Source organism: Streptomyces sp. NPDC091972 (genome assembly GCF_044756385.1).
Classification (GTDB): domain Bacteria; phylum Actinomycetota; class Actinomycetes; order Streptomycetales; family Streptomycetaceae; genus Streptomyces.
In genome coordinates this window covers 224,890-280,595 of the sequence record NZ_JBIVSV010000004.1, presented here as the reverse complement: position 1 = coordinate 280,595, position 55,706 = coordinate 224,890, and the positions used below count along the sequence as shown (strand labels likewise).

General features: G+C 71.4%; 54 protein-coding genes and 1 tRNA gene (2 of these 55 only partly in view). 28 read left to right on the top strand and 27 right to left on the bottom strand.

Annotation, left to right across the window (positions count from 1 at the left end):
* Together ACIQJT_RS13840 and pyk are read left to right on the top strand one after the other, a co-directional pair.
* On the top strand, positions 1–316 hold the 3' end of the coding sequence (locus ACIQJT_RS13840; RefSeq protein WP_402643066.1) for an SIMPL domain-containing protein. It extends 365 nt beyond the left edge of the window; only the last 316 of its 681 coding nucleotides appear in the window; the start codon falls outside the window, past its left edge; its stop codon occupies positions 314–316.
* A gap of 144 nt (positions 317–460) precedes the next feature.
* Complete coding sequence (gene pyk / locus ACIQJT_RS13835) at positions 461–1,897, top strand: pyruvate kinase (protein ID WP_402643063.1); 1,437 nt, start codon at positions 461–463, stop codon at positions 1,895–1,897.
* 8 nt (positions 1,898–1,905) lie between these two features.
* Here the strand turns inward: pyk and ACIQJT_RS13830 are convergent, their stop codons facing one another.
* Positions 1,906–2,694 (bottom strand): helix-turn-helix domain-containing protein, encoded by a 789-nt coding sequence (locus ACIQJT_RS13830; RefSeq protein WP_402643061.1) that lies wholly within the window; start codon positions 2,692–2,694, stop codon positions 1,906–1,908.
* A gap of 88 nt (positions 2,695–2,782) precedes the next feature.
* Positions 2,783–2,865, bottom strand: a tRNA-Leu gene (locus tag ACIQJT_RS13825).
* A 101-nt stretch (positions 2,866–2,966) separates the two neighbouring features.
* Between ACIQJT_RS13825 and ACIQJT_RS13820 the strand changes: the two genes are divergently transcribed.
* On the top strand, positions 2,967–3,623 hold the full coding sequence (locus ACIQJT_RS13820) for an ANTAR domain-containing response regulator (protein WP_402643059.1): 657 nt from the start codon (positions 2,967–2,969) through the stop codon (positions 3,621–3,623).
* 73 nt (positions 3,624–3,696) lie between these two features.
* Here ACIQJT_RS13820 and ACIQJT_RS13815 read toward each other — a convergent pair whose 3' ends face one another.
* The 8 genes from ACIQJT_RS13815 to ACIQJT_RS13780 all read right to left on the bottom strand — a co-directional run bounded on the left by ACIQJT_RS13815 (position 3,697) and on the right by ACIQJT_RS13780 (position 13,291).
* On the bottom strand, positions 3,697–4,413 hold the full coding sequence (locus ACIQJT_RS13815; protein WP_037719274.1) for an ABC transporter ATP-binding protein: 717 nt from the start codon (positions 4,411–4,413) through the stop codon (positions 3,697–3,699).
* Positions 4,410–5,234, bottom strand: coding sequence for an ABC transporter ATP-binding protein (locus tag ACIQJT_RS13810; protein WP_365451671.1), 825 nt, complete (start codon positions 5,232–5,234; stop codon positions 4,410–4,412). The genes ACIQJT_RS13815 and ACIQJT_RS13810 overlap by 4 nt, the downstream gene beginning before the upstream one ends.
* Before the next feature lie 5 nt (positions 5,235–5,239).
* Entirely contained in the window at positions 5,240–7,009 is a 1,770-nt protein-coding gene (locus ACIQJT_RS13805) for a branched-chain amino acid ABC transporter permease (RefSeq protein WP_402643057.1), read from the bottom strand.
* 5 nt (positions 7,010–7,014) lie between these two features.
* Positions 7,015–7,944, bottom strand: coding sequence for a branched-chain amino acid ABC transporter permease (locus ACIQJT_RS13800; RefSeq protein ID WP_280852099.1), 930 nt, complete (start codon positions 7,942–7,944; stop codon positions 7,015–7,017).
* A 134-nt stretch (positions 7,945–8,078) separates the two neighbouring features.
* The gene (locus tag ACIQJT_RS13795) at positions 8,079–9,305 is read right to left on the bottom strand and encodes a branched-chain amino acid ABC transporter substrate-binding protein (RefSeq protein ID WP_053849294.1); all 1,227 of its coding nucleotides are present in this window, start codon (positions 9,303–9,305) and stop codon (positions 8,079–8,081) included.
* A gap of 226 nt (positions 9,306–9,531) precedes the next feature.
* Positions 9,532–10,218, bottom strand: coding sequence for a hypothetical protein (locus ACIQJT_RS13790; protein ID WP_402643053.1), 687 nt, complete (start codon positions 10,216–10,218; stop codon positions 9,532–9,534).
* 279 nt (positions 10,219–10,497) lie between these two features.
* Complete coding sequence (locus ACIQJT_RS13785) at positions 10,498–10,959, bottom strand: hotdog fold thioesterase (RefSeq protein WP_402643050.1); 462 nt, start codon at positions 10,957–10,959, stop codon at positions 10,498–10,500.
* Positions 10,960–11,011: 52 nt separating this feature from the next.
* A complete protein-coding gene (locus tag ACIQJT_RS13780) occupies positions 11,012–13,291 on the bottom strand; it encodes an FdhF/YdeP family oxidoreductase (RefSeq protein ID WP_402643048.1) in 2,280 nt (759 codons plus the stop codon).
* A gap of 168 nt (positions 13,292–13,459) precedes the next feature.
* Between ACIQJT_RS13780 and polA the strand changes: the two genes are divergently transcribed.
* Positions 13,460–16,189: a DNA polymerase I gene (gene polA, locus ACIQJT_RS13775; RefSeq protein ID WP_365451531.1), complete on the top strand. Its 2,730-nt coding sequence runs from the start codon at positions 13,460–13,462 to the stop codon at positions 16,187–16,189.
* A gap of 581 nt (positions 16,190–16,770) precedes the next feature.
* Positions 16,771–17,220 carry a hypothetical protein gene (locus ACIQJT_RS13770; RefSeq protein ID WP_365451533.1) on the top strand — a complete coding sequence of 150 codons (450 nt, stop codon included), beginning with the start codon at positions 16,771–16,773 and terminating at the stop codon, positions 17,218–17,220.
* Here ACIQJT_RS13770 and ACIQJT_RS13765 read toward each other — a convergent pair.
* A complete protein-coding gene (locus ACIQJT_RS13765; protein ID WP_402643044.1) occupies positions 17,153–17,998 on the bottom strand; it encodes a DUF4184 family protein in 846 nt (281 codons plus the stop codon). The two genes, ACIQJT_RS13770 and ACIQJT_RS13765, sit on opposite strands and share 68 nt — an antisense overlap.
* A gap of 308 nt (positions 17,999–18,306) precedes the next feature.
* On the opposite strand from ACIQJT_RS13765, the gene ACIQJT_RS13760 reads away from it, so the two are divergent.
* The 3 genes from ACIQJT_RS13760 to ACIQJT_RS13750 all read left to right on the top strand — a co-directional run bounded on the left by ACIQJT_RS13760 (position 18,307) and on the right by ACIQJT_RS13750 (position 21,319).
* Positions 18,307–20,040, top strand: a complete 1,734-nt coding sequence (locus ACIQJT_RS13760) for a lytic transglycosylase domain-containing protein (protein ID WP_402643041.1) — start codon at positions 18,307–18,309, stop codon at positions 20,038–20,040.
* A gap of 145 nt (positions 20,041–20,185) precedes the next feature.
* Positions 20,186–20,320 carry an SPW_0924 family protein gene (locus ACIQJT_RS13755; protein ID WP_402643038.1) on the top strand — a complete coding sequence of 45 codons (135 nt, stop codon included), beginning with the start codon at positions 20,186–20,188 and terminating at the stop codon, positions 20,318–20,320.
* 15 nt (positions 20,321–20,335) lie between these two features.
* Entirely contained in the window at positions 20,336–21,319 is a 984-nt protein-coding gene (locus tag ACIQJT_RS13750; protein WP_402643036.1) for a DUF3068 domain-containing protein, read from the top strand.
* On the opposite strand, the gene hrpB is transcribed toward ACIQJT_RS13750, so the two are convergent.
* Both hrpB and ACIQJT_RS13740 read right to left on the bottom strand, forming a co-directional pair.
* Entirely contained in the window at positions 21,309–23,834 is a 2,526-nt protein-coding gene (hrpB, locus tag ACIQJT_RS13745; protein ID WP_402643033.1) for an ATP-dependent helicase HrpB, read from the bottom strand. The genes ACIQJT_RS13750 and hrpB overlap by 11 nt on opposite strands.
* A gap of 39 nt (positions 23,835–23,873) precedes the next feature.
* Entirely contained in the window at positions 23,874–24,710 is an 837-nt protein-coding gene (locus tag ACIQJT_RS13740; RefSeq protein WP_365451673.1) for a class I SAM-dependent methyltransferase, read from the bottom strand.
* A 366-nt stretch (positions 24,711–25,076) separates the two neighbouring features.
* On the opposite strand from ACIQJT_RS13740, the gene rpsA reads away from it, so the two are divergent.
* The 4 genes from rpsA (at position 25,077) to ACIQJT_RS13720 (ending at position 28,787) form a co-directional block, all read left to right on the top strand.
* Positions 25,077–26,579: a 30S ribosomal protein S1 gene (gene rpsA, locus ACIQJT_RS13735; RefSeq protein WP_053848553.1), complete on the top strand. Its 1,503-nt coding sequence runs from the start codon at positions 25,077–25,079 to the stop codon at positions 26,577–26,579.
* Positions 26,580–26,771: 192 nt separating this feature from the next.
* The gene (locus ACIQJT_RS13730; RefSeq protein ID WP_365451545.1) at positions 26,772–27,710 is read left to right on the top strand and encodes a PAC2 family protein; all 939 of its coding nucleotides are present in this window, start codon (positions 26,772–26,774) and stop codon (positions 27,708–27,710) included.
* A 28-nt stretch (positions 27,711–27,738) separates the two neighbouring features.
* Positions 27,739–28,356 (top strand): dephospho-CoA kinase, encoded by a 618-nt coding sequence (coaE, locus tag ACIQJT_RS13725; protein WP_402643029.1) that lies wholly within the window; start codon positions 27,739–27,741, stop codon positions 28,354–28,356.
* Between the two features lie 50 nt (positions 28,357–28,406).
* Complete coding sequence (locus tag ACIQJT_RS13720) at positions 28,407–28,787, top strand: tetratricopeptide repeat protein (RefSeq protein WP_402643027.1); 381 nt, start codon at positions 28,407–28,409, stop codon at positions 28,785–28,787.
* Between the two features lie 102 nt (positions 28,788–28,889).
* On the opposite strand, the gene ACIQJT_RS13715 is transcribed toward ACIQJT_RS13720, so the two are convergent.
* The gene (locus tag ACIQJT_RS13715; protein ID WP_402643024.1) at positions 28,890–29,156 is read right to left on the bottom strand and encodes a DUF6343 family protein; all 267 of its coding nucleotides are present in this window, start codon (positions 29,154–29,156) and stop codon (positions 28,890–28,892) included.
* A gap of 77 nt (positions 29,157–29,233) precedes the next feature.
* On the opposite strand from ACIQJT_RS13715, the gene ACIQJT_RS13710 reads away from it, so the two are divergent.
* The 3 genes from ACIQJT_RS13710 to ACIQJT_RS13700 all read left to right on the top strand — a co-directional run bounded on the left by ACIQJT_RS13710 (position 29,234) and on the right by ACIQJT_RS13700 (position 31,653).
* A complete protein-coding gene (locus ACIQJT_RS13710; protein ID WP_402643022.1) occupies positions 29,234–30,133 on the top strand; it encodes an acyltransferase domain-containing protein in 900 nt (299 codons plus the stop codon).
* Positions 30,134–30,371: 238 nt separating this feature from the next.
* A complete protein-coding gene (locus tag ACIQJT_RS13705; protein WP_402643019.1) occupies positions 30,372–31,076 on the top strand; it encodes a class I SAM-dependent methyltransferase in 705 nt (234 codons plus the stop codon).
* Between the two features lie 112 nt (positions 31,077–31,188).
* Positions 31,189–31,653 (top strand): DoxX family protein, encoded by a 465-nt coding sequence (locus ACIQJT_RS13700; protein ID WP_365451556.1) that lies wholly within the window; start codon positions 31,189–31,191, stop codon positions 31,651–31,653.
* Positions 31,654–31,884: 231 nt separating this feature from the next.
* On the opposite strand, the gene ACIQJT_RS13695 is transcribed toward ACIQJT_RS13700, so the two are convergent.
* The gene (locus ACIQJT_RS13695; RefSeq protein WP_402643016.1) at positions 31,885–32,571 is read right to left on the bottom strand and encodes an RNA-binding S4 domain-containing protein; all 687 of its coding nucleotides are present in this window, start codon (positions 32,569–32,571) and stop codon (positions 31,885–31,887) included.
* Positions 32,572–32,721: 150 nt separating this feature from the next.
* Here ACIQJT_RS13695 and ACIQJT_RS13690 point away from each other — a divergent pair, with 150 nt between their 5' ends.
* Both ACIQJT_RS13690 and pip read left to right on the top strand, forming a co-directional pair.
* Entirely contained in the window at positions 32,722–33,453 is a 732-nt protein-coding gene (locus ACIQJT_RS13690) for a uracil-DNA glycosylase (protein WP_402643014.1), read from the top strand.
* Between the two features lie 9 nt (positions 33,454–33,462).
* The gene (pip, locus tag ACIQJT_RS13685) at positions 33,463–34,431 is read left to right on the top strand and encodes a prolyl aminopeptidase (RefSeq protein WP_402643012.1); all 969 of its coding nucleotides are present in this window, start codon (positions 33,463–33,465) and stop codon (positions 34,429–34,431) included.
* On the opposite strand, the gene ACIQJT_RS13680 is transcribed toward pip, so the two are convergent.
* Entirely contained in the window at positions 34,428–35,096 is a 669-nt protein-coding gene (locus ACIQJT_RS13680; protein ID WP_365451564.1) for a GntR family transcriptional regulator, read from the bottom strand. The two genes, pip and ACIQJT_RS13680, sit on opposite strands and share 4 nt — an antisense overlap.
* A gap of 177 nt (positions 35,097–35,273) precedes the next feature.
* Between ACIQJT_RS13680 and ACIQJT_RS13675 the strand changes: the two genes are divergently transcribed.
* Positions 35,274–36,743: an NCS1 family nucleobase:cation symporter-1 gene (locus ACIQJT_RS13675; protein ID WP_402643009.1), complete on the top strand. Its 1,470-nt coding sequence runs from the start codon at positions 35,274–35,276 to the stop codon at positions 36,741–36,743.
* A gap of 5 nt (positions 36,744–36,748) precedes the next feature.
* Positions 36,749–37,468 (top strand): aspartate/glutamate racemase family protein, encoded by a 720-nt coding sequence (locus ACIQJT_RS13670; protein WP_402643007.1) that lies wholly within the window; start codon positions 36,749–36,751, stop codon positions 37,466–37,468.
* Between the two features lie 21 nt (positions 37,469–37,489).
* Here the strand turns inward: ACIQJT_RS13670 and ACIQJT_RS13665 are convergent, their stop codons facing one another.
* Together ACIQJT_RS13665 and ACIQJT_RS13660 are read right to left on the bottom strand one after the other, a co-directional pair.
* On the bottom strand, positions 37,490–37,945 hold the full coding sequence (locus tag ACIQJT_RS13665; RefSeq protein ID WP_402643005.1) for a GNAT family N-acetyltransferase: 456 nt from the start codon (positions 37,943–37,945) through the stop codon (positions 37,490–37,492).
* Positions 37,942–38,355 (bottom strand): RidA family protein, encoded by a 414-nt coding sequence (locus tag ACIQJT_RS13660; protein WP_402643001.1) that lies wholly within the window; start codon positions 38,353–38,355, stop codon positions 37,942–37,944. Before ACIQJT_RS13660 ends, ACIQJT_RS13665 begins: the two co-directional genes overlap by 4 nt.
* Before the next feature lie 303 nt (positions 38,356–38,658).
* Here ACIQJT_RS13660 and ACIQJT_RS13655 point away from each other — a divergent pair, with 303 nt between their 5' ends.
* The gene (locus ACIQJT_RS13655) at positions 38,659–40,599 is read left to right on the top strand and encodes an FUSC family protein (protein ID WP_402642998.1); all 1,941 of its coding nucleotides are present in this window, start codon (positions 38,659–38,661) and stop codon (positions 40,597–40,599) included.
* 3 nt (positions 40,600–40,602) lie between these two features.
* On the opposite strand, the gene ACIQJT_RS13650 is transcribed toward ACIQJT_RS13655, so the two are convergent.
* On the bottom strand, positions 40,603–41,583 hold the full coding sequence (locus tag ACIQJT_RS13650) for an endonuclease/exonuclease/phosphatase family protein (protein WP_402642996.1): 981 nt from the start codon (positions 41,581–41,583) through the stop codon (positions 40,603–40,605).
* Positions 41,584–41,719: 136 nt separating this feature from the next.
* On the opposite strand from ACIQJT_RS13650, the gene ACIQJT_RS13645 reads away from it, so the two are divergent.
* A complete protein-coding gene (locus ACIQJT_RS13645; RefSeq protein ID WP_402642993.1) occupies positions 41,720–43,072 on the top strand; it encodes an amidohydrolase in 1,353 nt (450 codons plus the stop codon).
* A 117-nt stretch (positions 43,073–43,189) separates the two neighbouring features.
* The gene (locus tag ACIQJT_RS13640) at positions 43,190–43,405 is read left to right on the top strand and encodes a hypothetical protein (protein ID WP_365451580.1); all 216 of its coding nucleotides are present in this window, start codon (positions 43,190–43,192) and stop codon (positions 43,403–43,405) included.
* A 69-nt stretch (positions 43,406–43,474) separates the two neighbouring features.
* Here the strand turns inward: ACIQJT_RS13640 and ACIQJT_RS13635 are convergent, their stop codons facing one another.
* The gene (locus ACIQJT_RS13635; protein ID WP_402642990.1) at positions 43,475–43,783 is read right to left on the bottom strand and encodes a hypothetical protein; all 309 of its coding nucleotides are present in this window, start codon (positions 43,781–43,783) and stop codon (positions 43,475–43,477) included.
* Between the two features lie 192 nt (positions 43,784–43,975).
* On the opposite strand from ACIQJT_RS13635, the gene ACIQJT_RS13630 reads away from it, so the two are divergent.
* Complete coding sequence (locus ACIQJT_RS13630) at positions 43,976–44,665, top strand: DUF899 domain-containing protein (RefSeq protein ID WP_402642988.1); 690 nt, start codon at positions 43,976–43,978, stop codon at positions 44,663–44,665.
* 172 nt (positions 44,666–44,837) lie between these two features.
* Positions 44,838–45,023, top strand: a complete 186-nt coding sequence (locus ACIQJT_RS13625; RefSeq protein ID WP_365451586.1) for a hypothetical protein — start codon at positions 44,838–44,840, stop codon at positions 45,021–45,023.
* 2 nt (positions 45,024–45,025) lie between these two features.
* Here the strand turns inward: ACIQJT_RS13625 and ACIQJT_RS13620 are convergent, their stop codons facing one another.
* The 3 genes from ACIQJT_RS13620 to ACIQJT_RS13610 all read right to left on the bottom strand — a co-directional run bounded on the left by ACIQJT_RS13620 (position 45,026) and on the right by ACIQJT_RS13610 (position 48,334).
* Positions 45,026–46,969 carry an ABC transporter ATP-binding protein gene (locus ACIQJT_RS13620; protein WP_402642985.1) on the bottom strand — a complete coding sequence of 648 codons (1,944 nt, stop codon included), beginning with the start codon at positions 46,967–46,969 and terminating at the stop codon, positions 45,026–45,028.
* A 256-nt stretch (positions 46,970–47,225) separates the two neighbouring features.
* Positions 47,226–47,681, bottom strand: a complete 456-nt coding sequence (locus ACIQJT_RS13615; protein ID WP_053851852.1) for a hypothetical protein — start codon at positions 47,679–47,681, stop codon at positions 47,226–47,228.
* Positions 47,672–48,334: an ATP-binding protein gene (locus ACIQJT_RS13610; protein WP_365451592.1), complete on the bottom strand. Its 663-nt coding sequence runs from the start codon at positions 48,332–48,334 to the stop codon at positions 47,672–47,674. The genes ACIQJT_RS13615 and ACIQJT_RS13610 overlap by 10 nt, the downstream gene beginning before the upstream one ends.
* 267 nt (positions 48,335–48,601) lie before the next feature.
* Here ACIQJT_RS13610 and ACIQJT_RS13605 point away from each other — a divergent pair, with 267 nt between their 5' ends.
* Both ACIQJT_RS13605 and ACIQJT_RS13600 read left to right on the top strand, forming a co-directional pair.
* Entirely contained in the window at positions 48,602–49,462 is an 861-nt protein-coding gene (locus ACIQJT_RS13605; protein ID WP_053851854.1) for a helix-turn-helix transcriptional regulator, read from the top strand.
* Positions 49,463–49,717, top strand: coding sequence for a DUF397 domain-containing protein (locus ACIQJT_RS13600; RefSeq protein WP_007381290.1), 255 nt, complete (start codon positions 49,463–49,465; stop codon positions 49,715–49,717). It abuts the gene before it with no gap.
* 188 nt (positions 49,718–49,905) lie between these two features.
* Here ACIQJT_RS13600 and ACIQJT_RS13595 read toward each other — a convergent pair whose 3' ends face one another.
* Complete coding sequence (locus ACIQJT_RS13595; protein ID WP_402642981.1) at positions 49,906–51,432, bottom strand: PLP-dependent aminotransferase family protein; 1,527 nt, start codon at positions 51,430–51,432, stop codon at positions 49,906–49,908.
* A gap of 46 nt (positions 51,433–51,478) precedes the next feature.
* Here ACIQJT_RS13595 and ACIQJT_RS13590 point away from each other — a divergent pair, with 46 nt between their 5' ends.
* Positions 51,479–51,958 (top strand): carboxymuconolactone decarboxylase family protein, encoded by a 480-nt coding sequence (locus tag ACIQJT_RS13590; protein WP_365451596.1) that lies wholly within the window; start codon positions 51,479–51,481, stop codon positions 51,956–51,958.
* Between the two features lie 58 nt (positions 51,959–52,016).
* On the opposite strand, the gene ACIQJT_RS13585 is transcribed toward ACIQJT_RS13590, so the two are convergent.
* The 3 genes from ACIQJT_RS13585 to ACIQJT_RS13575 all read right to left on the bottom strand — a co-directional run bounded on the left by ACIQJT_RS13585 (position 52,017) and on the right by ACIQJT_RS13575 (position 55,171).
* Positions 52,017–53,504, bottom strand: coding sequence for a glutamate synthase subunit beta (locus tag ACIQJT_RS13585; RefSeq protein WP_402642978.1), 1,488 nt, complete (start codon positions 53,502–53,504; stop codon positions 52,017–52,019).
* Positions 53,505–53,738: 234 nt separating this feature from the next.
* Complete coding sequence (locus ACIQJT_RS13580; RefSeq protein ID WP_402642975.1) at positions 53,739–54,218, bottom strand: DUF1772 domain-containing protein; 480 nt, start codon at positions 54,216–54,218, stop codon at positions 53,739–53,741.
* Positions 54,219–54,445: 227 nt separating this feature from the next.
* Positions 54,446–55,171 carry a DUF2293 domain-containing protein gene (locus tag ACIQJT_RS13575; protein WP_402642973.1) on the bottom strand — a complete coding sequence of 242 codons (726 nt, stop codon included), beginning with the start codon at positions 55,169–55,171 and terminating at the stop codon, positions 54,446–54,448.
* Positions 55,172–55,407: 236 nt separating this feature from the next.
* Here ACIQJT_RS13575 and ACIQJT_RS13570 point away from each other — a divergent pair, with 236 nt between their 5' ends.
* Positions 55,408–55,706: the 5' portion of a uridine kinase gene (locus ACIQJT_RS13570; RefSeq protein WP_365451604.1), read on the top strand. The gene runs 334 nt beyond the window's last position; only the first 299 of its 633 coding nucleotides appear in the window; it begins with the start codon at positions 55,408–55,410; its stop codon lies off the right edge, out of view.

Below are 55,706 nucleotides of genomic sequence, written 5' to 3'. Positions count from 1 at the left end.
GGTCGACGGACCATGGTGGGCCCTGCGCCGCGACTCACCTGCCTACCGGGAGGCACGCCGGCAGGCGGTACGGGAAGCCGTCCAACGGGCCAAGGAGTACGCGGAGGCGCTGGGCACGTCCCTGACGGCCCTGCTCGAACTCGCCGACATCGGCGCCGAGGGCCCCGAACCCCGCTTCGTCGGCAAAGCCGCCCGCGCCCGCTCCATGGCCTATGAGGCCGACACCGCAGCCACCCCTCTCGACCTCGAACCCCAACGCCAACACGTCCACGCCCAGGTCGACGCACGCTTCACCATGGCACCGCCGAGGCTGTGACCGACGCTCGAGTTTGCATCCGAAACGCTCATCAGAGCGAGGTGGCGCACACTTCAACCCTTGTCAACAGCCCTTCACCCAAAGGTTGTTGCGTCGTCATACCCGTCCAATTCGCTACCCATCGGTAAGGTCTAGGGTCGAAACATGCGCCGAGCAAAAATCGTCTGCACCCTGGGCCCCGCCACCGACTCCTACGACCAGATCAAAGACCTGGTCGACGCCGGAATGGACGTAGCTCGCTTCAACCTCAGCCACGGCAGCCACGCCGAGCACGAGGAGCGGTACCACCGCGTCCGCAAGGCCTCGGACGAGACCGGCCGCAGCGTCGGCCTCCTCGCCGACCTTCAGGGCCCGAAGATCCGCCTCGGCCACTTCACCGAAGGACCCGTACTCCTCGAACGCGGCGACACCTTCACCATCACCGTGGAAGAGGGCACGGAAGGCGACCAGCGGCAGTGCGGGACGACGTACGGCGGACTCGCCGCGGACGTCACCCCGGGAGAGCGGATCCTCGTCGACGACGGCAAGGTCTGCCTGGAGGTGACCTCCGTGGACGGCCCCCGGGTCCACACCCGCGTGGTCGAAGGCGGCATGGTCTCGGACCACAAGGGACTCAACCTGCCCGGCGTGGCCGTCTCGGTCCCGGCACTGTCCGAGAAGGACGAGGAAGACCTGCGCTGGGCCCTGCGCATGGGCTTCGACGTCATCGCCCTGTCCTTCGTCCGCAGCGGACGCGACATCGAGGACGTCCACCGGATCATGGACTCCGCGGGACGCCGGGTCCCCGTCATCGCCAAGGTCGAGAAGCCGCAGGCCGTCGACGCCATCGAGGACATCGTCGCCGCCTTCGACGGCATCATGGTCGCCCGCGGCGACCTCGGCGTCGAGATGCCCCTCGAACAGGTGCCGCTCGTCCAGAAGCGAGCGATCAAACTGGCCAAGCGCAACGCCAAGCCGGTCATCGTCGCGACCCAGATGCTCGACTCCATGATCGAGAACTCCCGGCCGACGCGAGCGGAGGCCTCCGACGTCGCCAACGCGGTCATCGACGGCACGGACGCGGTGATGCTGTCCGGCGAGACGAGTGTGGGCAAGTACGCGATCGAGACGGTCCGGACGATGGCGAAGATCGTGGAGGCGGCGGAGGAGGACATCCTCGCGAAGGGCCTGCCGCCGCTGACGGAACGGAACAAGCCCCGCACCCAAGGAGGGGCCGTCGCCCGCGCCGCGGCCGAGATGGGCGACTTCCTCGGCGCGAAGTTCCTGGTGGCCTTCACCCAGTCGGGCGACACGGTCCGCCGCCTCTCCCGCTACCGCTCCCCGATCCCCCTCCTCGCCTTCACCCCGGAACCGGCGACCCGCTCCCAGCTCAGCCTGACCTGGGGCGTGGAGACCTTCCTCGGCCCGCAGGTCGACTCCACGGACGCGATGGTCGCCCAGGTGGACGAGGCCCTGCTGCGGTACGGCCGCTGCGAGAAGGGCGACGTGGTCGTCATCACGGCCGGCTCCCCGCCCGGGGTCTCCGGCTCGACGAACCTGGTCCGAGTGCATCACGTGGGCGAGGACGACAGTCCGAAGTAGGGGCGGTGTCAGTGCTTGGGGCCTACGTGGGTGTCGAGCAGGGCCACTGAGGCTTTTCGGGCGATCGAGATGTTGAACGGGTCGCTGCCGCGGGTGAGGGTGGTCCATTCGACACCGACCTTGTCGAGGGTGTCGGTGAAGAGCTTCCTAATGTCGTCAGACTTGTTGGCGAAGAAGTACCGCGGGTATTTGTAACGCTTGCGTTCGCCGGCCACGAGGCGGGTCGTCCAGTTGGTGATGCGACACCCGTCGGAGTGGATGAGGCCCCGGATGAACTCCCAGGGGTGGGCGTCAACGATGGCCTGCTGCCAGGGTTCGAGGACGATGGTGCGCTCGTGCTTCTTGCCGGGGCCGTGCTGGGGGAACAGGCAGTGCAGGTGCTTCGAGTAGACCTTCACGTTGCGACAACCAGTCCTGCGGACGCGGCAGACGGCATTGTCGGGGAACACCTTGCGCATAGCCGTCTCGCACGCGTCCATCAGCCCGGGCCAGGACTCGTCGCACGCGATCATGAGACTGGGCACCCGGTGCTCGTAGTAGCGGCTGATATGGCCATCGCCCAAGTAGAGGCCGAGCAAGTAGCTGTATGCCGTTGGGTCGAGTTCCCGGCCATCGCATCGCGGACACTTCGGGTCGTGCTTACCCGGGCACTCGCCGCGCTTCGCTCGGTCGAGATGCTTCCAGTAGGCGATGGTGCCTGGTGGGACGTTGAACTCGCGAGCGACTTCTGCGTTTCTTGCTCCGCCCCGCAGAAGCGCGAGCGCCCTCTGTCGAACCTCAGTACCGTGAAAGTTCATGCGACTACTCTGGGTGAACGATCGCAACCGTGTGCAGCAAAAAGCGGATGTTCACGAGAATGTGAACATCCGCTTCATGTGCTGGCAGTGCCGGGTGCGGGACTCGAACCCGCAAGCCCTCTCGGGCAGATGTGTTTGAGACATCCGTGTATGCCATTCCACCAACCCGGCAGGACTGGCTGCACGGAAGCATACCGGGTCACCGCGGCCCGCCGCCTCTAGGTAGGCTGCACAAGCAGCAGCACCTGCCCGGCCCGTAACGAGGAGCCCCCGTGACCGCCCCCGAGTCGCCCCAGCCCGTAGACGCGCCCGACGACGACAAGTCGCACGTGCCTCCGCTGACGACCCGTGTCGTCATCGCCGAGGACGAGGCCCTGATCCGGCTCGACCTCAAAGAGATGCTGGAGGAAGAGGGCTACAGCGTCGTAGGCGAGGCCGGTGACGGCGAGCAGGCCGTCGAGCTCGCCCGTGAGCACAAGCCGGACCTCGTGATCCTCGATGTGAAGATGCCCAAGCTGGACGGTATCTCCGCCGCGGAGAAGATCGCGGAGGAGCGGATCGCCCCGGTGCTGATGCTCACCGCCTTCTCGCAGCGTGACCTCGTCGAGCGGGCGAGGGACGCCGGTGCGATGGCGTACCTGGTGAAGCCGTTCAGCAAGAGTGACGTGGTGCCGGCGATCGAGATGGCCGTCTCCCGGTTCACGGAGCTGCGGGAGCTGGAGAGCGAGGTCGCGGACCTGACCCTCCGGCTGGAGACCCGCAAGCTCGTCGACCGGGCGAAGTCGATTCTGCAGACCTCGTACGGTCTGACCGAGCCCGCCGCGTTCCGGTGGATCCAGAAGACGTCGATGGACCGTCGTATGTCGATGCAGCAGGTCGCGGAGGCGGTCATCCAGGACGCCGACGAGAAGAAGGCCAACAAGGGCTGAGCGCAAGGTCCGCGAAAGACAGAGGCCCGCGTCCCCGGCAGGGGGCGCGGGCCTCGTCGTGGAGCAGGGGGTGTCAGTCCTCGCCGAGGTACGCCTTGCGGACGGACTCGTCGTGGAGGAGGTCCTGGCCGGTGCCGGACAGGACGATGTTGCCGACTTCCATGACGTGGCCCTGGTCGGCCAGGGAGAGGGCCGCCTGGGCGTTCTGTTCGACCAGGAGGATCGTGGTGCCCTGGGACTTCAGTTCGACGATGGTGGACATGATCTTCTGCATCATGATCGGGGAGAGGCCCATGGAGGGCTCGTCGAGCATGAGCAGCTTCGGCTGGGACATGAGGGCGCGGCCCATGGCGAGCATCTGCTGTTCGCCGCCGGAGAGGGTGCCTGCCGCCTGGTTGCGGCGCTCGCCGAGGATCGGGAAGAGCTCGTAGGCGCGCTGTATGTCCTTTTCGATCCCTTCCTTGTCCTTCCTCAGGAACGCTCCGAGCTGGAGGTTCTCGAAGATGGTCAGGCGGGGGAAGATGTGCCGGCCTTCGGGGGAGTGGGCGAGTCCGAAGGAGACGATCTTGTGGGCGGGGACGCCGCTGAGGGGCTTTCCGTCGAACAGGATCTTTCCGGAGGTCGGCTTCAGGAGGCCGGACAGGGTCCTGAGGGTGGTCGTCTTGCCGGCGCCGTTGGTGCCGATGAGGGTGACGACCTGGCCTGCTTCGACGCTGAAGGAGATGCCCTTGACGGCTTCGATCTTGCCGTAGGAGACCCGGAGGTCCTCGACTTCGAGGAGTGCGGTCACTGGCCTTCTCCCTTGGTGCTGGTGGTGCTCTGCGCTTCGGCCGCGCCGGGGTCGCCTTCGAAGGGTTCGCCGAGGTAGGCGGCGATGACGCGTTCGTCGGCCTGGACGACCTCGGAGGTGCCTTCGACGAGTTTTTCGCCCTGGACGAGGACGGCGACGCGGTCGGAGAGGTTGAAGACGAAGCGCATGTCGTGCTCGATGAGGAGGACGGCGATGCCCTTGTCGCGGATGGCGAAGACCAGTTCCTCGGTGGCGCGTGTCTCCTGGGGGTTCATGCCGGCGGTGGGCTCGTCGAGGAGGAGCAGGCCGGGTTCGGAGGCGAGGGCGCGGGCGATTTCCAGCTTGCGCTGTTCGCCGTAGGGGAGGTTGCGGGCGAGGTGGTCGCGCTTGGCTTCGAGGCCGATGAACTCGAGGAGTTCCATGGCTCGTTCCTCGCTGGCCTTTTCCGCCTTCTTGAAACCGGGGCCGCGGAGCAGGGCGGACCAGAGGCCTTCCTTCGTCCGGGTGTGGCGGCCGACGAGGACGTTCTCGAGGACCGTCATGTTGGCGAAGAGGCGGATGTTCTGGAAGGTGCGGGCGATACCGGCCTTGGTCACCAGGTGGGGCTTGGGCGGGAGGACGGTGCCCTTGTAGGAGACGGTGCCCTCGGTGGGGACGTAGAGGCCGGTGAGGCAGTTGAAGAAGGTGGTCTTGCCGGCGCCGTTGGGGCCGATGAGGCCGACGATCTCGCCTGCGTTGACGGTGAAGTCGACCGAGCGGACGGCGGTGAGGCCGCCGAAGCGCATGGTGACGTTGCGTGCTTCGAGTACAGGTGTGGTCATGGTGCTCACGCCCCCGCCTTGGTGACGGCGGCCGGTTCGCCGGAGAGTGTGGTTGTTTCTGGTACGTCGAGTTGGCCGGTCTCGTGGAATTCGAGCTGGCGGCGGCGGTTGGCGATGATGCCTTCGGGGCGGAAGCGCATCAGCAGGATGAGGGCGATGCCGAAGGCGAGCAGCGACTTGTCCTGGAGGAAGACGAGCTTCTCCGGGAGCAGGTAGAGGAGTGCCGCGCCGAGGATGGGTCCTGCGACGGTCCCCATGCCGCCGAGGACGACGGCGGCGAGGAGGAAGGCCGAGTTGGGGGGTGTGGAGCCCGCGAACTGGTACGGCGTCGGGACGACGCTGTAGGTGACGTGGGCGCTGACGGTGCCGGCGAGGCCGGCGAGGGTGGCGCCGAGGGCGAAGGCGATGAGTTTGACGCGGAAGCCGTTGATGCCCATGGCGGTGGCGGCGGTCTCGTCCTCGCGGATGGCGATCCAGGAGCGGCCGATGCGGGAGTCGGCGGCGCGGGTGTAGACCAGGACCACGATGGCCATGATCAGCACCATGAGCAGGTAGTAGTTGGCGAATCGGCCGAGGGTGAAGCCGCCGATGTCGTGGGCTTCGCCGAGGTTGAACCCGAAGAGTTTGAGGTCGGGGATGGCCGGGATGCCGTTGGGGCCGTTGGTGAGGTCGGGGCCGGAGTCGCCGTCGAGGTTGTTGACGGCGATGCGGAAGATCTCTCCGAAGCCGAGGGTGACGATGGCGAGGTAGTCGCCGCGCAGTCGCAGGGTGGGGGCGCCGATGAGGACGCCGAAGACGAGCGAGGCGGCGGCGCCGGTGAGGGCGGCGGCCCAGAAGGGGAAGTGGACGCCGGAGAAGCGGGAGAACTCGGAGCCGGAGACGAGGGCGGCGGTGTAGGCGCCGACGCCGAGGAAGGCGACGTATCCGAGGTCGAGGAGGCCCGCGAGGCCGACGACGATGTTGAGGCCCAGGGCGACCGTGCCGAAGATCAGGATGTTGACGCCGATGTTGGCGTAGTGGTCGTTGGTCTGGGTGAAGGGGAACGCGATGGCCGCGGCGAAGCCCATGGCGAGGGTGAAGCTGCGGTTGCGGGCGACCATGCGGGAGAAGCGGTCGTTGAGGCCGGCGGTGTGCAGGGCCCAGACGGCGAAGACGACGACGATGAGGAAGCCGACGAAGAGTTCGCCGTACTCGGTGTCGATGCCGTAGGTGAAGACGGCCAGGCCGATGATGGTGACGACGGTGATGACCGCGCGCTCCAGCCAGGGGCTGAGGGGCGTCGGGTCGGGGATGCCGTCGGGCTTGGCGAGGTATGCCTTGAGGTTCTGCTTGGTGCTCTCGGTGCGGGGCTCGGGGAGGGCGAAGGCGCCGATGACGGGCAGGAGGGAGGCGATGGCCGCGACCCAGCCGCCCGGTTCGAGGTTGGCGAGTCCGCCGAGTTCTACGGCGATGGAGACGATCGTGTACCAGGTGACGCCGAAGCCGCCGAGTGCGGTGAGGGCGAGGGGGGCGTTGTTGCGGGCGGGGATGAGCCAGCGCAGGCCGCGGATGTCGTAGGCCGCGAGGGCGAACACCGTGATGAGGAGGCCGGCGATGAAGGTCAGCCACTGGAGGCCGCCGGGGTAGCCGGTGATGGTGAGGTCGCCGGGGAACTCGCTGGTCCAGGTCCAGGCGAGGAAGGCGGAGGCGGCGGTGGCGATGCCTCCGGCGAGGAGGAGTGCGCGGGCCGCGGCGAGCGGCAGGGGGATCAGGCCGCGAGTGGTGGTGTCGGTCATGGTGATCACGCCCTGTCCGCTACGCGTTCGCCGAGCAGGCCCTGTGGCCTGACGAGGAGGACGAGGATGAGCAGGCAGAAGGCCCAGACGTCCTTCCAGGAGCCGCCGCCGAAGAGGTGCATGCCGGGGATGTCGTCGATGTAGGCGGAGGCGAGGGTCTCGGCGACGCCGAGGACGAGGCCGCCGAGCATGGCGCCGTAGATGTTGCCGATGCCGCCGAGGACGGCCGCGGTGAAGGCCTTGAGGCCCATCAGGAAGCCCATGCGGTAGTCGATGCTGCCGTACTTCATGCCGTAGGCGACGGCGGCGACGGCGGCGAAGAAGCCGCCGATGGCGAAGGCGATGACGATGATGCGGTTGGTGTCGATGCCCATGAGCTGCGCGGTGTCCGGGTCCTGTGCGGTGGCCTGCATGGCGCGGCCGGTGCGGGACTTGCGGACGAAGAAGGCGAGGGCGGACATGCAGACGATCGCGGCGACGACGAGGAAGATGTCGGCGTCCTTGATGGTGACGGAGCCGATGTCGTGGGTGGCGTCGAGGCCGGGGAAGGCGACGGCGCGGTCGGCGCGGGGGTAGAAGTTGCGGACGACTTCCTGGAGGGCCAGGGAGAGACCGATCGCGGTGATGAGCGGTGCGAGCCGTGGGGCTCCGCGCAGGGGCCGGTAGGCGAACCGTTCCGCTCCGACGGCGATGAGGATGGCGACGATGCCGCCGCCGATCAGCATCAGGGGGACGGCGAGGGCCATCGAGGTGCCGTCGGGCAGGATGTAGAAGTAGACCGTGAAGGCGCCGAAGGCCCCGGTCATGAAGATCTCGCCGTGCGCGAAGTTGATGAGCTGGACGATGCCGTACACCATCGTGTAGCCGATGGCGATCAGCCCGTACATCGAGCCTAGGAGCAGCCCGTTGGCCAGCTGCTGCGGCAGGGTGTTCACCGCGTGGCCTCCATTGTCGCTGGTGGTCGTGTGCACGTATCGCGTGCCGGGGTGGGGTGTGGCAAGGGCCGCGCGGTCGGGGTCCCCTCCCGCGCGGCCCGTTGTGGTGTTGCTGTCTGCTGCTGGGGCCTTGACTAGCCGAGGTCGGCGGTGCCGGTCTTCACAGCCTTCCACGCACCCTTGGTGACCTGGTAGACGGTCAGCTGCTTGTTGGTGGTGTCGCCGTACTGGTCGAAGGCGACCTTGCCGGAGATGCCTTCGAAGTCGGACTTCTGGACGCCGTCGACGACGGAGGAGCGCAGGGCGTTGATGTCGCTGGGGACCTTGCCGTCGTTGGCGTCGACGGCGGCCTTGACGGCCTTGATGATGGCGGTGGTGGCGTCGTAGGAGTACGCGCCGTAGGCGCCGTAGTCGCCCTTGTAGCCCTTGGCCTTGTAGGTCTCGATGAAGGTCTTGGCGGCGGGCAGGGTGTCGGCGGGGACGCCGACGGCGGTGGCGAGGTCGCCCTCGGAGGCCGCGCCCGCGGTCTCGATGTAGGTGGAGGCGAACATGCCGTCGCCGCCGAACAGCGGGATCTTGACTCCGCCGTCCTTCATCTGCTTGGTGATCAGGGAGGACTCGTCGTACTGGCCACCGTAGTAGAGCAGGTCCGCCTTGGCGTTCTTGATCTTGGTGACGAGGGAGCCGAAGTCCTTGTCGCCGGTGTTGATGTGGTCGGAGCCGACCACGGTGCCGCCGAGCTTCTTGAACTGCTCGGTGAAGATCTTCGCGAGGCCGGCGCCGTAGGTCTGCTTGTCGTCGACGACGAAGACCTTCTTCTTCTTGAGGCCGTTGTACGCGTAGTCGGCGGCGAAGCTGCCCTGGAGCTCGTCGGTGGTGGCGGTGCGGAAGTACGTCTTGTACGGCCGCTTCTTCGACGTCTGCCAGTTCTTGCCCTGGGTCAGCTCGGGGTTGGTGTTCGAGGGGGAGATCTGGACCATGTTGGCCGAGGCGAACACCTGCTGCATCGACTGGGCGACGCCGGAGTTCAGCGGGCCGACGGCGCCGACGGCGGTCTTGTCGCCGGTGATGGTGGTGGCGTTGGACTGGCCGGTGGCCGGCTGCGCCTTGTCGTCGAAGGCCTTCAGTTTGAAGGTCACGCCGGGCACGAGCTTGTTCTTGTTGGCGTCGTCGACGGCGATCTGGGCGCCGTACTGGATGCCGAGACCGGTGGTGGAGTTCTCGCCGGAGAGCGGGGCGTCCACGCCGATGGTGAGGGTGGTGCCACCCCCGCTGTCACTGTCGCCGCCCTTGTCGTCACGGGAGCCGCAGGCGGTGAGTGTGAGAGCCCCCGTCGCCATGACGGAGGTCAGGATCACCATGGAACGTCGCACAATCAGTCCTTTCCGCAGGCACGCGCGCCCTCGTGGGTGCGGCTGGTGCCCGCGCTTTACCGAACTCCCGATGGAGCGGTGACTGGCCGTGACTCTAAGCCCGGTTTGCGGGCAGCGGCATCGCTGTGCACTGGCTTGTGACTTTCTTGTTATGACGTGATGGATGCGGGGCTTCCGTGGAGGGGGCTCTCAGCCGGTTTGGTGGATTACTCCCTCAGTCCGCATTTTGAGAACCTGCACTTCCGCTTGGCCGTGCGGGCTGTGGCGGCGGTGTCGCGGCGCAGGCGTCCCGGAGAAGCCGGAAAAGGTCGCGGGAGTACGCCCGGCCGAAGATGAAGCTGTGATGCTGTATTGCGCGCGCGTTACGGAGCGTTACGTCGAGAAATGGTAGGTCGGCATTCTGGGGTAGTCCAGAACAGTCGGAAACCGATATCTCGACGGTGACCCGGCGGGTGGTGCCGGGGTGCACGGTGAAGGCCTCGGGCAGGGCGTGGGCGGTGAGGCCGGTGAAGGCGGCGCCGGTGACCCGGAGGGTGACGGGGGGCCCGCTGTGGACGTCGACGGCGAAGCGGAAGCGGCCGCTGGTGGGGTGGGTGCCGGGGGGTTCGGGGAGTCCGGCGGGCCCGAGGTAGCGCCAGGCGGTGACGTTGGCGGGCCAGGGGACGGGGGTGTGCTCCGGTGCGGGGTGGGGGTCCGGGGCAAGGGTGCGGGGGACCAGAACTCCGGCTGCCAGCACGGTGATGGCGGTGGCGGTCAGGGCGGCTCGGCGGGCGCGCGGCGACAGGGCACGCCATCGCGCGCTCCAACGGTCCGTCAGCCGGGGCCCGTCGGTGCCGATGACGTCGTAACTCTCCCCGGGATCCGGCGAGTCGACGGGCTCGACGGGGCCGATACCGGTCATGGGAGAACGGTAGGGGGTCCGGAGGGTCGTGCCCAGTCGGGGAGCGTCCCCGGGGGCTGGCCTGCGCGGATCGGGGCGCGGGCGGGAAGCCGTCCGTACGGTCCGGCGGAGGCGGGCCGGGGGCCGGTGCGTCGGGCGGATGCGGTGTCCTCCCGGTGATCGACTCGACGGTGCGGTCGCGGGGCGCCGGCCGGCTCGCAGGGGCCTCTCGGCGGGCGGCCCCGGTGCCCGCGGGCCGGCGGGCCGGCACCTGCGATGCCGGCCCGCTCCAAGGGGTTCCTAGCGGCCGGGGGCGTCGCGCAGCAGGCAGGTCAGCCGGGCGGTGCAGACGCGGCGTCCCTCCTCGTCGCTGATCACGATCTCGTAGGTGGCGGTGGAGCGGCCCCGGTGCACGGGGGTGGCCACTCCGGTGACCAGTCCGGAGCGCACCCCGCGGTGGTGGGTGCAGTTCAGGTCCACTCCGACCGCGATCTTGGAGCTGCCGGCGTGCAGCATGGAGCCGACGGACCCGAGGGTCTCGGCGAGCACGGCGGAGGCGCCTCCGTGCAGCAGGCCGTACGGCTGGGTGTTGCCCTCGACGGGCATGGTGCCGACGACACGGTCCGCGGAGGCCTCGACGATCTGCACGCCCATGCGGGTGCCCAGGTGCCCCGCCGAGAACATGGCGACGAGGTCGACGCCGAGCGCCGCGTACTCGTCGATGACCTCCTGCGGGAACGCGGCGTGCTGCTGCTCACCCATGGGCGGGCTCCGTTCGTCCTGGTCGCTACGACTGTCTGCGCTGAGCAAACGCTCAGTCGGTCGCCGATTGTTCCAGACGTACGACGACGGACTTGCTGGCCGGGGTGTTGCTGGTGTCGGCGGTGGCGTCCAGCGGCACCAGGACGTTGGTCTCGGGGTAGTACGCGGCCGCGCATCCCCGGGCGGTCGGGTAGTGCACGACCCGGAAGCCGGGGGCCCGCCGCTCCACGCCGTCCCTCCACTCGCTGACCAGGTCGACGTACGACCCGTCGGCGAGCCGGAGCCGGTCGGCGTCCTCGGGGTTGACCAGGACCACTCGTCGGCCGTTCTTGATACCGCGGTAGCGGTCGTCGAGGCCGTAGATCGTGGTGTTGTACTGGTCGTGCGAGCGCAGTGTCTGCAGCAGGAGCCGGCCCTCGGGCAGCTCGGGGTACTCGACGGGCGCGGCGGTGAAGTTGGCCTTGCCGGTGGCGGTGGGGAAGCGGCGCTCGTCGCGCGGGGCGTGCGGCAGGGTGAAGCCGCCGGGGCGGGCCACGCGCGCGTTGAAGTCCTTGAAGCCGGGGATCACGCGGGCGATGCGGTCGCGGATGGTGGCGTAGTCCTTCTCGAACTCGTCCCAGGGCGTGCGGCTGTTCTCGCCGAGGACGCGGCGGGCCAGGCGGCACACGATGGCGGGCTCGGACAGCAGCTGCCCGCTCGCGGGCTCCAGGCGGCCGCGGGAGGCGTGCACCATGCCCATGGAGTCCTCGACCGTGACGAACTGCTCGCCGCTGCCCTGGAGATCGCGCTCGGTGCGGCCCAGGGTGGGCAGGATCAGGGCACGCGCGCCCGTGACCGCGTGCGAGCGGTTGAGCTTGGTCGACACATGGACGGTCAGCCGGGCTCGGCGCATGGCGGCCTCGGTGACGTCGGTGTCGGGGGAGGCGGAGACGAAGTTGCCGCCCATGGCGAAGAAGACCTTGGCCTCGCCGTCGCGCAGGGCGCGGATCGCGCGGACGACGTCGAAGCCGTGCTCGCGCGGCGGGGTGAAGCCGAACTCCTTCTCCAGGGCGTCCAGGAAGGCGGGCGCGGGGCGTTCGAAGATGCCCATGGTGCGGTCGCCCTGGACGTTGGAGTGGCCGCGGACCGGGCAGACGCCGGCGCCGGGGCGGCCGATGTTGCCGCGCAGCAGGAGGAAGTTGACGACCTCGCGGATGGTCGGCACGGAGTGCTTGTGCTGGGTGAGTCCCATGGCCCAGCACACGATGGTCCGCTCGGAGGCGAGGACCATGGAGAGGGCCTCCTCGATCTCCGCGCGCGTGAGGCCGGTCGCGGCGAGCGTCTCGTCCCAGTCGGCGGCGCGGGCGGCCTCGGCGAACTCCTCGTAGCCGTGGGTGTGTTCCCGCACGAAGGACTCGTCGACCGCGCCCTCCGTCTCCAGGATCAGCTTGTTCAGGAGGCGGAACAGGGCCTGGTCGCCGCCGATGCGGATCTGGAGGAACAGGTCGGTGAGCGCGGCGCCCCTGACCATGCCCTGCGGGGTCTGCGGGTTCTTGAAGCGCTCCAGGCCGGCCTCGGGCAGCGGGTTGACGCTGATGATCCTCGCGCCGTTCGCCTTGGCCTTCTCCAGGGCGGAGAGCATGCGGGGGTGGTTCGTGCCCGGGTTCTGGCCGGCGACGATGATCAGGTCGGCCTTGTAGAGGTCGTCGAGCAGGACGCTGCCCTTGCCGATGCCGATGGTCTCGCTGAGCGCGGAACCGGACGACTCGTGGCACATGTTGGAGCAGTCCGGCAGGTTGTTCGTGCCGAGCTCGCGGGCGAAGAGCTGGTAGAGGAACGCGGCCTCGTTGCTGGTGCGGCCGGAGGTGTAGAAGACGGCCTCGTCGGGGGAGTCGAGGGCGGCGATCTCCTCGGCGACGATGTCGAAGGCGCGGTCCCAGGTCACCGGTTCGTAGTGGGTGCCGCCCTCGGGGACGTACATGGGGTGGGTGAGCCGGCCCTGCTGGCCGAGCCAGTAGCCGCTGCGGGTCGCGAGGTCGGCGACGGGGTGCGCGGCGAAGAACTCGGGGGTGACGCGGCGCAGGGTGGCCTCCTCGGCGACCGCCTTCGCGCCGTTCTCGCAGAACTCGGCCGAGTGCCGGTGCTCGGGCTCCGGCCAGGCGCAGCCGGGGCAGTCGAAGCCGTCCTTCTGGTTGACGCGCAGCAGGGTCAGCGCGGTGCGCTTGACGCCCATCTGCTGCCGGGCGATCCGCAGGGTGTGGCCGACGGCGGGGAGGCCGGCCGCCGCGTGCTTCGGTTCGGTGACCTCGGGAGCGTCCTGAACCGGATCACCCTTGGGCGGCTTCGTGGCCATCGGACTCTCTCCTTCGCACACACCTGTGAGGTACGTCTCCGATCCTCGCACGCACCGGTGACAGCGGGGTTTGCCGGGCCCACGGAAAGCGACGGCGGTGCTCGCGCCCAGCGTGCCGTCGGCGGCGGGCGGGTCTGACTGTCAGTGGGGCGTGGCAGGATCGGGGGCGTGGCAGAGACAGCAGCGAAGAAGACCGACAACAGCCCCGGCGGCAGCCGCCCGCGTCTGATGCTCATGGACGGGCACTCGCTGGCCTATCGCGCGTTCTTCGCGCTGCCCGCGGAGAACTTCACCACCGCGACCGGCCAGCCGACGAACGCGATCTACGGCTTCGCGTCGATGCTGGCCAACACCCTGCGCGACGAGGCCCCCACCCACTTCGCGGTGGCCTTCGACGTGTCCCGCAAGACCTGGCGCTCCGAGGAGTTCACGGAGTACAAGGCCAACCGTTCCAAGACCCCGGACGAGTTCAAGGGCCAGGTCGAGCTGATCGGCGAGCTCCTCGACGCGATGCACGTATCGCGCTTCGCGGTCGACGGCTTCGAGGCCGACGACGTCATCGCCACCCTCGCCACCCAGGCCGAGGCGGCGGGCTTCGACGTGCTGATCGTCACCGGCGACCGCGACTCCTTCCAGCTCGTCTCCGAGCACACCACCGTGCTGTACCCCACGAAGGGCGTCTCGGAGCTGACCCGGTTCACCCCGGAGAAGGTCTTCGAGAAGTACGGCCTGACGCCCGCCCAGTACCCCGACTTCGCGGCCCTGCGCGGCGACCCGTCCGACAACCTCCCCGGCATCCCCGGCGTCGGCGAGAAGACCGCCGCGAAGTGGATCAACCAGTTCGGTTCGTTCGCGGAGCTGGTCGAGCGCGTCGAGGAGGTCAAGGGCAAGGCCGGGCAGAACCTCCGCGACCACCTGGAGGCCGTCAAGCTCAACCGCCGGCTCACCGAGATGGTGCGCACGGTGGAGCTGCCGAAGACGGTCACCGACCTGGAGCGCGTCCCGTACGACCGCAAGTCGCTCGCGATGATCCTCGACACCCTGGAGATCAGGAACCCGTCCCTGCGGGAGCGGCTCCTGGCCGTCGACCCGGGCGCCGAGGAGGCCGAGGGCGCCCCGGTCGCCGCACCCGGCGTGGCGGTGGACGGCACGGTGCTCGGCACCGGCGAGCTGGCCGGCTGGCTCGCCGAGCACGGCACGGGGCAGCCCCTCGGCCTCGCCACCGTCGACACCTGGGGCCTGGGCACCGGCTCGGTCGCCGAGGTCGCGCTCGCCGCGTCCGGCGGGGCCGCCGCCTGGTTCGACCCGTCCGAGCTGGACGAGGCCGACGAGAGGGCCTGGGCCGCCTGGCTCGCCGACGCCGACCGGCCCAAGATGCTGCACAACGCCAAGGGCGCCATGCGGGTCTTCGCCGAGCACGGCTGGAGCATCGCCGGCGTCACCATGGACACCGCGCTCGCCGCGTACCTCGTCAAGCCGGGGCGCCGTTCCTTCGACCTGGACGCGCTGTCGCTGGAGTACCTCGGCCGGGAGCTGGCGCCCGCCGCCGCGGCCGACGGGCAGCTCGCCTTCGGCGCGGACGACGGGGCCGAGGCCGAGGCGCTGATGGTCCAGGCGCGGGCCGTGCTCGACCTGGGCATCGCCTTCGAGGGCCGCCTGGAGGAGGTCGGGGCCGCCGACCTGCTGCGGGACATGGAGCTGCCCACCTCCGCCCTGCTGGCCCGCATGGAGCGGCACGGCATCGCGGCAGACCGGGCCCACCTGGAGGCCATGGAGCAGATGTTCGCCGGGGCGGTCCAGCAGGCCGTGAAGGAGGCGCACGCGGCGGCGGGGCACGAGTTCAACCTCGGCTCGCCCAAGCAGCTCCAGGAAGTCCTCTTCGGAGAGCTGGGCCTGCCGAAGACGAAGAAGACGAAGACCGGTTACACCACGGACGCCGACGCGCTCGCGTGGCTGGCGACCCAGACGGACAACGAACTGCCGGTGATCATGCTCCGGCACCGTGAGCAGGCCAAGCTGCGGGTGACCGTGGAGGGCCTGATCAAGACGATCGCCGCGGACGGCCGCATCCACACGACGTTCAACCAGACGGTCGCGGCGACGGGCCGCCTGTCGTCGACGGACCCGAACCTCCAGAACATCCCGGTCCGCACGGACGAGGGCCGGGCGATCCGGCGCGGGTTCGTGGTGGGGGAGGGCTTCGAGTCCCTCATGACCGCCGACTACAGCCAGATCGAGCTGCGGGTGATGGCCCACCTCTCCGAGGACGAGGGCCTCATCGAGGCGTTCACCTCGGGAGAGGACCTGCACACCACGGCCGCCTCCCAGGTCTTCGGGGTCGAGCCCGGCGCGGTCGACGCGGAGATGCGGCGCAAGATCAAGGCGATGTCGTACGGCCTGGCGTACGGGCTGTCCGCGTTCGGGCTCTCGCAGCAGCTCAACATCGAGGCGGGGGAGGCGCGGGCCCTCATGGACGCGTACTTCGAGCGGTTCGGCGGGGTGCGGGACTATCTGCGCCGGGCGGTCGACGAGGCGCGGGCCACCGGGTACACGGCGACGCTCTTCGGGCGCCGGCGGTATCTGCCCGACCTCAACAGCGACAACCGCCAGCGGCGTGAGGCGGCCGAGCGGATGGCCCTCAACGCGCCGATCCAGGGCACGGCGGCCGACATCGTCAAGATCGCGATGCTCAAGGTGGACGACGCCCTGCGGGAGGCCGGTCTCGCGTCCCGCATGCTGCTCCAGGTGCACGACGAGATCGTGCTGGAGGTCGCGCCGGGCGAGCGGGCGGCCGCGGAGGAGATCGTCCGACGCGAGATGTCCGATGCGGTGCGCCTGAACGTCCCGCTGGGCGTCTCGGTGGGTGACGGCACGGACTGGGAATCCGCAGCGCACTGAGTCTGTGCGGGTTTCGAGGCTTGGGGTTCGGGTGCGGGTGCGGGTGCGTGGGGGCGGGTGTTTTTGCGCAGTTCCCCGCGCCCCTGAGATGCCTGCGGCGCAGCTGCCTGTTGTGTGGGGGTTCGTGTAGCGCCTCGGGGTCGGCGGTCGGGCGGGTGCGGGTGCGGGTGCGTGGGGGCGGGTGTTTTTGCGCAGTTCCCCGCGCCCCTGATGCCTGCGGCGGCCTGTGGCTGTCCGGTGGGGGCTTGTGTAGCGCCTTGGGTTCGGTGGGTGGGTCGGTGCCGGGGTGGGGGGTGTCCGTCCTCGGTCCGGCGGCTCGGTCCATCTAAAAGGGGCCCGGTAACGGACGCCGGCCGCTGCGGGCGGACACCCCCCACCCCGTCCCCTTCGCGCCGTACGCGGCTGCACGAGCGTCCGCATGACCCACTTAGGGGCGCGGGGAACTGCGCGACCAGCCCCCACCGGACCCGCACTACCGCACTCGGCACCCCCCTGGGCCCCCGCCCAAGCGCCGCAGGCGCCGTCACTCGCGTGGCTCCCACCGCCGCGCCCCCGCTCGCCGGCCCGGCCAGGATGCCGTCATGGGTATACGCATGCTCCACGGCCGGGCGGTCCCCGGACGGACGCAGGCACCGGCTCACGCCGGCAAGGCCCCGTCCGTACGGCCCCCGGTTCCGGCCCACGCGGCCACCGCAAGCACCGCCCGCATCCCCTCCGACCTGGCGACACTCCTGCGCCGAGCGCGAGCGGGCCTCCGCCGCACCACCGCCCTGGGTCACGCCGCGACGGAGCTACGGCACCGCGTCGCCCGCCGCGAGCGGGACGTCGTAGGACGTCTGGAGCCGTCCGGTCCGAGGCTGTGGGCCGAGCTGGTCCTGAGTCATCTCGCTCTCGCCCTCACTCTGCTGCCCCGGTCCCGTCCGATGCCGACCATGACGGTGTTCGTCGCGGCCGCGGACGCCGTCAGCGAGCGAGCGGGAGACCGGCCTCTTCCCGGGCACCGGACACCGGGGCCGGGCGCCACAGCCTGACCCCGGCCGCGTACAGCAGGACGCCGGGCAGCAGACCGGCGCCCGCGCCGAAGCAGAGGGTCGGGATCAGTTCCCAGGGCTTCGCGGTGGAGCCCCAGTACTCCCACCACCGCGAGGCCCGCTGCAGCGCGCCCACCGCCATGCAGCCGCCGATCACGGCCACGGCCCACCACCTGTCCCGCACCGACAGCACGGGGACACCGAGCGGTTCGCCCGCCACCGGGGTCCGGCGCAGCGCGTGCCCGCAGAACACCGCGATCACCACCGCGGCCAGCGCCGAACAGCCGTACTGCAGGTACCAGTACAGGGGCGAGCCGGCCACCTCCCGGCCGAGGACGGGGAAGAGCCGCATCCCCCATCGGTCGTGGTGGGTGAACGCGTCCCACACGACATGGGTCAGCGCCCCCACGACGGCGGAGGCGTACCAGCGCAGGGCCAGTGACGTACACACGCGTGCGCGTGGCGCCCCGCAGCGCAGCAGCGCCGCCGCCCCGCCCTGCCGCGTCCGTGGCAGCAGGGCCACCAGCGGCTCGCGCAGCACCAGCCACAGGCCCACCAGGGCCCAGGCGACGAGCACGTCGACCGTGAGGACACCCGCGAAGGAGTGCGTGACGGTGCCGAACTCCATCGCCCCGGACACGACACTTGCCGCGTAGTAGGTCATGTCGGGTGAGAACGATCCGGCCACGAGCACGGCCGGAACCAGTCGGCCCCGGCCCGTTCCGTCGGTGCGCACCGCGGGCAGCACCGCCGCCGCATGGCTGAGGGTGAACGGCAACGGGGCTCCTCGTGGCGGGTGTTGGCCGGGCGGCGGCCCGGACGATCGGTCCCGTCCAGTATGGGCGACGCGAGTCCGCACCGATCGAACATGGCCAACCGGTGAATATCGGGCACGAACCGGTGTCCGGGAAAAGGAAGTTGTCGTAGGGTCACACGGGTCACCGCGCTGGGGAGCTCGGTCGAACGTGCGAATCAGGAATTACCGCGCGTCCCAGGGGCAACCTCCAGGACGGTTCGACTGTCACAACTGGACGAGAGCGACAGACGGAAAAGGGCGCTCGGGCGTCCACAGGAGGGGTTCACTTTATGGCGGCGCAATTCGGCAGGAGGCTGCGCAAGGGAGCGGTGACCACCGCCGTGGCCGCGGCCGCGGTCGCGGCACTGTCCGCCTCCCAGGCACCCGGGGCCACGGTCGACGACAACGGCAGATCCACCGCCGCCGACGCCCAGCCCACTCCCGACGCGGTCACCGGTGACGGCGCGACCGGCAACTCGCCGTACTACACGGACCTGCCGCCGCTGAACACCCCGAGCCCCGCGCCGACCATCGGCACCGCCACCTCCTCCCCGCTCCAGTCCGAGGCGGGCATCCCCGCGACCGTCCTCGACGCCTACAAGAAGGCGGCGGCCGAACTCCAGGAGTCCAAGCCGGGCTGCAACCTGCCCTGGCAGCTCCTCGCCGCCATCGGCCAGGTCGAGTCGGGCCAGGCACGCGGCGGCCGGGTCGACGCGAACGGCACCACGACCTCCAAGATCCTCGGCCCGCAGCTCGACGGCAACGGCTTCGCCCTCATCAAGGACACCGACAACGGTGCCTACGACGGCAACAGCGCCTACGACTCGGCCGTCGGACCCATGCAGTTCATCCCGTCCACGTGGGCGTGGGCCGGCCGTGACGGCAACGGCGACGGGGTGAAGGACCCGAACAACATCTACGACGCCGCTCTCGCCACCGGTCACTACCTGTGCCGCTACGACTGGGACCTGTCGGACAGCGCCGACCTGGACCGGGCGATCCTCAGCTACAACCCCTCGCGGCACTACGTGAACACGGTCCTGTCGTGGCTGGAGTACTTCCGCAAGGGCACCCACGAGATTCCCGACGGCACCGGCACCGTCCCGGGCAGCCGCAGCGACGGCAGCAGCGGCTCGACCACCTCGCCGTCCTCGCCCTCGACTCCGAGCGCGCCGCACACGCCGAGGCCGAGCACCCCCGGCTCCCCGGGCACGACCCCGCCGTCGACCACCCCGCCCCCGTCCGGGACCCCCACCACTCCGGCCCCGACGACCCCGGCCACCCCCACCCAGTCGGTGCACCACCTGGAGGACTCGGGCACCGCGAAGCTCACCGCCATGGCGGGCGACGCGTTCACCGAGAAGATCAGCACCAAGGCGGAGAACGCCGCGGGCAAGGGCGTCGCCAAGGTCCGGATCCGCTACACGATCGTCGGCGACACCGACGCCACCTTCACCGGCGGCGAGAAGGTCGCCACCGCCCTCACCGACGCCTCCGGCGTGGCCACCGCGCCCGCGCTCCAGGCGGGCGAGACCACCGGCAGCTTCGCGGTCAGGGCCACGCTCATCGGCCGTACCGTCACCGGCCCGATCTACACGGCCACCGTCACCCAGCGCGTCGCCGACACCCTCGTCCGCACCGGCGACACCGCGCTGACCTGCGCCCCGGGCGGCCAGTTCGCCGACGCGGTCCAGGTGAAGGCCACGTACAAGGACGCCGTCGCCGACAAGGTCGCCGCCACCGCGACCCTGATCAAGTCGGCCGACGACGCGACCGCGAACGACAAGGGCCCCTACTTCAAGGACGCCGACGGCAAGACCGTCCGCACCCTGACGGGCCTGACGACGGACGCGAACGGCCTGCTGAAGCTGCCGCAGCTCTACGCCGACGACACCACCGGCACCTATCTGCTCCGCATCACCACCGCGGGCGGCGCGACGCTCGACGTGACGCTGACCGTGGCGGCCGCGGACACCTCCACGGACGCTCCGGCGAGCCCCTCGCCGAGCCCCAGCGCTTCCTGAGCACCGGACCCACTTCGGAGGGCGTCCTCTCCGCCACCGCGGAGGGGGCGCCCTCCGTGCGTGCGCGAGCTGTTCTCATCTCGCCCGCCCGTTGCTACCGTGCCGGGACCTGACGATGTATCAGTTACCGTGCCGGGAGGTGGACATGCGCGCCCTCATCGCCGCCGCGACCGGCCTCGCCCTCGCGTTCGCACTGGTCCTCACCCTCACCGCCCTCGGCACCCCGACCGGCGGGACGTCCCCGAAGCCGCTGCTGACCACGGTGCCCGCACACCCGTGACCCCGGGAGGCCGAGATGCGCCGCAAGACCAGCCTGGTCCTGCTCGCCCTCGCCGTGTTCTTCGCGGCGCTGTCCCCGCTGCTGCGCTGGTACGCCTTCCCGCGCCTCGCCAAGATCCCCGCGAACCAGTACCAGGACATGGTCCTGGAGGCCAAGGACGCCACCCTCGTCGACTACGGCTCGATGACCGCGAGGAAGGTCTCCAAGGTCACCATCGTGCAGACCCTCAAGGGCAACGTGGAGGCCTCCGAGAAGATCGAGGAGACGGCCGGGAAGGACGTCGTCGTCTGGGACGGCCTGTCCTACGTCGTGGGGCCCGACGGCAGGATGGTCTCCAGGATCCCCGAGCGCTACATCTTCGACGCCCACACCCAGGACCCCGTCCACGCCACCGGCGAGATGGTCGACGGCGACCCCGTGAAGCGCGAGGGCATCGAGTTCAAGTGGCCCTTCCTCACCGAGAAACGCGACTACGAGTACTTCGACGCGCAGACCCGCACCTCGGCCCCCATCCACTACAAGGGCACCCGGGACTTCCGCGGCCTCGACGTCTACTACTTCGAGCAGACCATCCCCTGGACCAAGGTGCCCTTCCCGAAGACCATGCCGGTCCAGGGCATCACCCCCGAGTCCATCGCGAAGACCGGCACCACCCGCTGGTACACCACGGTCCGCAGGTTCTGGGTCGAACCCCTCACCGGTGCCCCCGTCTACGGCGAGGAGCTCCACAAGGAGGAACTGCGCGGCGGCACCCTGCTCGGCGACCGCGACAAGGTGACGGTCTTCGCCGGCGACGTCAAGATGCGCGAGGACTACATCAGGCACACCGTCGACCTGGTCAAGTCCAACCGCACCCTCGTGCTCCTCATGACCTCGTACCTGCCGTGGGGCTTCCTCGTCCTGGGCGTCCTGCTGCTGGCGCTCGCGCTGCTGCTCGAAGCCCGCGGCCGCCGCCCGGCCCCCGCGAAGGCCGAAGAACCCGAACCGGTCACCGCCTGAGCCGCGCGGTGGTGTGCCGCGTCGGCTCCGCGCCCGCCGGGTCCTCCGGCCACGGATGCTTCGGATACCGGCCGCGCAGCTCCGCCCGCACACCCTTGTAGCCGTCCCGCCAGAAGGAGGCGAGGTCGGCGGTGACCGCGGCGGGCCGCCCGGCGGGGGAGAGGAGATGGACCAGGAGCGGCACACCGGCGATCCGGGGCGACTCCTGCAACCCGAACATCTCCTGCAACTTCACCGCGAGGACCGGCTGTTCGGGAGAGGCGTAGTCGATCCGGATCCGGGACCCGCTCGGTACGGCGATCCGCTCCGGCGCCAGCTCGTCGAGCCGCGTGGCCTCACCGGAGGCCCAGGGCAGGAGCCTGTGCAGCGCCTGCCCGGCGTCGATGCGCGCCAGGTCGGCCCGGCGCCGGGCACGGCTCAGCTCGGGCTCCAGCCATTCGTCCACGCGCGCGTGGAGTGCCTCGTCGGAGACCTCGGGCCACGGCTCGCCGAGGTGGTGGCGCAGGAACGCCAGCCGCTGCCGCAGGACGTTCGCGTCGGGCGACCACCGCAGCAGCCGCAGCCCGTCCTGGCGCAGCCCGTCCAGAAGGGCCTCGCGCACGAGGGCGGGGTCCGGGTCCCGCAGCGGCCGTACCGCGAGCTCGATCGCCCCGAGCCGCTCCACCCGGCGGGCCACGACGTCCCCGTCCGCCCAGTGCACCTCCTGGCGCTCGGAGTGGAGGGACGCGGCCGCCGACCGGGCCGTGTCCTCGTCGATCACGGCGGCGAGCCGCACCCGCGCGTGCCCCTTTCCGACGGGACGGTCCGCCACGGCGACAGCGATCCAGGGGGCGTCACGGAGAGCGGAGCCGGCGGGGAGTTCGGCGCGGGTCCCGGAGGCCATGAGGCAGGAGCCGCCGTCGGCCCTGGCCACGCGCTCGGGGAAGGCCAGGGCGGCCACGAGCCCGACGACGCCGTCCTCACCGCGGGCCGCGGGCCGCGGGCCACGCGGGGCGGTCGACCGCGGGGACTCCGCGGCGAGCCCTCGCAGCCGCCGCACCTCCGCCCGCCACCGCGCCGCGTAGGCGTCACCTCCGCGCCGGGCGGCCCGCAACGCGCCCGCGAGGTCGTCCCCGTACTCCCGCGGCGCCTCCTCGCTCAGCAGCGCGACGACCTCGGCGGCACGCTCGCCCCCGACCGACACGGCCGCGTCCAGCAGCGCCCGTCCCACCCGCGGGTGCAGCCCCAGCCGCGCCAGCCGGACACCCCGCTCCGTGGCACGCCCGGCCGGGTCCACCGCGTCCACCGCCGCGAGAGCGGTCCGCGCGGCCGCCATCGCCCCGCCCGGCGGCGGATCCAGCAGCGCGAGACCGGAGGCGTCCGGATCGCCCCAGCAGGCCACCTGGAGCGCGAACGCCGTCAGGTCGGCCACCTTGATCTCCGGCGACGGAAAACGCGGCAGGCGGGCGTCCTCGGCCTCCGCCCAGCACCGGTACACCGCGCCCGGCGCCTCCCGCCCGGCCCGCCCCGCCCGCTGCCGACCGGTGGCCTGCGAGGCCCGCACGGTCGCCAGCGCACTCAGCCCGCGCGCGTGGTCGACGCGCGGTTCCCGCGCCAGCCCCGAGTCGACGACCACCCGCACCCCCGGCACGGTCAGCGACGACTCCGCCACGGCGGTCGCGAGCACCACCCGGCGCCGCTCCCCGCCCGCCAGCACCGCGTCCTGCACGGCCGCCGGCGCCCGCCCGTGCACCTGGAGCACCTCCACGTCACCGAGCCCGCCCAACTGCCCGGCCACGCGCGCGATCTCGCCCACGCCCGGCAGGAAGCACAGCACGTCCCCCGGCCGCTCGGACAGCGCCCGCCGCACGACCGACGCCACGTGCGTGAGCAGCGCGGGATCGACCCGCGTGCCGTGCGGCGGCCGTACCGGACGCGCGGGCGGCGCCCACACGACCTCCACCGGGTGGGAGACACCCTCCGCCTCGACCACGGGCGCCTCGCCCAGCAGCCGCGCCCAGCCCTGCGCGTCGGTCGTCGCGGACGCGGCCACCAGCCGCAGCTCCGGCCGCAGGGTCTGGCGCACGTCCCACAGGAAGGCCGCCGTGGTGTCCGCGTCCAGATGCCGCTCGTGGCACTCGTCGAGGACGACCACGTCGACGCCCGCGAGCTCCTGGTCGCGCTGGAGCCGCTGGAGCAGCACCCCCGTCGTGACGACCTCCACGCGCGTGAGCGCTCCGACCACCCGCTCGCCGCGCACGGTGTACCCGACGCTCGCGCCGACCTGCTCGCCCAGGAGCCACGCCATCCGGCGGGCGGCCGCGCGGGCGGCGATCCGGCGGGGCTCGGCGACGACGACGTTCCGCGCGGGTGCGCCGGAGTCCAGCAGGCCCGCGAGCACCAGCGGGACGAGGGTCGTCTTGCCGGTGCCGGGCGGTGCCACGAGGACCGCCGTGCCGTGCCCCTCCAGGGCGTCGCCCAGCGCGGGCAGGACACTGCGTACGGGAAGGGCGTCCAGGGCGTCGTAACGGATCACGCCCCTAGTGTCGTACGGCCGCCGGAACGCCCCCGTACGTCAGTCCCGTTCGCACACGAAGATCGCCGAGCCCGGGATCAGGCTGCCGCGCAGCGGGGACCAGCCGCCCCACTCCGAGGTGTTCCAGGCCGGCCACTCCGGCTCCACCAGGTCGACCAGGCGGAAACCGCCGGCGACCACGTCACGGACCCGGTCGCCGATCGTGCGGTGGTGCTCGACGTAGACCGCGCGGCCCTCCTCGTCCTGCTCGACGTAGGGCGTGCGGTCGAAGTAGGAGGCGGAGACGGACAGGCCCTCGGGGCCCGGCTCGTCCGGGAAGGCCCAGCGGATGGGGTGCGTCACCGAGAAGACGAAGCGGCCGCCCGGGCGCAGGACGCGGTGCACCTCCTTCAGGACCAGTACGGGGTCGGCGACGAACGGCAGGGCGCCGTACGCCGAGCACGCCAGGTCGAAGGAGCCGTCCGCGAAGGGCAGCGCGCCGGCGTCGGCGCACACCAGGGGGAAGGACGTGCCGATGCGCAGCGCGTGCTGGAGCTGGCGGTGGGAGATGTCGAGGGCGACCGGGCGGGCGCCCTGGGCGGCCAGCCAGCGGGCGCACTGGGCGGCGCCGGCGCCGATCTCCAGGACGTCCCTGCCCTTGAGGTCCTCCGGCGGGCCCAGCAGTTCCGCCTCCACCTCGTCGAGGCCCTCGGGGCCCCACACGAAGCGGTCGTCGCCGAGGAAGGTGCCGTGCTCGACCTGGTACTCGTCCGCGTTGCGGTCCCACCAGCCGCGGTTGGCCCGGGCGCTCTCGGTGACGTCAGCGTCACGCCGGGTGGCCTGCGACTCCGCGTCCGGGCCGGACTCCTGCTGGTGCGATGCGGGCTCTTGGATGATGGGCTCCCTCGTCGTACTCTTCCGTCCAACCGGTCGCGGCGGCCGTCATAAATGGGGCGCCGTCACGCGCGCGTGGCCTCGTGAGACAGGTTTTGTGCCGGGTATGCGGCGATCCGCCCCGGGTGTGCGCCTTCGCGCATTGACCCTGTCCGGCTGCCCCCGTATGCTACAAGTTGCGCTGCGGGCCTGCGCACCTCAGACGTAGCAGGCTGCGCTCGCATCTGTTGTATGTCCCCTCGGTTGTCGAGGCGCCACCAGTGGTTTTGTGTGGCGCTTCCTTGGCTGTCCGGCTTCTTCAGAGCGAAACGGGCTCCCGGCGTAAGCAGTACCTACGACTTCAATGTCCGTACCGGAGCCCTTTCCCACATGACGAGCAGCACCGAGACCACCGCCACCACCCCGCAGGTAGCGGTCAACGACATCGGTAACGAGGAAGCCTTCCTCGCCGCGATCGACGAGACGATCAAGTACTTCAACGACGGCGACATCGTCGACGGCGTCATCGTGAAGGTCGACCGGGACGAGGTCCTGCTCGACATCGGTTACAAGACCGAAGGCGTTATCCCGAGCCGCGAGCTCTCGATCAAGCACGACGTCGACCCCAACGAGGTCGTCGCCGTCGGTGACGAGATCGAGGCCCTTGTTCTCCAGAAGGAGGACAAGGAAGGCCGCCTGATCCTCTCGAAGAAGCGCGCCCAGTACGAGCGTGCCTGGGGCACCATCGAGAAGATCAAGGAAGAGGACGGGATCGTCACCGGTACCGTCATCGAGGTCGTCAAGGGTGGTCTCATCCTCGACATCGGCCTCCGTGGCTTCCTCCCGGCCTCCCTGGTCGAGATGCGCCGTGTTCGCGACCTCCAGCCCTACGTGGGCAAGGAGCTCGAGGCCAAGATCATCGAGCTGGACAAGAACCGCAACAACGTGGTCCTGTCCCGCCGTGCCTGGCTGGAGCAGACCCAGTCCGAGGTCCGCCAGACGTTCCTCACGACCCTCCAGAAGGGTCAGGTCCGCTCCGGCGTGGTCTCCTCGATCGTCAACTTCGGTGCCTTCGTGGACCTGGGTGGCGTCGACGGTCTGGTCCACGTCTCCGAGCTCTCCTGGAAGCACATCGACCACCCCTCCGAGGTTGTCGAGGTCGGCCAGGAGGTCACCGTCGAGGTCCTCGACGTCGACATGGACCGCGAGCGTGTCTCCCTGTCGCTGAAGGCGACCCAGGAAGACCCGTGGCAGCAGTTCGCCCGCACCCACCAGATCGGCCAGGTCGTGCCCGGCAAGGTCACGAAGCTGGTTCCGTTCGGTGCGTTCGTCCGCGTGGACGAGGGCATCGAGGGTCTGGTCCACATCTCCGAGCTGGCCGAGCGCCACGTGGAGATCCCGGAGCAGGTCGTCCAGGTCAACGACGAGATCTTCGTCAAGGTCATCGACATCGACCTCGAGCGCCGCCGCATCAGCCTCTCGCTGAAGCAGGCCAACGAGGCCTTCGGTTCGGACCCGGCGACGGTCGAGTTCGACCCGACCCTGTACGGCATGGCCGCGTCCTACGACGACCAGGGCAACTACATCTACCCCGAGGGCTTCGACCCCGAGACCAACGACTGGCTCGAGGGCTACGAGACCCAGCGCGAGGCGTGGGAGCACCAGTACGCCGAGGCGCAGACCCGCTTCGAGCAGCACCAGCAGCAGGTCATCAAGTCCCGCGAGGCCGACGCCGCTGCCGCGGCCGAGGGCGGGGACGCCGCCGGTGCGGCTCCGGCCGCGGGTGGCGGTGGCGGTTCGTACTCCTCCGAGGGTGCGGACACCTCCGGCGCGCTGGCCTCGGACGAGGCGCTCGCCGCGCTGCGCGAGAAGCTGGCCGGCGGCCAGAGCTGAACGCTCACTGAGCTGTAGCTCCTGACTGAGGGACCGTACCTTTCGGGGTGCGGTCCCTCAGTGTTTTGTCCGAGGGTCGGTGGGGGTGGTCGCGCAGTTCCCCGCGCCCCTGAGGAGTTTCCGGGGCCCGAGCGGGAATGCCGCTGTTCCAGGGCGTGTTGTGCTGTACGAACACGAGGAGGAGCGGTCACTGTGCTTGATCCGCAGGGTTTGTACGCATGGGAGCCCAAGGGCCTCGCCGTCGTCGACATGGCGCTCGCGCAGGAGTCGGCCGGTCTGGTCATGCTCTACCACTTCGACGGATACATCGACGCGGGCGAGACCGGCGACCAGATCGTCGACCGGCTGCTCGACTCGCTGCCCAACCAGCTCGTGGCCCGGTTCGACCACGACCGGCTCGTGGACTACCGCGCCCGCCGTCCGCTGCTCACCTTCAAGCGCGACCGCTGGACCGACTACGAGGAGCCCACCATCGAGGTGCGGCTCGTCCAGGACGCCACCGGAGCGCCCTTCCTGCTGCTGTCGGGCCCGGAGCCGGACGTGGAGTGGGAGCGCTTCGCCGCGGCCGTCCAGCAGATCGTGGAGCGGCTCGGGGTGCGGCTGTCCGTGAACTTCCACGGCATCCCCATGGGTGTACCGCACACCCGCCCCGTGGGGCTCACCCCGCACGGCAACCGCCACGACCTCGTCCCCGGCCACCGCAGCCCCTTCGAGGAGGCGCAGGTGCCCGGCAGCGCCGAGGCCCTGGTCGAGTACCGGCTCATGGAGGCCGGTCACGACGTCCTGGGCGTCGCGGCGCACGTCCCGCACTACATCGCCCGCTCGCCCTACCCGGACGCCGCCCTGACCGTCCTGGAGGCCATCACGGCCGGCACCGGCCTGGTCCTGCCCGGCGTCGCCCACGCCCTGCGCACCGACGCCCACCGGACCCAGACCGAGATCGACCGGCAGATCCAGGAGGGCGACGAGGACCTCGTGGCCCTCGTCCAGGGCCTGGAGCACCAGTACGACGCGGCGGCCGGCGCGGAGACCAGGGGCAACATGCTCGCCGAACCCGTGGACATCCCGTCGGCGGACGAGATCGGCCTGGAGTTCGAGCGCTTCCTGGCGGAACGGGAAGGCGACAACTGACACGCGCGGAGCGTCTAGGCTTCCGGGCATGCTGAAGGTGGGCCTGACCGGCGGTATCGGCGCCGGCAAGAGTGAGGTGTCGAGGCTCCTCGTGGAGCACGGCGCCGTCCTGATCGACGCGGACCGCATCGCGCGCGAGGTCGTCGCGCCGGGCACGCCCGGCCTCGCCGCGGTCGTGGCGGCCTTCGGCGAGGACGTGCTCGCCGAGGACGGCAGCCTCGACCGGCCCAGGCTGGGCTCCATCGTGTTCGCCGACCCCGACCGGCTCGCCGTGCTGAACTCCATCGTGCATCCCCTGGTGGGCGCCCGCTCCCGTGAGCTGGAGTCGGCCGCCGCCGATGACGCCGTCGTCGTCCACGACGTCCCGCTCCTCGCGGAGAACGCCCTCGCCCCGCTCTACGACCTCGTGGTCGTCGTCGACGCGAGCCCCGAGACCCAGCTCGACCGGCTCGTCCGGCTGCGCGGCATGACCGAGCAGGACGCACGCGCGCGTATGGCCGCACAGGCGACGCGCGAGAAGCGCCTGGAGATCGCGGACGTCGTGATCGACAACGACGTACCCCTCGAAGAGCTGCACCGACGGGTGCGCGAGGTGTGGGACGAGCTGGTGCGCCGGGCGCGTGCCTCCGGGGCGTCCGAGGAATAGCGTCCCCCGGTCCGGGCGTTGAACCCTTCCAGTGAGGGAAGGACTCTGCCGTGCCCGAGACCAGCGGATCGACCGGACGTACTCCGGAGACCCATGTCATCGACTACCGCGCAGCCGAGCAGTTGCTCTCCGCGCGGGACCCGCGGGGCGCGGTGAAGCTGCTCGACTCCGTCATCGCCGCCCACCCGGAGAACACCGCGGCCCGGCTGCTGCGCGCGCGGGCCTTCTTCGCCGCCGCGCAACTGCGCCCCGCCGAGCTGGAGTTCACCATCGTCCTGGAGCGCGAGCCGGACAACGCCTTCGCCCACTTCGCGCTCGCCCGCACCTATGAGCGCCAGGGGCGGTCCGACCAGGCCAGGCGGCACTTCCGGCTGGCGGCCGCGCTGGACCCGAATCCGGAGTTCCTGAAGGCGGCCCGGTTCGACTCCTGACGGGCCGCGGTGCGCTCCGGCTTCTGACCGGGTGCCGTGGCGCGCCGGTCCACCGTCGGTCCCGGACGGCCACCGGGGCGGCTCTCCCGCGGTCCGCAGCAGTCACCGGGGGCGGTTCTCCGGTGGCCGGTACGGCGGGACGCCGGGGCCCGGCTGGTAGTGCGGGCCCTGGCGGATGTGCCGGAGGATCATCGTCGTGTCGACGGTGATCACCAGCCAGAGCACACCGCAGGCGATCGCCCACCCGGGACGGCCGGCCAGCGCGAACGCGACCGTGCCGAAGATCGCCCAGACCAGCCCCCACACGCTCAGCCAGAACCGCGCCCGCAGTGCACTGCGCGCTGTCCTCGGCTCACTGCCCGTACGCATCGGGATCACCACTCCTCTCTTTGCAACGTACTCTTCGGAACGGACGTCGACCACAGGGCCGAAGAGGGGGGCACCGCGTGCTGCCGGACGCCGACGAACTGGCCGAGGTGCTGGTGGAACTCGCCGTACCGCACGAGGACGTCAACGAACTCGTGCGGATGGGCCGACGGGTCATGGACGACCCCGAGCTGCGGAGGTTCCTGGAACACTCCGTCGACGAACTGGTCCGGGACATGGGCAGGGCCGACGACCCGGTCGTCCTGCCCGAGCTCGACTGGCCGGCCGGTGCCCTCCAACGCTGCTTCCCCGCCTACGTGTTCGTCGCGGCGCTGCCCCACACGCGCGCGTACCACCGCTCACGCGGCATCCCGGACGAGGTGTCCCGGCGCACCCTCGCCGACCTCGGGCGGAACATGGCCGTGCACCGCAGGCGGTACGGCAGGGCGGGTGTGCAGTCACCGCGCTGGCTGACCCGGCACTCGCGGGGCGAGCTGTACCAGTTGGGGCGACTCCAGTTCGAGCGGACGCGGTACGGGGCGTGGCACAGCAGGACGCTCGCGGCGGCCGGGCTGGACCTCGCCCCCGGCACGCCGTGTCTGAGCCTGCACATCCCCGACTTCCTCGGCCCGCTGTCACCGGAGGCCTGCGATCGCTCGCTGGCCCTGGCCGCCGAGTTCTTCGCCCGGCACTTCGCGGACGAGCCGTACCGTGCCGCGCTGTGCCATTCCTGGTTGCTCGATCCGCAGTTGAAGGAGTACCTGCCCGCGGACTCCAACATCGTCCGCTTCCAGGAACGTTTCCGGATCGCTCCCCAGGACCCGGAGCCGGAGGACACCGAGCCGGTGCAGTTCGTGTTCGGGGACCCGGAGCTGCCGCCGGAGAACCTGCCGCGGCGGACGGTGCTGGAGCGGGCCGTGGGGGATCACCTGCGAGGTGGCGGGCATTGGTATGTCGGGCACGGGTGGTTTTGGTTGTAGGGCGGGGGCGGGGCGGGTCCGCCGGGACCGGGTGCGGAGGGCTGCGCCAGGACCGGGTGAGGAGGGTTTCGCCGGGCCAGGTGTGGGTGGCTCGCGGGGGCGGGCTCGGGTGGTTCCGCCAGGGGGCGGACGCGGACGGCCCCTCCGACAGCAGTGCGCGGCTGGATTCCCCGTAGCTCGGACGGGTGAATTTGTGCGAGGGGGGAACGGCCGTGCGGAGACCGGCCGTTGGGCGGGTATGGAGTTGAAGAGGCGAGCGGGACATCAGGGGACGGGACCGGGAGCGATCACCCCGGACGGATGCGCGGTCGAGCTCTACTCACGGCTGCCCGTGGGAGCGGAGCCGGACATCGTCGCCGCGGCGGTGCCGGCGGGGGCGAGCATCCTGGAGCTGGGCAGTGGCGTGGGACGCGTGACGGGTCCGCTGCTGGAGCGGGGATTCACGGTCACCGCGGTGGACGAGTCCGCCGAGATGCTGGAGCGCGTGCGGGGAGCGCGCACGATATGCGGACCGATCGAGGACCTCGACCTGGGCGAGACGTTCGACGTGGTGCTGCTTGCGTCGTTCCTCGTGCACAACGCCGACCTGGAGGTGCGGCGCGGGATGCTGCGCACCTGCGCCCGGCATGTCGCGCCGGACGGCTGTGTGCTGATCCAGCGGGAGGGCGAGGACTACCACACCGGTCTGCCGCGTGAGCGGGTCGACCCAGCCGGGTTCACCGTTCGGATCGTGTCGTCGGAACCGGTGGCGCCGGGCGTCAACTCGGTCCACGTGGAGTACGAGTTCCCGGACGCCACCTGGACACAGACGTTCCGGGCCCGTCCCCTGACGCGGGAGCAGTTCGAGGAGGCGCTGGGGGAGGCGGGGCTGCGCGTGGACCGGTATCTGACGGAGGACCGGATATGGGCGCGGGCGGTGCCGGTAGCGGATGGGGCGGGGTGAGTTGAGGCCCGGTGCCGGCGGGAAATCGATCGCGCGGCGGCGATGAGTTCGGCTGCGGGTGCGGGTCTACCCCTGTGACAGCAGCACGGACCGCTTCCCACAGGAGACCCCGATGTCCGAGACCACCGTCCCCGTCACCGGCACCGCCGCTTCCACCGCCTCCCCCGTCATCGCCGAGTCCCCGACCGCCCGTGGCCGCCGGGCCCGGATCGCCCTGCGCACCCTTCAGGTCGTGCTCGCCCTCTTCTACGTGATCGCCAGCGCGCTCCCCAAGCTGATCGCGCACCCGTCGGCCGCCGAGGGCTTCGACAAGATGGGCTGGGGCAGCGCGGGCATGTACACCATCGGCGTGCTCGAAGCGGCCGGCGGGATCGCCCTGTTGATCCCGGTGCTTCAGTCGGTGGCGGCCACGGCGCTGAGCGGGCTGATGGTCGGCGCGTTCGTCGTCCAGCTCACCAGCTTCGACGGGGAGAACGCGGCGACTCCCCTCATCCTGATCATCCCGCTGGCCCTGATCGCCTGGGCCCGGCGAGGACACAACGCGGACCTGCTGCGGCTGGTGCGACGACGGGCATGACGAGCGCGACCGCCCACGGTCACTGCGCTGAGACCGGTGCCCTGCCCTTCGGGGAGGGGACCGGTCTCAGCGTGGTGACCGACGGGTGCCGGCTGCGGTATCGGTTCCGGGGCTCCTGTTTCCGAGTCCATAACCGGGTCCGGGTCCGGTGCCAATGCCGGGGCCGTGTCCGGCCCGAGTCCGGGCCCCGGTTCCGCTGCCCGTGTGCGGGCTACCGCTTCCGCGTCCGGCTCAGCGCGAGCGCCCGCTTCGGCCCGCGCTCCCGCCCCGGCCCGAACGCCGGGTCCGGTCCGGACGACGTGCCTGGCCCGAGTCGCCTGTCTCGTCCGGGGCGCCTGCACCCTCCGGAGCGTCGGGTCCGCTCAAGTCGGCCGGTCCGCCCGGTCCGCCGAAGCGGGTACGGCGGTTGCCCTCCGCCAGGCCGCGCAGACGCTCCAGCTCGCGGCGGTCGCGCTTGGTCGGGCGGCCGGCGCCGCGGTCGCGGATACCGGCGGGGGCGACGGCAATACGGGGCGGCGGCGGGGGAGAGTTGTCGACGTAGCACTGGGCGGCCACGGGGGCGCCGACCCGCTTGCGGATCAGACGCTTGACGATGACGATCCGCTCCCGTCCCTCCTGGCGGACGCGCACCTCGTCGCCGACGCGCAGGGAGTGGGCGGGCTTCACGCGCTCGCCGTTCACATGCACATGCCCGCCCCGGCAGGCGGTGGCCCCCGCGGAACGGGTCTTGACCAGCCGCACGGACCAGATCCAGCTGTCGGTGCGCACCGTCTCGCCGTTCTGCGGCCCGGCGGCCACCGCGGCGGCGACGGCGGCGGCGACCTTCGGGTCCGGTGCCTCGGCGCCGGGACCGTCGGCCGGTTCGTCGGCCCGGCCCGCCCCACCGGTTTCGTTGTCGTCCGTACGTTCCACAGCCATGGCTTCGACCTTAATACCCGGGGCCGTGCGCCTTCGGTGGGTTTTCCGGGCGGTACCCCGCAGCGCCGCCCGGCCACCACCGCCCCGGCCCGACGACCCGCGACTGCCCCGGCCCCCGCCACCCCGGCGACCTGCCCGTACCGTGGACCCGTGAACGCCCTGGACGATCTCGACCGCCGGATCTCCGGCTGTCGTGCCTGCCCGCGGTTGGTCGACTGGCGGGAGGAGGTGGCCCGGACCAAGCGGGCCGCGTTCGCCGACTGGACGTACTGGGGGCGGCCGGTGCCCGGCTTCGGGCCCGCGGACGCGCGGATGCTGATCGTCGGGCTCGCTCCGGCCGCGCACGGCGGTAACCGCACCGGGCGGATGTTCACCGGCGACCGTTCCGGGGACGTGCTGTACCAGGCGCTGTACGACATCGGCCTTGCCTCGCAGCCGACCGCCGTGACCGCGGACGACGGACTCGAGCTGTACGGCGTGCGGGTCACGTCGCCCGTGCACTGCGCACCGCCCGCCAACAAGCCCACCCCCGGCGAACGGGACACCTGCCGGCCCTGGCTCGTCCAGGAGCTGAACCTGCTCAGGCCCACGCTCCGTACCGTGGTCGTGCTCGGCGCCTTCGGGTGGCAGGCCGCGCTGCCCGCCTTCGCGGCGGCCGGCTGGAGCGTGCCCCGGCCGCGCCCCGCCTTCGGACACGGGGCGCGCGTCCCGCTCGACGGACTCGAGCTCTTCGGCTGCTTCCACGTCAGCCAGCGCAACACCTTCACCGGCAAGCTCACGCCCGGGATGCTGAGGGAGGTGCTGGGTACGGCGGCCGAGGCGGCGGGACTGCGGGGCCGTACCGCCGAAAGCGACAGGACGAGGCCCCCGTACGACGGATAGGGTCGCCGGATGCCTCTCTACCCGGAGATCGAACCGTACGACCACGGCATGCTCGACGTCGGCGACGGCAACCGCGTGTACTGGGAGACCTGCGGAAACCCGGACGGCAAGCCGGCGGTGGTGCTGCACGGGGGTCCGGGGTCCGGCTGTTCGCCGTGGGCGCGGCGGCTGTTCGATCCCGCCGCCTACCGGATCGTGCTGCTCGACCAGCGGGGCGCGGGGCGGTCGACGCCGCCCGCGAGCGCGTACGCGACCGACATGCGTGTCAACACGCTGCCGCATCTCATCGCGGACCTGGAGTCGCTGCGGCGGCATCTGGGGATCGGCCGGTGGCTGGTGTGGGGTGTGTCGTTCGGGTCGGTGCTCGGGCTGCGGTACGCGCAGACGCATCCGGACGTGGTGACGGAGATGGTGCTGACCGGGGTCGCGACCGGCTCGAATCCCGAAGTGGCCTTGTTGACCAGGGGACTTGGGAAGATGTTCCCGGAGGCGTTCGAGCGGTTCGTGGGGGAGCTGCCCGTGGAGGAGCGGTCCGGGAACCTCGCCGCCGTCTACAACCGGTTGCTCGAATCGCCCGATCCCGAGGTGCGGGCGCGGGCGGCGCGGGCGTGGACCGACTGGGAGACCGCGATCGAGCCCGCCCCGCCGCGCTCGGTGCCACGGTACGAGGACCCGGTGTTCCGTCAGGGCTTCGCCAGGACCGTCACCCACTACTGGGGCAACGACCACTTCCTGGGCGAGGGCAACGACGAGGGTGTCGTCCTGCGTGACGCCCCCCTGCTGAAGGACATCCCCGGCACCCTCGTGCAGGGCAGCCTCGACCTCGGCAATCTGCTCGGCACCGTCTGGCGGCTCCACCACGCCTGGCCGGGCAGCGAGTTGACGGTGATCGACGGCGGCGGGCACAACGCCGGGGAACTGGGTACGGCCGCGCTGGTGGCGGCGACCGACAGGTACGCCCGCCGCGCGCACACCTAGATCGTCCCGGCGGACTCCCCGAACAGCTGCCGTACCGTCGACTCGTAGTTGGTGCGTACGTGCGCGAGGGCGTGCGCGCGGGCCCGGTCCGGGTCGCCCGAGGCGATCGCCTCGTACAAGTCGCGGTGTTCGACGAGGAGTTGGTGCCACTCCTCGTTGCGCCGGGTCATCCAGCGCAGCCGGCCCGCAACCGGTTCCAGGGCCTCGACCAGCAGGCTGTTGCGAGCCATCGCCACGATGCTGTCGTGCAGCCGGCTGTTGACGTCCGTGATGGTCTCCGCGTCGCCCGCCTCCGTCGCGGTCGCCGCGAGGTCGAGGAGCCGCTCCACCGCGGCGAGGTCCTCCGGGGTCGCCCGGGCCGCGGCCAGACCGGCGGCGTACACCTCCAAGGCCTCGCGCAGTTCGAAGAGTTCCTTGACGTCGTTCGGGGTCAGCCGCCGTACGACCGTGCGGCGGGGGGTCTCGAAGTGGACGAAGCCCTCGGCGACCAGCGCGCGGATCGCCTCGCGGACCGGCACCCGGGAGACTCCGAAGCGGTCGGCGAGCTCCCGCTCGACGAGTCGGTCGCCCGGCCGCAGTCCGCCGGCGATGATCTCCTGCCGCAGGGTGGCCAGGACGCGTTCGCGGACGGCGCCGAGGGGCTCGGTGTTCGTCGTGGAGCTCATGGAGCCATCTTCTCCGACGCGCGAGCAGTCGTTGGCGCCGGAGCTCTTTTACGCAGCGTTAACGGACGCGACATCGGTCAGAACTCTTGACGGCGGGACTATGTCGGCAGTTTGGTATACCAAAACTGGTTGCCAGGCGGCCGCCCTCCTCCTGTCCCTCCCGTCCCTGGAGGTTCTGTGTCCCTCGCCGACCGTGCCGAAGTCACCGGCGCACCAGCGTTCGTCCCCGATCCACGGCTCACCAACGAAGACCTGGCGCCCGCCGGCAAGCGCAACTGGAAGGTCTTCGACCTCTTCGCCATGTGGATGTCCGACGTCCACAACCTCGGCAACTACACCTTCGCGGCCGGTCTGCTGGTCCTCGGCATGAACGTCTGGCAGGTCTTCACCTCCCTGCTCGTCGGCTTCGTGCTCATCTACGTCGGCATGAACTGGATGGGGAAGATCGGCCAGCGCCACGGCGTGCCGTTCCCCGTGGTCAGCCGCATCAGCTTCGGCGTGTGGGGCGCCAACGTCCCGGCCCTCATCCGGGCCGTGATCGCCATCATGTGGTACGGCATCCAGACCTACCTCGCCTCCGTCGCGGTCAACGTGATGCTGCTGGCCGCCTGGCCCGGCCTGGAGTCCTGGACGCACAGCTCCTTCCTCGGTCTCGACGCCCTCGGCTGGGTCTCCTTCCTCTCCCTGTGGCTGATCCAGGCGCTGATCATCAGCCAGGGCATGGAGTCGGTGCGCAAGTTCCAGGACTTCTGCGGCCCGGCGATCTGGCTCGTCATGATCGCGCTGGCGGTCTGGGTGCTGGCCAAGGCCGGCTGGAGCATCTCGCTCACCACCACCCCGCACCCGGTCTCCGTCGGCGAGCAGTGGCGGCAGTGGTTCGGCGCGATCGGCCTGATCCTCGCCACCTATGGCACGCTGATGCTCAATTTCTGCGACTTCTCCCGCTTCGCACCGGACTACCGGACGGTCCGCCGCGGCAACTTCTGGGGCCTGCCGATCAACTCCACGGCCTTCGTGGTCGTCTCCGTGATCGTCACCGCGGGCTCGCTCGAGGTCTGGGGGCAGGCCATCACCGATCCGGCCGAGCTGGTCGCCAAGGTCGGCAACACCTGGGTGATGGTCCTGGGCGCGCTCACCTTCGCCATCGCCACCATGGGCGTCAACATCGTCGCCAACTTCGTCTCCCCGGCCTACGACCTCGCCAACGTCTGGCCGCAGAAGATCACCTTCAAGGTCGGCGGCATGATCAGCACGGTCGCCGCCCTGGTCGTGACCCCGTGGAACCTCTTCTCCAACCCCACGGTCGTCAACTACTTCCTCGGCGGCCTCGGCGCCTTCCTCGGCCCCCTGTTCGGCGTGATCATGCTCGACTACTACTGGGTCAAGAAGGGCCGCGTCGACGTCGACGAACTCTTCAGGGCCGAGCCGGGCTCCCGCTACTACTACCGCAAGGGCGTCAACCCCAGGGCGCTGTGGGCGTTCCTGCCGGCGGCCGGTGTCGCGGGCGTCCTCGCCCTGGTGAAGGCGTTCAGCGACGTGGCCCCGTACTCCTGGTTCATCGGTACGGCCCTCGCGGCCGGCCTGTACGCGCTGCTGTGCCGCAGCGAGCGACCGGCTCGCCCGGTCCCCGAGGCCGTGGAGGTCTGAGAGAGGTGCGCATCGTCGTCACCAACTGCAACACCACGCAGGAGATGACCGAGGAGATCGCACGAGGTGCCCGGGCCGCCGCAGGCCCGGGCACCACCGTGCTCGGGCTCACCCCCGCGTGGGGCCCCGAGTCCGCGGAGGGCTGGCTCGACAGCTACCTCTCCGCGGCGGCGGTCATCGACCTGCTGCGCACGTACGAGGGTCCTTCCTACGACGCCGTCGTCATGGCCGGCTTCGGCGAGCACGGACGGGAGGGCGTCCGGGAACTGGTGGGCGTACCGGTCGTCGACATCACCGAGGCCGCCGCCCATCTCGCCTGTCTGCTGGGCCGGCGCTACGGCGTGGTGACCACGCTGGAGCGGTCCTGCGGACAGATCGAGGACAGCCTGGAGCTGGCCGGGGTCGGCCGCAACTGCGCGGCGGTGGTCGGCACCGGCCTCGGCGTGCTGGACCTCGGCGACGAGGAACGCACCGAGACCGCCTTCCTCGCGGCGGCCGAACGGGCCCGGGAAGCCGGCGCCGAGGTGCTGGTGCTGGGGTGCGCCGGAATGACCGGACTACAGCGGACGGTGGGGGAGAAGCTGGGGCTTCCCGTGGTCGACGGGGTGGGCGCGGCGGTGAAACTGGCGGAGTCGCTGGTGGCACTGGGGCTCAGCACCAGCCGGGTGGGCGGCTATGCCAGGCCGGTGCCGAAGCGGCGGGTGTGGGGGGCGCGGTCGGACTGATCCGCACCGATCCGGCCCCGCTCAGGGGCGCCAGACGTACCGCACGTCCGGCTCCCGCTCCTCGTTGCCGCTGCCGTCGGTGCGTTCGGCCTCGACGAAGCCGTGCCGTTCGTAGAAGCGGTGGGCCGGCCCGTTGACCTGGAAGGTCCACAGGCTCAGCCCCCGCGGGCTGCGCTCCTTGGCGAGCGCGACGAACCGGTCGCCGATGCCGCGCCCCCGCCAGTCGGGGTCGAGATAGAGCTGGGACAGCAGATCCCCGGCGAGGACCATCAGGCCGACGATCGCGCCGCTCCCGGACTCCTCGGCGACCCAGGTCTCGCGCAGCGGCACGACGACGTCCCGGATGTAGGCGCGCACCTCCTCGTCGGACCGCGGCCGTCGCACCGTCGGCAACGCGGCGGCGAAGGAGCGCAGGTACACGTCGGCCGCGGCGGAGGCGTCCGGAGCGGTGGCCCGGCGGATGACGACCGCGCTCACCGCGCCGGCACCTCCGGCACCACGGCCGTCGCCGTGATCTCCACCAACTGGCCGGTGTACCCGAGGCAGGCGACCCCGATGAGCGTCGACGAGTGCGGACCGGTGCTCAGCCCGGACGCCTCGACGACCTCCCACACGGCGGACAGCACCGCGGGCTCGCTGCTCACGACGTGCACGTCGGTCGCCAGCACGTGCTCCAAGCCGCTTCCCACGGCGTGCAGTTGCTCCCGCAGGTTGGCGATCACCTGCTCGGCCTGCCGGGCGGGGTCCCCTTCGCCCACGAGATTCCCCCGGGCGTCCAGCGGAACGGACCCGGCGAGGAACGCGAGCTTCGTGCCCGCCTCGACGACGGAGGCGTGGGAGTAGGTCGGCGGCGGGAAGAGACCCGGGGCGGTGACTCGCTGGATCACGTGGACTCCTGTGACGAACGGCGGACAACCTTGCGATCATCGGGGCCGGGGGGACGGGACCGCATCCCAATTTCCGGGCCCGACCGGCATGCGCCCTCCCGGGCGAGATCCGGGCACGCCGTTAGAGGCGGCCGCGCAGGGTTGCGTTCATAAAGAACGTGGCTTTTGCATGCATCGTCACACACGGGTAACACGAGCGCCCCGACCCGTCCGGGAACGCCGTCTACCGTGGACACCACAGCCCGACGCCCGGCCACCGTCGCCCGGAGGCGTACCCCGCCCCGACCAGACGACAGGAGCCCCGTGCCGCTCGCCCCACCGCCCTGGCTCGCCCATGCCCTCCGTGCTCAGCGGGGCCCGATCCCGTGGAACGCGGTCGTACGGGGAGCCCTGTCCGCCGGGCCGGTCCTTCTCGTCGCCGTGCTCGTCGGGCAGACCTCGGTCGGTGTCGTCGCCGCCATCGCGGCCATGCTCGCCGGGATCAACGACCGGCCCGGGAGCAGGCGGGTCTCCGTGACGAGGATCGGCGTGCCCGCGCTCGCGGGCGCGGTCGGCATGGTCGTCGGGACGTACGCGGGGGAGTACACGGGGGCCGTGGCCCTCACCGTCCTGCTCACCCTCGTCGGGCTGATCGCCGGCGGCATCAGCGCCGTCGGACCCGTGGCCTCCGCGGCCGGCACGCAGTTGCTCGTCGCGTCGGCGATCGGCGCGGGCATGCCGTTGCCGGAGGAGGGGTGGCTGCGGGCCGTCGCCTATCTCGGCGGGGCCTGCTGGCTGCTCGCCCTGCGGCTCCTGCTGCCCACCCCCGGCGCCCTCGCCGGGGACTTCCGGTTCGACGGGGAGCGGGAGGCCGTCGCCGGGGTGTACGACGCCGTCGCCGACCTCCTCGACGCCGCGGGCACCGAACACGCCACCGCCCGCCGCGTCGCGCTCACCGCCGCTCTCGACCACGCGCAGGACGCACTCACCGGGCCCCGGCTGCGGCGGTACGCGAGCTCGGCCGCCGAGCGGCGGCTGCACGCGCAGTACGCGGCCGCGCTGCCGCTCGCCGAGGCCGCCACCGCGCTCGCCTGGGCGGCGGAGGCGGTGCCCGGACGGGCCTCCGCGGGGCCCCGGCGGCTCGCCGCCGCCGTACGGGAGAACACGCGGACCGGGCCGCTGCCGGCGCCCGACCGGTCCCGGCCCGCGCTGCGGGCGCTCGACGACGCGTTGCTGCGGGCCGCCGAGGCGTTCGACCGGGGGCGGGGCGGGGACCTGCACACGCGCCGGCGCACCGTCCGGGACCTGCTGCGGTCCGTCCTCGGGGCCGGCGGGCGGGAGTACGGGCTGCGGGTCGCCCTCTGCTTCGGGGCCGGCGTCGCCGTCGCACAGGCCCTGCACCACGCGCACTGGTACGGCGAGCACGAGCACTGGTACTGGCTGCCCGCCACCGCCGTCTTCCTCGTCAAGCCCGACCTCGGACCGCTCGCCTCCCGGGTGCTGTGCCGGGCCGCCGGGACCGTCCTGGGCGCGCTGGTCTTCGCCGGGTTCGCGCTCGTGCTGCCGCGGCCCGAGGGGCTCGTCGCGCTGGTCGCCGTCAGCGGGGCGCTCATCCCGGTGGCCACCCGGCACTTCGCCGCGCAGACCGCCGTCGTCACGGTCCTCGTCCTGGCGCTGGTCATGGTCGGCGGCGAGCCGCAGGCCTCCGCCGGCCGCATCACCGAGACACTGCTCGCCTGCGCCATCGTGCTGATCGTGGGACACCTGCCGATGCCCGGGCAGCGGGGCGGGGGAGTACGGTCCCGGCTGGCCGCGGCGGGCGGGGCCGCGCAGGCGTACCTCGCGCACGTCCTGGAGGAGACCGAGCGCCGGCCTGGTCCCCGGGAGACCGGGCGGACCGGCCCACGGGGTGCCGAAGCGGCCGCAGGCGACACCCTCACCCAGGACACGGACACCCGCCCCCTGCGCTGGACCCTCCGTCGCGAGGCCTACCGGGCGCTCGCCGAGGCCCGTACCGCCATCGCCGTCGCCGCCGCCGAACTGCCCGCGCTGGCCCGGCACTCGGAGGGGGCCGACGAGATCGTCGCCGTGCTGGAGCGGATCGTCGACACGACCACCGCGTGCGCCGTCCACCTCGACGACTCCGGACGGCTCGCCTCGGAACAGGTCGGTCGGCTCGCCGAACTCCTCGACGAAGTCGGCCGGCTCGACCGGGGACGGATGCGGGTCGGGCTGAGGCGGCCCGAACTCCCGCCCACCCGCTAGGAGTCACACCCGTACCCACACCGGGGCGTGGTCCGAGCCGGGCGTGCCCACCCGCTGCCTCGGGTCCTCGCCCACCGACGGCAGGACGAGGGCGTCGTCCCGGTGCCCGGGCAGTCCCGTCCCGGCCTCCGCGATGCGCCCGGCCAGACGGTGGCTCACCAGGACGTGGTCGATCAGCTCGGCCCGTCCGAAGCTGACCCGGGAGAAGCGGCGCTCCTCGGGTATGCACGGGGCGATGTCCCACAGCCGGAACGGATCGCCCAGGTCGGACTTGTGGAACGCACGCGGCCTGTCGAGCTCCGAGCCGGGCGGGCCGAGCAGGATCTGCGTGGTGGCGGCGTCGACGACGTCGTTCATGTCGCCGAGGACGATCACGTCCCGTTCGGTCCCGGCGCCTTCGAGCAGGAAGTCCGCGACGGCACGCAGGGTCGCCGCCTCGGCCGCCCGCCGGTAGAGGGCGTAGGCGCCGAAGCGGGCCCGTTCGGCCTCGTCGTGCGGCTGGAAGCGGCTCTTGCCCGGGGGCGCCGGGTACGACAGCAGCTTCGACTTGAGATGGGCGACCGCCACGTGCAGCACCCCGTCACCGGTGTCCGTCTCCACCGCGAGGAAGCCACGGCTGGTCTCGCGGTCGTGCGGACCGGGCGCGGTGCCGTCGTCGCCCTGCACGGGACGCAGCCCCTCCGCGAACACATGGGTGTCCCGCCGCGTCCGCAGCGGAGTACGGCTGAGGAAACCGACCCGGATGCCCCTGCGGTCCGCGTGCCGGGAGAGCGCGATGTGCCACTCACCGCCGACAGCTTTGGCCAGGTCGGCGAGCGCCTCCTCCTGCACCACCTCCTGGACGCCGAGCAGCGCCGGGTCGAGCGCGGCGATCACGGAGGCGAGGGCCGCCACCTTCGCCTCGTACTCGGCCTCGGTCGCCGGAGCGCCGTCGCCGCTGCGCGGCAGCATCAGATTCTCGAGGTTCCAGGTGCCGACGAGCATGCCGGACCCCTTCCGCAAGGCGTACGACGGGCTGTGGTGAGGCCAGGGTGCACGCGCCCGCGCCGCCGCGACAGAGCGGCGACGGGATGCGCGGTCCACCCACTGCGAGGGCACGACCGCGTCGTACGGTGCCTGTATGACGCCTTCTCCCGCAGGTCTCATCATCTCCCCGTGTACCGTGCTCACGCACGACGATCACGAGCGGATCGGGTTCGAGCGGGACGCCGCGATCGTCGTACGGGACGGTGTCGTCGCCTCGGTGACCAGCAGTGCTCGGGCCGCGGAACTGCCCGCGGCGGAACGCATCGACGCACGGGGGCAGATCGCCCTTCCCGGGCTCGTCAACTGCCACACCCACGCGCCCATGGTCGCGCTGCGCGGCATCGCCGAGGACCTGCCGACCGAGGAGTGGTTCAACGACGTCGTCTGGCCCGTCGAGTCCAACCTCACCGAGCGGGACGTGGAGTTGGGGGCGCGGCTGGCCTGCGCCGAGATGATCCGGGGCGGGGTCACCTGCTTCGCCGACCACTACTTCGCGATGGACGCCGTCGCCGCGGTCGTCGAGGAGTGCGGTATCCGCGCCCACCTCGGCCAGGCGTACTTCTCCTCCCAGGGAGCCCAAGGGCGGGAGGCGTCACTGGAGTTCGCGCTGCGGTACCGCGGTGCCGCCGGTGGCCGCATCACCACCGCACTCGCCCCGCACGCGCCCTACACGGTCGACGACACCGACCTCGCAGCGACCGCCGCGCTGGCCCGCGAGCACGGCCTGCCCGTCCACCTCCACGCCTCCGAGAACCGCGACCAGGCCGAGGCCAGCCTCGCCAGGCACGGCGTCACGCCCATCGAGGTGCTGCGGCGCACCGGCATCCTCGACACGGACGTCCTGATCGCGCACGGCAGCGGCATCCTCGACCGCGACCTGCCCCTGCTGGCAAGTGCGGCGGGGCGTACGGCCGTCGCGACCGCGCCCCGCGGCTACCTGAAGTTCGCCTGGCCCACCACCACACCGGTGCGCGCCCTGCACGACCTCGGCATCCCCGTGGGGCTCGCCACGGACGGGGCGGCCTCCAACAACTCCCTCGACGTGTGGGAGTCGATGGCGCTCACCGCGCTGATCCAGAAGTCCACCACCGGCGACCCACGGTGGCTGACGTCCCGTCAGGCCCTGCACCACGCAAGCCTCCAGAGCGCCCGCGCGGTCGGACTCGGCGACCGGGTCGGCAGCATCGCACCCGGCCGCCGCGCCGACATCATCCTGGTGGACCTGACCGGGCCGCACACCCAGCCCGTCCACGACCTCGCAGCGACGCTCGTCCACAGCGCCCGCTCCTCCGACGTCCGCACGACGATCGTCGACGGCCGTGTGCTGATGCGGGACCGGGAGCTGCTGACCATCGACGTGGACACGGTCGTGGCGGAGCTGGGGGAGCGGATGCCCGCGCTGCTGGACCGGAGCCACGGCAGGCGGATCCAGGACTACAGCACCTGAATTCCGGTCGTGAACAAGCACTTTGGCGCCAACCGCGGGTGACCGGGCAGTCGCGCCGGGTGATTCCGCGCTACATATGACAGAGGGAACATCCGCCTGACGGGGAGGGCCGGCCGGATGGAGCTGACGATCAACGTCGCCGTACTGCTCGCTGTCATCATCGTCCTGCGGCTGCGCCGGCGAACGCAGGCGCGGAGCCGGAACGACGAGAAGCTGACCGTGGCCATCGTCCTGGTCTTCGGAATCCTGATCGCTCCGACCGCCTTCGGGCACGGAGTCGTGGACGTCGTCGGCCAACTCGCCCAAGGGGTAACGGAGTCGGGCAGCCCCTGACGGCGACGGCACGCGGCACCGCCCGTCCGCCGAACGGGACGGGCGGCACCGCGTGCCGGAACCGGGAACCTAGCCGGGGAACGGCTTGCTCGTGTCCTCCTCGGCCTTGATGCAGGCGTCGAGCTTGTTCTGGAGGGCGGCCGCGTCGTTGAGCGCCTTCCTGGCCGCCGCGGTCTCGCCCAGCTGCTTCAGCTTGGCGGCCTTGGTCCTCAGGGTGGCGATCTGCTGGCGCATCCGGTTCTTGTCGCAGGTGACGGCCGCCTTGACCGTCGCCTCGCCCCGGTCGGCCGGGACGGCGGCGTGAGCGGGCACGGACGTGAGGAAGATGCCGCCGGCGACGGCCGCGGAGACGGCCAGGACGGAGAAGCGCTTGGCCATGTGCTGTTTCCCCCATGGTGGGCTTGCGTGTGGTCGAAGTTGATCTTACAAACCCTGCGTACCCGCCAGTAACCGCACACGCCGTCAGAGCCCCGTGCGCGGGAGCCGCAGGAAAAACCTCCGTGCCACCGATGAGTTCCGCCCCTCCCCGCGGTCACCACCCCGGACGGACCGTTGCACGGGAGGGACCCCATGGCGCTACCGGAGATCGTCTCGCGGGACGAATGGCGCGCGGCGCGCGAGAAGTTGCTGGTCAGGGAGAAGGCGGCCACGCGCGCGCGGGACGCCCTCAACGCCGAGCGGCGCAGACTGCCCATGGTCGAGGTGGAGGAGGAGTACGTCTTCGAGGGCGGCGACGGCAAGGCCACCCTGCTCGACCTCTTCGAGGGGCGCGGCCAGCTCGTCGTCTACCACTTCATGTTCGCCCCGGAATGGGACGCGGGCTGCCGGAGCTGCTCCGCCTTCCTGGACCAGATCGGGCACCTCGCCCATCTGAAGGCACGGGGGACGGCGTTCGCGGCCGTGTCGAGAGCGCCGTACACGAAGATCCTGCCGTTCAAGGCGCGGATGGGATGGACCGTGCCCTGGTACTCGTCGTACGGCAGCGACTTCAACCGCGACTTCGAGGCCACCCTGGAGATCGCGGGGGAGCCGGCCGAGCGGCCCGGGATGAGCTGCTTCCTGCGCGATCGCGACCGGGTCTTCCACACGTACTCGACGTATGAGCGCGGCCTCGACGGACTCGGCTCCACCACCAGCCTCCTCGACCTGACCGCGCTGGGCCGGCAGGAGGAGTGGGAGGAACCCAAGGGGCGTGCGTCGGCTCTTGGGGCGCCTGCGGGCAGTGTGCGCATCCGATATCACGATGAGTACGAGGACTGATACCGAAAGCGACAGAAGTGACCGCTGAGTAGTCGGAATCTCACGCTTCGCGCTGAACCCGTGTCAACTACGTCTCAGTACGGCAACTCACCGAGGCTTTCGGGGCCTGGAAGGCGTTAACTCCTACAAGCGCTCCTACGGATGAGCGCACGCTTTCTGGAGGTGCAGGGTGGTGAACGGGCGAACAGTGCTCGAACGCTTTCCCGCTGGCGGGCCGCGTGGATCGTGGCCGGCGGAGGAGTTCGCGCAGGCGAGGCGACTCGAAGGGCTGAAGGCGGAGGTCGTCATGGATCTCGCGTCCGACATGTTCCTGGTGATCGTCCGCGGCGGTGAGGCAGCGGTCGACGCCCTCGCATGAGGTCAGCCCGCCTCCTCGGCGGGCACCTTTGCCGTGAACTGCTCGGCCTGGAGCGAGTACAGCTCCGCGTAGACACCACCGGAGGCCAGAAGCTCCTCGGGCGTGCCGGACTCCACCAGCCGGCCCTGCTCCAGGACGTGCACCAGATCGGCGTGCCGTACGGACGCCAGCCGGTGGGTGATCAGGACGACCGTCTGACCGGTGCCGGCCAGGGCGCGGATCTTCTCGAAGACCTCCAGCTCGGCCCGGGCGTCCAGGGCGGCCGTCGGTTCGTCCACGATCAGGATGCGCCCGCGCCGGTAGGCGGCCCGGGCGATCCCGAGCCGCTGCCACTGCCCGCCCGACAGCTCGTGCCCGCCGCTGAAGTTGCGGGCCAGCAGCGTGTCCAGGCCGCGCGGCAGATCGGCCAGCACCTCCCCGGCCCCGGCCTCCGCGACCGCCCCGGACACCCGTTCGTCGGTCAGCGGCGCCGAGGCGCGGCCCACCGCCACGTTGACGCGGGCGGTGAACGGCCACCGCTTGAAGTCCTGGGCGACCATCGCGACCCGCTCGGCGAGCAGCCGCCGGTCCGCGTGCGCCGCGTCCACCCCGTCCCACAGGATCCGGCCCCGGTCGGGGGTGTACAGGCCCGCCAGCAGCTTCACCAGGGTGGTCTTGCCGGAGCCGTTCTCGCCGACCAGCGCGACGATCTTGCCGAGCGGCAGGGTGAGCGTCACGTCGTCGAGCGCGGGGCGGGCCGTGTCACCCGGGTAGCCGAAGGTGACGTTCTCGAAGCGGATCTCGCGCGGGTCGTCCGGCAGCGCGGTCCCGCCCGCCGGGACGGCCCACTTGGCGGCCTCCTCGTAGAGCCGTTGGAGGTCCCCGACGAACAGGGCCTCCTCGTGCAGCGCGTTCATCTCGACGACCAGGGTGTTCAGGCTCTGTGAGCCGGTGCGCACGGCGATCACGGCCGTGCCGGCCACCGACAGCGCCATCGCGCCCCCCAGCAGCAGCCCGCCGAGCGTCGCGTACGTCGCCACCGTGGCCAGGCCCGTCCAGGCCGCCGCGATCAGTCCCGTACGGGCGGCGAGCCGGGCCAGCCGGGCCTGCTCCGCCTCCGCCGTCTCCGCCATCGCGCGGTAGTGCCTCAGCAGGAACGGGCCCACCCCGTGGACCCGGATCTCCGGCGCCGCCTCCGGCTCGATCAGCAGGGCGCCGAGCAGCCTGCCCGCCCGTACGTGCTGCACCCAGGTGTGGAAGGACTCGTACTGGCGGCGGGCGATGGTCAGCGCGCCCCAGCCCCTCGGGATCGTCATCGTGACCAGCAACGGGAGCAGCGCGGGGTGCAGCACGGTCAGCACGCCCGCCGCCGCGACCAGCGAGATCATCGCGTTCACCACCCGGGTCGCGAACGAGATCATCCGGCGGGCCGAGGTGGCGCCGTACTGCGCGGTGTCCAGCAGCTTGTGGAAGGCGTGGTCCTCGATCGCGGCCAGCTCCACGGTGGCCGCCTGCTCCAGGTACCGCTCGGTCGCCACCCGCTCGACCTTGGGTTCGAGCCGGCCCGTGGCGTACGTCGACGCCGCCCGCAGCAGCGCTCCCACGACCATGACGGCGGCCATCGTCACCAGCGCGGGCACGGCGCCCCGCAGCCGGTCCTCCAGGGCGCCCCCGCCGATCAGCCGCCCCAGCACACTGTTGACGGCGAGCAGGCTCACGGCCTGGGTCAGTCCCCGGCCGACCTCGGCGACCAGCACGATCCGCGCGGCCCGCCGGTCGGCCTGCCAGGCGAGCCGCAGACTCCCCGAGAGCAGCGAGGGCAGCCGGCCGACCATGGCCCGGAACCCCAGCTCCAGAAAAGCGTCGGAGTGCGAGTTCCACCCCGTGTCGTAGCGCAGCGGCCCTCCGAAGAGCAGTCGCTCCGACTCGGAGACGCCGGGCTGCTCGACACCACGCCGTTTCCCCACCGCCGGCCTCCCCCCGATCGTGGACGGGGCCACTATGGCGGGGGCGGACGGGACCTGGGCAGGGCGCAGAGAAAAGCGGACAAAACAAGCGGGCGCACGCCTCAGGGCACCGGGCGGGGGTCTGCCTCGGGGCGCCGGGGTCTGCCTCGGGGCGCCGGCAGGGGGTTCGCGTCAGAGTGCCGAGCGGGCGCAGGTCTCAGAGCGCCTGGCAGGGAGCCGTACTCCGCGTGCCCAGCGGGCGCGGTGGGCGGTCCGGTCAGGGGACCTGTCCCGCCGGGCTGACCGGCCGGGACCACGTGGGTGTCGTCCCCGTCAGCCGGCACAGCGCCAGGTACAGCGGTATCGGCGGCGTGTAGGGCAGCGTCCCCTCGGCCCGGTGCACGAGGGACGGCACCACCGGGGCGTCCGGAACAAGCGCCCCGGTGGCGTACTGGGCGGGCACGGGCCATTCGAGCGCGTAGTCGGAGTCGGCGGGAACGAGCCACCACCAGTGCGTGCCATCGGCGTACACGCACCCGACCCGCGGCAGCCGGGACAGGAGCTGCTCGCTCAGCAGTGCCGGTATCCGCACCGCGTCGCAGCCCAGCGGCGCCGTCATCCCCTCCGGGACGGCCAGCCTGTGCGGTGTCCCCGGTGTCCGCAGCCCGCGCCCCAGGCGGACCAGCGTGTCCAGGGTCAGCACCTGGCCGCCGGGCCCGCTCCTCACGCCCATGCGTCCGCGCCCCCCGCTCCGTGCTCGCGGGCCGCCCCCTCGGGCGCCGCTCTGTGGTGTTCCTCGGCCTCGTCGCCCTGGCCGGGCTCCCCGGAGGGAACCGGCTTGGGGCGGGCTCCCCAGCCCAGGTCGTTGCGCGGACCCGCGTCGGTGCGGGGCTCGTCCGCCTTGCGGGGCAGCTCCGCCCAGACCAGCAGCCCGGGGCCGTGCTCGTGGGCGCCCCACGCGTGACAGAGGGAGTCGACGAGGAGCAGTCCCCTCCCGTGCTCCTCTTCGCCGCGCTGCGGGGACGGATGCGGTTCACCCGGCGCGCAGCCCTCGTCACGGACGGCTATCCGCACCAGGTCGTCGTTGTCGTGCAGCTCGCAGACCACACGGCTGCTCGCGGTGTGCACGATGGCGTTGGTCACCAGCTCGGAGACCACCAGGGCGGCCGAGTCGCAGGTGTCCTCACAGACCGACCAATGGGTCAGCCGCGCCCTCGTCAGGCGTCTGGCCTGCGCGGGAGAACCCGGATGCGCGGCCAGCTCGAATCGGAACCGGCGCCGGGCAGCGGCCCTGTCGGGCCCCAGTCCCGCGACAGCACCGAGACCCTGGGGGCGGTCTTCGGCAGCGTCTGTTCCTAAGGGCGGGGACGGAATCACGCTTGCCACTATCGCCCCGTCGTGAACACTTGGCAAGTGTCACTCTGAAAAATGCAGAGTGCTGTGTGACGCGGTGAGAGGCCGTGGCACACTGCTCGCAACAGCATGTCGAGCGGCGCCAGTTGGGATCACCGGAGATCCGTACGCACGGTATTCGTATCCGTACAGATCTTCGAATCAGGTCTTCGAATGGCGCCGCTGGCCTGTCAGCATGCTGGTGGCTGTGACGCCCGTACATGCCTTGACGCGCCGAATATGACTCAGTGGAGGTGGAGCGTGAGCGAACCGCGGTCCGCGCCGACGGTCGGCCAGGTCGTCCTCGGTCGGCGCCTGCTGGACCTGCGGGAACGCGCCGGGCTCAAGCGCGAGGAGGCCGCCCGCATCCTCCGGGTCGCCCCCGCCACCGTCCGCCGTATGGAGATGGCCGAGGTCGGGCTCAAGATCCCCTACCTGCAACTGCTGCTGAAGGCCTACGGCGTCTCCGACCAGGAGGCCGAGGACTTCGTCCAGCTCGCCGAGGACGCCAACCGCCCGGGCTGGTGGCAGCGCTTCCACGACGTGCTGCCCGGCTGGTTCTCGATGCACGTCAGCCTGGAGGGCGCGGCCGCGCTCATCCGCGAGTACGAGCCGCACTTCGTGCCCGGTCTGCTCCAGACCGAGGACTACGCGCGTGGCGTCCTGCGCTCGGGCGCCATCGGCCAGACCAGCCCCGAGGACATCGAGCGTCATGTGGCCCTGCGCATGGAACGGCAGGGACTGCTCACCCGTCAGGACGCGCCCCGGCTGTGGGTGGTCATGGACGAGACCGTGCTGCGCCGCCCCGTCGGCGGCCCGGAGGTGATGCGTGCGCAGATCGACAAACTGCTCGAGGCGACGAAGCTGCCCAACGTGACGCTCCAGGTCGCCCCGTTCGCCAACGGGCCGCACCCCGGGACGTACGGGCCCTTCGTGCTCTTCCGATTCGCCATGCCGGAACTCCCGGACATGGTCTACAGCGAGTACCTGACCGGCGCGGTCTATCTGGACGCGCGTGTCGAGGTGGCGACCCACCTCGAGGTCATGGACCGCATGGCGGCGCAGGCCGCTACGGCACATCGCACGAAGGAGATCCTCCGGGATCTCCGCAAGGAGCTGTGAATGAATCGCATCAAGCCCCGTCTCCCCGTCTACAACGGCATGCCTGCCCGGGAGCTGGGGAGCGAAGGCTGGCACAAGCCGTGGAGCGGCGGCAACGGCGGCAACTGCCTGGAGGCGATGAAGCTCGCCGACGGCCGGATCGCCGTGCGCCAGTCCACCGACCCGGACGGACCGGCGCTGATCTACACCACCGACGAGATGACCGCCTTCATCGAGGGCGCGAAGGCGGGGGTGGCCGACTTCCTGCTCTCCTGACCCCTTGCGCCATTGCTAAGCACTGAATCGTCGGGACCGACCGAGAAGAGTGAGAAGAGGGCGTAGCACCAGGACGCCGTACGACGCGGAGCAGCCACCATCCTGCTGACAGTCACCACCGGCAGGGGTGGCTGTTCGGCATTTTCGGCACTTCGCACGAGGAGGGGACAGAGGGCCGGGGTGTGTTCCTACCGAAGCAGGCCCCTTGGCGCCAGTACCGCGCACAGTGCCTCCAGGGCCGCTCCGTACGCGTGCTCAGGAGGCGTCGCGTACCCGACGACCAGGCCGTCGTGGGCCGGCATGTCCGTGTCCGGGTGGCGGAAGCCCGCGAGCCCGTCGAGCCCGACCCCGTGCCGCACGGCGCTCTCGACGGCGGACTGCTCGGTGCCCGGCGGCAGCCGCAGCACCGCGTGCAGCCCCGCCGCGACCCCGGTGACCTCGATGTGCGGCGCGTGCTCGGCCAGCGCGGCGACGAGCCGGTCCCGGCGACTCCGGTAGCGCTGCCGCATCCGCCGTACGTGACGGTCGTAGGCCCCGGAGGCGATCAGGTCGGCGAGGGCCAGTTGGTCGAGCACGCTCGCCCAGGCCTCCCGCTCGCCCTTGGCCGCGAGCACCCCGCCCACGTACCGCTCCGGCAGCACCATCCAGCCCAGCCGCACCGCGGGTGACAGGCTCTTGCTGACCGAGCCGATCAGGATCACCCGCTCGGGGTCGAGGCTCTGGAGGGCCCCGACGGGCTTGCGGTCGTAGCGGAACTCCCCGTCGTAGTCGTCCTCCAGCACCACCGCGCCACGCGCGCGTGCCCAGTCGACCACCCCCGCCCGCCGCTCGGCGTGCAGCGGACCACCGGTCGGGAACTGGTGGGCGGGCGTGAGCAGTACGGCCCGCTCGCGGCCCAGCCGGTCGATCCGCGCGCCGTGCTCGTCGAGGGGGAGCGGCACGGTCCGTACGCCTGCGGCAGCGAGCAGCTCCCGGTGGAAGGGCAGCCCGTACGCCTCGACGGCGAGCGGACCGCGCAGGATCTGTCCGCCGCGGACCGGGCCGCCGACCCGGTCTCCGCCTGTGATTTCGCCTGCGCTTCCGCCTGCGCTTTCGCTCCTGCTTCCGGCTCCGCGTCCGAAGAGCAGCCGCAGGGCGTGCGCGAACCCGGAGCAGACGACGATCCGGTCCGGCTCCGTCCGCACGCCACGCGCGCGTGCGAGGTAGTCGGCGAGGGCCGCTCGCAGCTCCGGCCGCCCGGCGGGGTCGCCGGGACCGAAGACCTCGTTGGGGGCCCGGTGGAGGGCCCGGCGGTAGGAGGCGAGCCAGGCGGACCGGGGGAAGGAGGAGGCGTCGGGAGTGCCCTGGCGGAGGTCGTGCCGGACGGGCCCGTCGTGGTGCGGGGCGTGCGGGGCACGCGCGTGTGCCTTCGGGCGTACGGCGGTGGGGAGCGGCCGGGTCCGTTCGGCGACGTGGGTGCCGGAGCCCTGGCGGGCGGTGAGCCAGCCCTCGGCGACGAGTTCGGCATAGGCGTCGGCCACGGTGTTGCGGGCGACCCCGAGGTCCGCGGCGAGCGAGCGGTACGGCGGCAGCCGGGTGCCCGGGGCGAGCCGTCCGTTGCGCACGGCGTCACGCAGCGCCGTGATGAGCGCGGCCCGCCTGCCGCCCGGTCCGGAGAGCTCCAGGTGCAGGTCGGAGCCGATCCGCTCCGCGTAATTGACCCACGATTCCGCCACGGAAATGCACCCTACAGCCGGTCTTTCCAGGCCATAGGTTCATTGCATGACCACGACGAACCAGCACGTGACGGAAACATCTCGACTGAACCTCGCGAAGGCCGCCCCGAAGGTCTTCCGGGCGCTGATCGGCTTCGACACGGCGGCCCGTGAGGGGCTCGACCCCGCTCTCGTCGAGCTGATCCAGATCCGCGCCTCCCACCTCAACCACTGCGCGTACTGCCTCCACATGCACACCAACGACGCCCGCAAGGCCGGCGAGTCCGAGGACCGCCTCCACATGGTCCCGGTGTGGCGGGAAGCCCGGCATTTCTTCACGGAGCGGGAACAGGCGGCCCTCGCCCTCACGGAGGCGGTGACCCTGGTGGCCGACGGGGGAGTCCCGGACGCGGTCTACGCACAGGCCGCGGCCTGCTTCGAAGAGCAGGAACTGGCCCACGTGCTGTCCCTGATCCTCACGATCAACACATGGAACAGGGTGGCTCTGGCGACGGCGAAGGTGGCGGGGACGGACGAGCGGGGGTAAGCGGCCGAGGAGGGGAAGGGGGAGGTCTGGGGCTGGGGCCGGGGGTCCCTGTGCCGACCTACACCGTCATCGGCCGGTCGTACGGCCCGATCGGCGCCGGCAGTCGGGAACTCCCGGTCAGGTAGCGGTCGACCGCCGCCGCGACCGCCCGCCCCTCCGCGATCGCCCACACGATCAACGACTGCCCCCGGGCGGCGTCCCCCGCGGCGAACACGCCCGGCACGTTCGTCTCGAACCCCGCGTCCCGCGCGACCGTACCCCGAGGCTCCAGCTCCAGCCCCAACTGCTCCACGAGCCCGTCCTCCCGGTCCGGCCCGGAGAACCCGAGCGCCAGCAGCACGAGGTCGGCGGGCAGCGTCCGTTCCGTGCCGGTCACCGGCCGCCGCGCCGCGTCCACCTCGACGAGGTGCAACGACCGCACATGCCCGTCCTCGTCGCCGGTGAAGCGCAGCGTGGACGCCGCGAACAGGCGCGCGTCCGCGTCCGCCGCGGGCGCCGTCCCCAGATCACGGGCCTCCTCGTGCGCCGCCGACAACCGGTAGATCTTCGGATACGTCGGCCACGGCTCGACATCCTCGTCCCGCTCACCTCCCGGCTGCGCGTAGATGTCCAACTGGGTCACGGAGGCGGCCCCTTCACGCACCGCGGTCCCCAGACAGTCGGCCCCCGTGTCGCCCCCGCCCACGATCACCACATGCTTCCCGGTGGCCGACATCGGGGACACCGCCAGCTCCCCCTCGCAGACCCGGTTGGCCCACGGCAGATACTCCATGGCCTGGTGAATCCCGGCCAACTCCCGCCCCGGCACGTCCAGTTCGCGCCATGCCGTGGCCCCGGTGGCGACCACCACCGCGTCGTACCGTGTCCGCAACTCCGCCGCCCCGACATCGCGGCCCACCGTCGTCGACGTACGGAACTTCGTCCCCTCGGCCCGCATCTGCTCGATCCGCCGCTCCAGATGGCGCTTCTCCATCTTGAACTCGGGGATGCCGTACCGCATCAGCCCGCCGAGCCGGTCGTCCTTCTCGAAGACGGCGACCGTGTGCCCCGCCCGCGTCAACTGCTGCGCCGCGGCGAGCCCGGTCGGCCCCGACCCGATCACCGCCACGGTCCGCCCGGACAGCCGGTCCGGCGGCCGGGGCGGCGCGAACCCGAGTTCCCAGGCCCGGTCGGCTACGGCCACCTCGACGTTCTTGATGGTGACCGCCGGCTGGTTGATGGCGAGCACGCATCCTGCCTCGCACGGCGCCGGACACAACCGCCCCGTGAACTCCGGGAAGTTGTTCGTCGCGTGCAGCCGGTCGGCGGCCTGCCGCCAGTCCTCCCGCGAGACCAGGTCGTTCCACTCGGGGATGAGGTTCCCCAACGGACAGGCCTGGTGGCAGAAGGGGATGCCGCAGTCCATGCAGCGATCCGCCTGCCTGCTGACGATGGGCAGCAGCCCGCCCGGAACGTACACCTCGTCCCAGTCCCGGACCCGCTCCTCGACCGGCCGGCGGGGCCAGTCCTGGCGCGGGGTGGTCATGAATCCCTTGGGATCGGCCATGGCCGTCTTCCTCGCTCGCGCTGGTGACGCTGACGCGTCCGACGTGGCCGTGCGTCATCGGGCGGCACTCCTGCGGAACTTCTTTCGGCCACGATACGACTCCCCGGCCACTCGCGCAGAGTGCCGGTGAGCGCTACGGGACAGCGCTTTCCCGGTGCTCGGTCGGCTGGCCTCCGGAGCCGGGTTCCGGGAGCCGCGTCCGGCACGGGCCCGCGGCCAGGGGCGTTCGCGCGCTCAGGTGAGGGCCAGCAGGTACGCCAGCGCCGCCGCGCCCGAGGCGACCGCGCGAACGTGGTTCCACATCGTCCACTCGCGCACGTACGCCGGCCAGTACGCCGTCGCCTCAGAGGTGCCCGGGTCCAGCTTCAGCAGGGCGTCGTTGCGGGGGACGTTCGCGACCATCGTCAGCCCGAACGTGCCGAACAGATACAGCGCGCTCCCCACCAGCAGCTCCACGGTCCCCTCGTCCGGCCACAGCACGAACGTCACCACCGCGATCACCGAGCACAGCACCGCGGAGCCGGCGAACACGGCCATGAACGGCGGCCGCACCGCGCTCACATTGACCGCGTTCATCGCGGCGACGCCCTGCGCGGGCGGCAACGCGGCGAGCCCCCTCATCACGAACGTCGAGAACGCACAGAACACCCCGGCCACCAGCCCGGTCCCCAGCACCCCGAGCACCACCAGCACGAAGTAAGGCCCATCGATCATCTCGACACCAGCTTCCGCCTCCGGTCCGGCACCACCCGTCCCCACCAGTCAATCCCGCCCCCGCCCCGTGAACCATGGCCATTCCGCGCACCCCCATAAGCAGACGTCCATCCCCACGAACCGCCCAGAAGCCCTTCACACCGGGCGGGGGAGAGGGGAGGGGCTCTGCCGGCACGAGGACCGGCACGAAAACCGGCGACGCCAAGCAGCAGCAGCCGCCGGGATCGTCAGGTGCGGGACGTCAGCCCGCCTCCTCTCGTAATCCCGGCCTCAGGTAGGTCCCGCCACCCGCTCAGTACCGCCTCCACCCGCCCCGCGATCCGCCGCCGCGCCTCGTGCCGCGCCACCCCGCTCATCAGCAACGCGTCGTACTGCGTGTCCACATGCCGTACGGACGCCGCCACCGCCGACACCACGGCCCCCTCCGACAGGGCCCGCCCCGCCGCACTCCGCCCCACCCGCCCACTGCCCCGCAGGGACGCGTGCGAGGCGATGGCCCGGGCCCGCTCCTCAGGGCACCCGGGGAACAGCCGTCGTATCTCCGCGGCGAACGCCCCCGCGAACCGCACGTCCTCCGCCGCGCGCCGCCGTGCGTCCCGCACCCGGCGCCGCCGCCGCGCCTCCGCGTCGGCCAGACACCGCTCCTCGGCCCTCGCCAGCCCCGCCTCCTCGACGAGAACGCCCTGCCGCTCGTAACGCCCCTTGCGCCGGTTGAACCGCACCACCACCGCCGACAGCGTGCTCTCCTCCCGCGACCGACGCGTCAGGGCCGTGTCCCCGCGCGGCAGGAACACCAGGTGTCCGAGGTCGACGCAGTCGAGACACCGAAGCACCCCGCCCTCGACCACGAGCAGCGCCAACGGTCCGCCCCGGCACTCCGCACAATGCCGCCTCCGCAACGGCTGGACCACGAGAAGCCCGTCACGGGCCGGAGGAGTCGCGAGGCCGGTCATGAGGCGTTCATTCCCGGCCACACCCGTCGCCGACCCCGATCGCCGAGCCCGATCGCCGACCCCCATTGGCGGCAGCCATCACCAGCACTCAAGCCCGCCGCTCCGCCACTGACACGCTCACTCGCCGCTCCGGCAGTGACACGCACGCTCGCCGCCCGTTGTTCCGGCCACAGCGGGGGGTCGGCGGCGGCAGTGGGCCGCCGCATCCTGGAGGCCGACTGACGCATCATGGCCACGTGCGACTCGAAGCGATCACCTGGGAACGGCTCGGCGAGCGGCTGGCCGACCGCCTCCTCGAACTGAAGCCGGCCGACGGCAGCCCCTGGCCCCGCGTCGCCCTCGACGGCGCCCCCGCGGCCCGCCCGGGCGAACTCGCCGAACGGGTGGCTGAGGCCCTGCGGATACGCGGCCGCCCTTCGCTCGTCGTCGGCATGGAGGGCTTCCTGCGCCCCGCCTCCGTCCGCCTGGAATACGGCCACCACGACCTGGAGGCCTACTACAACGGCTGGTTCGACACCGGCGCCCTCTGGCGCGA

What these genes read in the sequence shown, in the direction of transcription:
- rpsA (WP_053848553.1), top strand. Translation starts at nt 25,077, where the DNA reads ATGACGAGCAGCACCGAGACCACCGCCACCACCCCGCAGGTAGCGGTC.
- ACIQJT_RS13615 (WP_053851852.1), bottom strand. Translation starts at nt 47,681, where the DNA reads ATGGGCGTGAGGAGCGGGCCCGGCGGCCAGGTGCTGACCCTGGACACG.
- ACIQJT_RS13635 (WP_402642990.1), bottom strand. Translation starts at nt 43,783, where the DNA reads ATGGCCAAGCGCTTCTCCGTCCTGGCCGTCTCCGCGGCCGTCGCCGGC.
- ACIQJT_RS13630 (WP_402642988.1), top strand. Translation starts at nt 43,976, where the DNA reads ATGGCGCTACCGGAGATCGTCTCGCGGGACGAATGGCGCGCGGCGCGC.
- ACIQJT_RS13590 (WP_365451596.1), top strand. Translation starts at nt 51,479, where the DNA reads ATGACCACGACGAACCAGCACGTGACGGAAACATCTCGACTGAACCTC.
- ACIQJT_RS13580 (WP_402642975.1), bottom strand. Translation starts at nt 54,218, where the DNA reads ATGATCGATGGGCCTTACTTCGTGCTGGTGGTGCTCGGGGTGCTGGGG.
- ACIQJT_RS13785 (WP_402643050.1), bottom strand. Translation starts at nt 10,959, where the DNA reads ATGGGTGAGCAGCAGCACGCCGCGTTCCCGCAGGAGGTCATCGACGAG.
- ACIQJT_RS13585 (WP_402642978.1), bottom strand. Translation starts at nt 53,504, where the DNA reads ATGGCCGATCCCAAGGGATTCATGACCACCCCGCGCCAGGACTGGCCC.
- ACIQJT_RS13780 (WP_402643048.1), bottom strand. Translation starts at nt 13,291, where the DNA reads ATGGCCACGAAGCCGCCCAAGGGTGATCCGGTTCAGGACGCTCCCGAG.
- ACIQJT_RS13790 (WP_402643053.1), bottom strand. Translation starts at nt 10,218, where the DNA reads ATGACCGGTATCGGCCCCGTCGAGCCCGTCGACTCGCCGGATCCCGGG.
- ACIQJT_RS13750 (WP_402643036.1), top strand. Translation starts at nt 20,336, where the DNA reads ATGCGCCGCAAGACCAGCCTGGTCCTGCTCGCCCTCGCCGTGTTCTTC.
- ACIQJT_RS13680 (WP_365451564.1), bottom strand. Translation starts at nt 35,096, where the DNA reads ATGAGCTCCACGACGAACACCGAGCCCCTCGGCGCCGTCCGCGAACGC.
- ACIQJT_RS13575 (WP_402642973.1), bottom strand. Translation starts at nt 55,171, where the DNA reads ATGACCGGCCTCGCGACTCCTCCGGCCCGTGACGGGCTTCTCGTGGTC.
- coaE (WP_402643029.1), top strand. Translation starts at nt 27,739, where the DNA reads ATGCTGAAGGTGGGCCTGACCGGCGGTATCGGCGCCGGCAAGAGTGAG.
- ACIQJT_RS13700 (WP_365451556.1), top strand. Translation starts at nt 31,189, where the DNA reads ATGTCCGAGACCACCGTCCCCGTCACCGGCACCGCCGCTTCCACCGCC.
- pyk (WP_402643063.1), top strand. Translation starts at nt 461, where the DNA reads ATGCGCCGAGCAAAAATCGTCTGCACCCTGGGCCCCGCCACCGACTCC.
- ACIQJT_RS13770 (WP_365451533.1), top strand. Translation starts at nt 16,771, where the DNA reads ATGGGTATACGCATGCTCCACGGCCGGGCGGTCCCCGGACGGACGCAG.
- ACIQJT_RS13810 (WP_365451671.1), bottom strand. Translation starts at nt 5,234, where the DNA reads ATGACCACACCTGTACTCGAAGCACGCAACGTCACCATGCGCTTCGGC.
- ACIQJT_RS13830 (WP_402643061.1), bottom strand. Translation starts at nt 2,694, where the DNA reads ATGAACTTTCACGGTACTGAGGTTCGACAGAGGGCGCTCGCGCTTCTG.
- pip (WP_402643012.1), top strand. Translation starts at nt 33,463, where the DNA reads ATGCCTCTCTACCCGGAGATCGAACCGTACGACCACGGCATGCTCGAC.
- ACIQJT_RS13715 (WP_402643024.1), bottom strand. Translation starts at nt 29,156, where the DNA reads ATGCGTACGGGCAGTGAGCCGAGGACAGCGCGCAGTGCACTGCGGGCG.
- ACIQJT_RS13795 (WP_053849294.1), bottom strand. Translation starts at nt 9,305, where the DNA reads ATGGTGATCCTGACCTCCGTCATGGCGACGGGGGCTCTCACACTCACC.
- ACIQJT_RS13645 (WP_402642993.1), top strand. Translation starts at nt 41,720, where the DNA reads ATGACGCCTTCTCCCGCAGGTCTCATCATCTCCCCGTGTACCGTGCTC.
- ACIQJT_RS13760 (WP_402643041.1), top strand. Translation starts at nt 18,307, where the DNA reads ATGGCGGCGCAATTCGGCAGGAGGCTGCGCAAGGGAGCGGTGACCACC.
- ACIQJT_RS13640 (WP_365451580.1), top strand. Translation starts at nt 43,190, where the DNA reads ATGGAGCTGACGATCAACGTCGCCGTACTGCTCGCTGTCATCATCGTC.
- ACIQJT_RS13755 (WP_402643038.1), top strand. Translation starts at nt 20,186, where the DNA reads ATGCGCGCCCTCATCGCCGCCGCGACCGGCCTCGCCCTCGCGTTCGCA.
- ACIQJT_RS13600 (WP_007381290.1), top strand. Translation starts at nt 49,463, where the DNA reads ATGAATCGCATCAAGCCCCGTCTCCCCGTCTACAACGGCATGCCTGCC.
- ACIQJT_RS13695 (WP_402643016.1), bottom strand. Translation starts at nt 32,571, where the DNA reads ATGGCTGTGGAACGTACGGACGACAACGAAACCGGTGGGGCGGGCCGG.
- ACIQJT_RS13805 (WP_402643057.1), bottom strand. Translation starts at nt 7,009, where the DNA reads ATGACCGACACCACCACTCGCGGCCTGATCCCCCTGCCGCTCGCCGCG.
- ACIQJT_RS13650 (WP_402642996.1), bottom strand. Translation starts at nt 41,583, where the DNA reads ATGCTCGTCGGCACCTGGAACCTCGAGAATCTGATGCTGCCGCGCAGC.
- ACIQJT_RS13705 (WP_402643019.1), top strand. Translation starts at nt 30,372, where the DNA reads ATGGAGTTGAAGAGGCGAGCGGGACATCAGGGGACGGGACCGGGAGCG.